Annotated in this window: 44 protein-coding genes and 6 tRNA genes; 30 read left to right on the top strand and 20 right to left on the bottom strand. The window is 47.6% G+C overall.

Annotation, left to right across the window (positions count from 1 at the left end; genetic code table 11):
• Window positions 1-9: 9 nt before the first annotated feature.
• The 5 genes from RWJ43_RS00575 to RWJ43_RS00555 form a co-directional block, all read right to left on the bottom strand.
• Window positions 10-543 (bottom strand): hypothetical protein, encoded by a 534-nt coding sequence (locus RWJ43_RS00575; RefSeq protein ID WP_314006704.1) that lies wholly within the window; start codon window positions 541-543, stop codon window positions 10-12.
• Window positions 536-1627 (bottom strand): DNA replication/repair protein RecF, encoded by a 1092-nt coding sequence (recF, locus tag RWJ43_RS00570; protein WP_314006703.1) that lies wholly within the window; start codon window positions 1625-1627, stop codon window positions 536-538. Before recF ends, RWJ43_RS00575 begins: the two co-directional genes overlap by 8 nt.
• A 15-nt stretch (window positions 1628-1642) precedes the next feature.
• A complete protein-coding gene (gene dnaN / locus RWJ43_RS00565; RefSeq protein WP_314006702.1) occupies window positions 1643-2743 on the bottom strand; it encodes a DNA polymerase III subunit beta in 1101 nt (366 codons plus the stop codon).
• Between the two features lie 233 nt (window positions 2744-2976).
• Complete coding sequence (gene dnaA, locus RWJ43_RS00560; protein ID WP_314006700.1) at window positions 2977-4506, bottom strand: chromosomal replication initiator protein DnaA; 1530 nt, start codon at window positions 4504-4506, stop codon at window positions 2977-2979.
• Window positions 4507-4589: 83 nt separating this feature from the next.
• Window positions 4590-5468: an ATP-binding protein gene (locus tag RWJ43_RS00555; protein WP_314006699.1), complete on the bottom strand. Its 879-nt coding sequence runs from the start codon at window positions 5466-5468 to the stop codon at window positions 4590-4592.
• Between the two features lie 362 nt (window positions 5469-5830).
• Here RWJ43_RS00555 and rpmH point away from each other — a divergent pair, with 362 nt between their 5' ends.
• The 9 genes from rpmH to RWJ43_RS00510 all read left to right on the top strand — a co-directional run bounded on the left by rpmH (window position 5831) and on the right by RWJ43_RS00510 (window position 10802).
• Window positions 5831-5965, top strand: coding sequence for a 50S ribosomal protein L34 (gene rpmH, locus RWJ43_RS00550; protein WP_003148884.1), 135 nt, complete (start codon window positions 5831-5833; stop codon window positions 5963-5965).
• Between the two features lie 11 nt (window positions 5966-5976).
• Window positions 5977-6300: a ribonuclease P protein component gene (rnpA, locus tag RWJ43_RS00545; RefSeq protein WP_035431391.1), complete on the top strand. Its 324-nt coding sequence runs from the start codon at window positions 5977-5979 to the stop codon at window positions 6298-6300.
• Complete coding sequence (gene yidD / locus RWJ43_RS00540) at window positions 6297-6533, top strand: membrane protein insertion efficiency factor YidD (protein ID WP_313994639.1); 237 nt, start codon at window positions 6297-6299, stop codon at window positions 6531-6533. Before rnpA ends, yidD begins: the two co-directional genes overlap by 4 nt.
• Window positions 6534-6553: 20 nt before the next feature.
• Window positions 6554-7312, top strand: a complete 759-nt coding sequence (locus RWJ43_RS00535; RefSeq protein ID WP_035431393.1) for a YidC/Oxa1 family membrane protein insertase — start codon at window positions 6554-6556, stop codon at window positions 7310-7312.
• An 88-nt stretch (window positions 7313-7400) separates the two neighbouring features.
• Window positions 7401-7985: a R3H domain-containing nucleic acid-binding protein gene (locus RWJ43_RS00530; RefSeq protein WP_314006698.1), complete on the top strand. Its 585-nt coding sequence runs from the start codon at window positions 7401-7403 to the stop codon at window positions 7983-7985.
• A 102-nt stretch (window positions 7986-8087) separates the two neighbouring features.
• Window positions 8088-8846 (top strand): 16S rRNA (guanine(527)-N(7))-methyltransferase RsmG, encoded by a 759-nt coding sequence (gene rsmG / locus RWJ43_RS00525; RefSeq protein WP_314006697.1) that lies wholly within the window; start codon window positions 8088-8090, stop codon window positions 8844-8846.
• A 63-nt stretch (window positions 8847-8909) separates the two neighbouring features.
• Complete coding sequence (locus RWJ43_RS00520) at window positions 8910-9710, top strand: AAA family ATPase (RefSeq protein ID WP_314006696.1); 801 nt, start codon at window positions 8910-8912, stop codon at window positions 9708-9710.
• Entirely contained in the window at window positions 9703-10563 is an 861-nt protein-coding gene (locus RWJ43_RS00515; RefSeq protein WP_314006695.1) for a ParB/RepB/Spo0J family partition protein, read from the top strand. The genes RWJ43_RS00520 and RWJ43_RS00515 overlap by 8 nt, the downstream gene beginning before the upstream one ends.
• Window positions 10563-10802: a hypothetical protein gene (locus RWJ43_RS00510; protein WP_035436612.1), complete on the top strand. Its 240-nt coding sequence runs from the start codon at window positions 10563-10565 to the stop codon at window positions 10800-10802. Before RWJ43_RS00515 ends, RWJ43_RS00510 begins: the two co-directional genes overlap by 1 nt.
• Window positions 10803-10885: 83 nt before the next feature.
• Here RWJ43_RS00510 and rlmN read toward each other — a convergent pair whose 3' ends face one another.
• Window positions 10886-12004, bottom strand: coding sequence for a 23S rRNA (adenine(2503)-C(2))-methyltransferase RlmN (rlmN, locus tag RWJ43_RS00505; RefSeq protein ID WP_314006694.1), 1119 nt, complete (start codon window positions 12002-12004; stop codon window positions 10886-10888).
• Window positions 12005-12103: 99 nt separating this feature from the next.
• Here rlmN and RWJ43_RS00500 point away from each other — a divergent pair, with 99 nt between their 5' ends.
• On the top strand, window positions 12104-13063 hold the full coding sequence (locus tag RWJ43_RS00500; protein WP_035436608.1) for a D-alanine--D-alanine ligase: 960 nt from the start codon (window positions 12104-12106) through the stop codon (window positions 13061-13063).
• Between the two features lie 11 nt (window positions 13064-13074).
• Entirely contained in the window at window positions 13075-16092 is a 3018-nt protein-coding gene (locus tag RWJ43_RS00495) for a helicase C-terminal domain-containing protein (RefSeq protein WP_314006693.1), read from the top strand.
• Window positions 16093-16116: 24 nt separating this feature from the next.
• Here RWJ43_RS00495 and RWJ43_RS00490 read toward each other — a convergent pair whose 3' ends face one another.
• Together RWJ43_RS00490 and RWJ43_RS00485 are read right to left on the bottom strand one after the other, a co-directional pair.
• The gene (locus tag RWJ43_RS00490; RefSeq protein WP_314006692.1) at window positions 16117-17103 is read right to left on the bottom strand and encodes a WYL domain-containing protein; all 987 of its coding nucleotides are present in this window, start codon (window positions 17101-17103) and stop codon (window positions 16117-16119) included.
• The gene (locus tag RWJ43_RS00485) at window positions 17093-18073 is read right to left on the bottom strand and encodes a WYL domain-containing protein (RefSeq protein ID WP_314006691.1); all 981 of its coding nucleotides are present in this window, start codon (window positions 18071-18073) and stop codon (window positions 17093-17095) included. The genes RWJ43_RS00490 and RWJ43_RS00485 overlap by 11 nt, the downstream gene beginning before the upstream one ends.
• 189 nt (window positions 18074-18262) lie before the next feature.
• On the opposite strand from RWJ43_RS00485, the gene RWJ43_RS00480 reads away from it, so the two are divergent.
• Window positions 18263-20188 (top strand): M28 family peptidase, encoded by a 1926-nt coding sequence (locus RWJ43_RS00480; RefSeq protein ID WP_314006690.1) that lies wholly within the window; start codon window positions 18263-18265, stop codon window positions 20186-20188.
• Between the two features lie 88 nt (window positions 20189-20276).
• Here the strand turns inward: RWJ43_RS00480 and RWJ43_RS00475 are convergent, their stop codons facing one another.
• A complete protein-coding gene (locus RWJ43_RS00475; RefSeq protein WP_314006689.1) occupies window positions 20277-22316 on the bottom strand; it encodes a SpaA isopeptide-forming pilin-related protein in 2040 nt (679 codons plus the stop codon).
• Between the two features lie 363 nt (window positions 22317-22679).
• Between RWJ43_RS00475 and RWJ43_RS00470 the strand changes: the two genes are divergently transcribed.
• From RWJ43_RS00470 to RWJ43_RS00420, 11 genes are all read left to right on the top strand, one after another.
• Complete coding sequence (locus RWJ43_RS00470; RefSeq protein WP_313994597.1) at window positions 22680-23081, top strand: transcriptional repressor; 402 nt, start codon at window positions 22680-22682, stop codon at window positions 23079-23081.
• Window positions 23082-23552: 471 nt separating this feature from the next.
• Window positions 23553-23627, top strand: a tRNA-Gly gene (locus RWJ43_RS00465).
• A 166-nt stretch (window positions 23628-23793) separates the two neighbouring features.
• Entirely contained in the window at window positions 23794-25071 is a 1278-nt protein-coding gene (locus RWJ43_RS00460) for an aminopeptidase (RefSeq protein WP_314006688.1), read from the top strand.
• Between the two features lie 48 nt (window positions 25072-25119).
• Window positions 25120-25195: transfer RNA gene (locus RWJ43_RS00455), tRNA-Lys, on the top strand.
• A 68-nt stretch (window positions 25196-25263) separates the two neighbouring features.
• Entirely contained in the window at window positions 25264-26610 is a 1347-nt protein-coding gene (purB, locus tag RWJ43_RS00450; protein ID WP_314006687.1) for an adenylosuccinate lyase, read from the top strand.
• A gap of 3 nt (window positions 26611-26613) precedes the next feature.
• Complete coding sequence (locus RWJ43_RS00445; protein ID WP_314006686.1) at window positions 26614-27825, top strand: Tat pathway signal protein; 1212 nt, start codon at window positions 26614-26616, stop codon at window positions 27823-27825.
• 100 nt (window positions 27826-27925) lie between these two features.
• Window positions 27926-28639, top strand: a complete 714-nt coding sequence (locus tag RWJ43_RS00440; protein ID WP_035427161.1) for a response regulator transcription factor — start codon at window positions 27926-27928, stop codon at window positions 28637-28639.
• 11 nt (window positions 28640-28650) lie between these two features.
• Window positions 28651-30156, top strand: a complete 1506-nt coding sequence (locus tag RWJ43_RS00435; protein WP_314006685.1) for a HAMP domain-containing sensor histidine kinase — start codon at window positions 28651-28653, stop codon at window positions 30154-30156.
• Window positions 30157-30231: 75 nt separating this feature from the next.
• Entirely contained in the window at window positions 30232-31128 is an 897-nt protein-coding gene (locus RWJ43_RS00430) for a phosphoribosylaminoimidazolesuccinocarboxamide synthase (RefSeq protein WP_035427165.1), read from the top strand.
• Window positions 31115-31741: an APC family permease gene (locus RWJ43_RS00425; RefSeq protein WP_314006684.1), complete on the top strand. Its 627-nt coding sequence runs from the start codon at window positions 31115-31117 to the stop codon at window positions 31739-31741. Before RWJ43_RS00430 ends, RWJ43_RS00425 begins: the two co-directional genes overlap by 14 nt.
• 80 nt (window positions 31742-31821) lie before the next feature.
• Window positions 31822-31897: transfer RNA gene (locus RWJ43_RS00420), tRNA-Arg, on the top strand.
• A gap of 609 nt (window positions 31898-32506) precedes the next feature.
• Here the strand turns inward: RWJ43_RS00420 and pknB are convergent.
• The 6 genes from pknB to RWJ43_RS00390 all read right to left on the bottom strand — a co-directional run bounded on the left by pknB (window position 32507) and on the right by RWJ43_RS00390 (window position 41981).
• The gene (gene pknB, locus RWJ43_RS00415) at window positions 32507-34432 is read right to left on the bottom strand and encodes a Stk1 family PASTA domain-containing Ser/Thr kinase (protein ID WP_314006683.1); all 1926 of its coding nucleotides are present in this window, start codon (window positions 34430-34432) and stop codon (window positions 32507-32509) included.
• Window positions 34433-34532: 100 nt separating this feature from the next.
• Window positions 34533-37397: an FtsW/RodA/SpoVE family cell cycle protein gene (locus RWJ43_RS00410; RefSeq protein ID WP_314006681.1), complete on the bottom strand. Its 2865-nt coding sequence runs from the start codon at window positions 37395-37397 to the stop codon at window positions 34533-34535.
• Window positions 37398-37399: 2 nt separating this feature from the next.
• Window positions 37400-38683 (bottom strand): Stp1/IreP family PP2C-type Ser/Thr phosphatase, encoded by a 1284-nt coding sequence (locus RWJ43_RS00405; RefSeq protein WP_314006679.1) that lies wholly within the window; start codon window positions 38681-38683, stop codon window positions 37400-37402.
• Window positions 38667-39080: an FHA domain-containing protein gene (locus tag RWJ43_RS00400; protein ID WP_012809422.1), complete on the bottom strand. Its 414-nt coding sequence runs from the start codon at window positions 39078-39080 to the stop codon at window positions 38667-38669. Before RWJ43_RS00400 ends, RWJ43_RS00405 begins: the two co-directional genes overlap by 17 nt.
• The gene (locus tag RWJ43_RS00395; RefSeq protein WP_314006677.1) at window positions 39080-40198 is read right to left on the bottom strand and encodes an FhaA domain-containing protein; all 1119 of its coding nucleotides are present in this window, start codon (window positions 40196-40198) and stop codon (window positions 39080-39082) included. The genes RWJ43_RS00400 and RWJ43_RS00395 overlap by 1 nt, the downstream gene beginning before the upstream one ends.
• Window positions 40185-41981, bottom strand: coding sequence for a bifunctional serine/threonine protein kinase/MFS transporter (locus tag RWJ43_RS00390; RefSeq protein ID WP_314006675.1), 1797 nt, complete (start codon window positions 41979-41981; stop codon window positions 40185-40187). Before RWJ43_RS00390 ends, RWJ43_RS00395 begins: the two co-directional genes overlap by 14 nt.
• A 133-nt stretch (window positions 41982-42114) precedes the next feature.
• Between RWJ43_RS00390 and RWJ43_RS00385 the strand changes: the two genes are divergently transcribed.
• A tRNA-Leu gene (locus RWJ43_RS00385) sits at window positions 42115-42201 on the top strand.
• Between the two features lie 40 nt (window positions 42202-42241).
• Here RWJ43_RS00385 and RWJ43_RS00380 read toward each other — a convergent pair.
• On the bottom strand, window positions 42242-42460 hold the full coding sequence (locus tag RWJ43_RS00380; RefSeq protein ID WP_314006674.1) for a DUF6724 family protein: 219 nt from the start codon (window positions 42458-42460) through the stop codon (window positions 42242-42244).
• A 110-nt stretch (window positions 42461-42570) separates the two neighbouring features.
• Here RWJ43_RS00380 and serS point away from each other — a divergent pair, with 110 nt between their 5' ends.
• Together serS and RWJ43_RS00370 are read left to right on the top strand one after the other, a co-directional pair.
• Window positions 42571-43854, top strand: a complete 1284-nt coding sequence (serS, locus tag RWJ43_RS00375; protein ID WP_314006673.1) for a serine--tRNA ligase — start codon at window positions 42571-42573, stop codon at window positions 43852-43854.
• A 141-nt stretch (window positions 43855-43995) separates the two neighbouring features.
• Entirely contained in the window at window positions 43996-44316 is a 321-nt protein-coding gene (locus RWJ43_RS00370) for a hypothetical protein (protein ID WP_314006671.1), read from the top strand.
• A gap of 36 nt (window positions 44317-44352) precedes the next feature.
• Here the strand turns inward: RWJ43_RS00370 and RWJ43_RS00365 are convergent.
• The 4 genes from RWJ43_RS00365 to RWJ43_RS00350 all read right to left on the bottom strand — a co-directional run bounded on the left by RWJ43_RS00365 (window position 44353) and on the right by RWJ43_RS00350 (window position 46255).
• A tRNA-Arg gene (locus tag RWJ43_RS00365) sits at window positions 44353-44429 on the bottom strand.
• 112 nt (window positions 44430-44541) lie between these two features.
• Window positions 44542-44632: transfer RNA gene (locus RWJ43_RS00360), tRNA-Ser, on the bottom strand.
• A 55-nt stretch (window positions 44633-44687) separates the two neighbouring features.
• Window positions 44688-45623 carry a tRNA glutamyl-Q(34) synthetase GluQRS gene (gene gluQRS / locus RWJ43_RS00355; protein ID WP_314006670.1) on the bottom strand — a complete coding sequence of 312 codons (936 nt, stop codon included), beginning with the start codon at window positions 45621-45623 and terminating at the stop codon, window positions 44688-44690.
• 2 nt (window positions 45624-45625) lie between these two features.
• The gene (locus RWJ43_RS00350) at window positions 45626-46255 is read right to left on the bottom strand and encodes a GNAT family N-acetyltransferase (protein ID WP_314006668.1); all 630 of its coding nucleotides are present in this window, start codon (window positions 46253-46255) and stop codon (window positions 45626-45628) included.
• Window positions 46256-46395: 140 nt separating this feature from the next.
• Between RWJ43_RS00350 and purH the strand changes: the two genes are divergently transcribed.
• The 4 genes from purH to RWJ43_RS00330 all read left to right on the top strand — a co-directional run bounded on the left by purH (window position 46396) and on the right by RWJ43_RS00330 (window position 54212).
• Window positions 46396-47985, top strand: a complete 1590-nt coding sequence (gene purH / locus RWJ43_RS00345; RefSeq protein WP_314006666.1) for a bifunctional phosphoribosylaminoimidazolecarboxamide formyltransferase/IMP cyclohydrolase — start codon at window positions 46396-46398, stop codon at window positions 47983-47985.
• Between the two features lie 53 nt (window positions 47986-48038).
• Window positions 48039-48701 (top strand): hypothetical protein, encoded by a 663-nt coding sequence (locus RWJ43_RS00340; RefSeq protein WP_314006664.1) that lies wholly within the window; start codon window positions 48039-48041, stop codon window positions 48699-48701.
• Between the two features lie 395 nt (window positions 48702-49096).
• Window positions 49097-52651, top strand: a complete 3555-nt coding sequence (gene nifJ, locus RWJ43_RS00335) for a pyruvate:ferredoxin (flavodoxin) oxidoreductase (RefSeq protein WP_314006662.1) — start codon at window positions 49097-49099, stop codon at window positions 52649-52651.
• 148 nt (window positions 52652-52799) lie between these two features.
• Window positions 52800-54212: a MurT ligase domain-containing protein gene (locus RWJ43_RS00330; RefSeq protein WP_314006661.1), complete on the top strand. Its 1413-nt coding sequence runs from the start codon at window positions 52800-52802 to the stop codon at window positions 54210-54212.
• Window positions 54213-54252 lie beyond the last annotated feature (40 nt).

Genomic DNA, 54252 nt, shown 5'->3' with positions numbered 1-54252 from the left:
CAGATTAGACTAAAGACTCTTTTTTTGTCTAAAACTTGCTTCAATCGCTTTATAAGCCGTTGACTTGAGTGGCTCAGAAAGACCAGAAACTAACTCAGAAATTTGTGATTTTTCTTCTGTAGTAAGTTCTGGAAGAACTTTCTTCTCAACTTTTTGGCCCTGAGGTTGTTCTTTTGAGGGACCGTCTTCTTTACCAGCATGTCTATTGTATTTATCCAGCTTAAACTCAAGATCTGAAAATTCCAGGCCATGCTCTGACAACCTTGCTCTATAGATTTCTCTTTGTGCAAGAAAATCAATCATGCACATACGATTGTCTACATAAACGGTAAGTACAGGATATTCTCTACCAGCAATTTCTCTAACAAATACGCCGGTTGTGTGTTCTACTTCTCTTTCACCATTTGACTCAACCCATGCAAGATAAGCGCGACGATTTTTAGACATACTCTTAGAATCTCTGAAGGTTCCAAGCAGAGCGCTCATTAAATCTTTTGCGTTTTCATTACCACCACGCCCAGGTGTTTCTTGTTGATTATTCATCGCTAAACCTAACTATCTGCGCTTTCTCTAAAATCTCTTCAGAGAAATAACCAAGGTTGGTAGTTGTAATTACGGTTTGGATGTCGTGGAATGCAAACTCCATAATGGCTTTTCTGCGATCTTCATCCAACTCACTCATCACATCGTCTAAAAGTAGCAGGGGTTTCTCGCCAAGTATTTCTTCTGAGAGTAAAACTTCTGCCATTTTAAGTGCTAAGACCACCGTTCTGATTTGGCCTTGAGACCCAAAATTTCTAGCGTCTTTACCTTCAATCAAAAACTCAACATCATCTCGGTGAGGACCCTTAGTGCTTTGCTGACGACGGATATCATCTGCGCGCGCTTCGTTTAAAGCCTGTAAAAACTGATCAGTAATTTCTTCTCTAGAGGCTTCAAGAGAAACCTCTCCAATTGAAGAAATATAGTTCATCTCCAGGTGCTCTCCACCAGAAAGTTCCTGGTAAATCTCGCATGTTTTCTTTGCCAGGCGCTCAAATAAATGAATGCGCGCGTGAAGAAGCGTTGCTCCACCCCTTGCAAGCGAAAGATCCCATGCATCAAGCAAATTATTGTCAGGCCAATCAGATTTAAGCAACTTATTTCTTTGCTCAACTGTTTTTGTATATGCCGAGAAAACCTTGAAGTAGCTTTTATTTGCCTGGCGACCAAAGTCATCGAATTCTTCTCGGCGATATGATGCGCCACCTTTAATCATTGAAAGATCATCAGGATTAAAAAGGACCGACATCAACGTACCAGAAATATCTGCTGCCTGGCATTTCTTGCCGTTCTTTGAAAATTGGCGACGGCGTTCTGTGATGGTACAGGTATTTTCTAGCTTTCTTCCATCTCCTGTAAGCGAAATCTCTATCTTTGCCTCAGAAGTACCTGTAAGAAGGAGCTGTGATGGTGTTGGTTTTCTAAAAGAGTATCCAGCGGTAAGGAGTTGTAATGCCTCGACAGTATTTGTCTTACCTGCGGCGTTTTTTCCTACAAAGATAGTAGTTTGCGCAGATAAATCTATTTCTTTCGAAGCAAAACAACGAAAGTTATACAGCGAAACATGTTCAACTTTAAGTCCCACACAACCCCTATCAAATTAGAGGCGAACAGGCATCAGAAGATACAAATAGTTGACCTTACCATTTGATTTAAAGATTGCTGGCTGAGAAGGACCTTGGAGTTCAAGACGCAAAAGGTCCTTAGAAGGAGCAGCGTTTACACAATCAAAGACGTAGTGGTAGTTCAAAGCGATTGAAAGAGAGTCTCCTTCAATTTGGGCCTCAATGTGCTCAGAAGACTCACCTTGATCTGGTGAAGAGGCTGAAAGCTTAACCTCTTTTCCATCAGCATCAACATCAAAACGTACTGATGGATTTGCCAGAGCAATAACAGATACACGCTTGAGAGCTGCAGAGAAATCCTCAACATTAATATCAACAGATGCAGTACAAGACGTTGGAAGTAGCTGCTTATAATCTGGGAAATGACCTTCAATCTTTCGCGAAATGTGAGTGGTATTTCCAAACTGGAAGACTACCTGGTTGTCTGTAGTACCAATTAAAACCTTCTCAGTCATGCTACGCATGGAAAGAACGTCGTGGAAAACTTCACCAGAAATAATTGCACTAAAAGATTCACCTGCTGGCGTATCTGTATTGGAATCACAAACAGCAAGACGGAATGAGTCAGTTGCAACAAGGCGAATAGTATTGTCCTCAACGGTGAGAGAAATTCCCTGAAGAATAGGACGAGAAGCTTCCTTTGAAGTTACACGATAAACTTTATCAACCATAGTTGATAGAAGTTGACTTGGAAGCTCGCAGGTCTTCTCAAGATCAAACTCTGGGAACTGTGCCCAATCGTGTGCAGAAAGAGTATTAAGCCTAAAAGATGAACGCTGGCAAGTTACAGAAAGCGTACGCACTCCACCTTCAAAAGTAATTGCTGCATCAGGAAGATTTTTAACAATGTTCTGGATAACCTTTCCAGAAACAACTGTCTCTCCTTCTTCTTCTACGTTTGCTGCAATCTGATGCTTAATAGAGATAGTTAAATCACTGGACTGTAGCTCAAGCATGCCATTAAAAGCTTTGAGATAAATACCGGAGAGAATTGGAAGTGTTGTATTAGAACCAATACCCTTAGAAACAATATCAAGCGCCGTCTGGAGAGCGGATTGACTTACGGTAAATTTCATGACAACCCTTTCTATTATTTCTTAGATAAGAATAAAAATATCGTAGTAATAATAAGCTATGTTGAAAAGAAGAAAGCTTTACATTTCTAGAGGTAGAAATATGTTTCTAGAGGTCAGATTTGTTTGCTTATTTTTGACATTCATAAACAAAGTAAAACTCCCTCTCTTAAACTCTCAACAACAAACCATTACTTCTCTTCACCAATTGACATCTTACGAACAGGTTTTAAACACTAACTTTGTTCAAGGATAGTCTTCTTGAGTTGAGAAATTTGATCATAGAAGCTTTTGTCTTCTTTGATTCTCTCTTCAATTACCTCAATACTGTGCAAAATTGTTGCGTGTTTTCTTCCGCCAAAATGCTTACCAATATTTACCAGCGTGTATTGGCAAAGATCGTGAGCAAGATAAATTGCAACATGACGAGGCTCTGCAATTTCTTTATTTCTCTTGTTACCAACGATATCGCGATGGCTAATGCCATAGACGTTCTCTACGACTTCTTGGACCTTCTCGATATTTACGGTCTTTGAAACGCGACGCCAGAGAGTATCTGCAATCTTATCAATCTCTTCTTGCTTAATGTTTTTACCGGATTCTTTTGCTTTGATTTGTCCGGTGACGCAACGATTACAGAAGCCTTCGAGCGTTCTAATACTTTGGCCGGCTTTGTCAGCCATATAGCGACGGATCTCTTCTGGCATATCATCAGCAGAAAGAGAAGAATTTCTCTCTTTAAAAGCGCGATCGCAGAAGACGTGAATAAGATTGAGCTTCATCTCGTAACTTGGAGACTCAATGCCAATAACAATGCCACCACTCATACGAGAAGTAATACGATCATCAAAACCGTCAGAGCCCATACCAAGCTGAGCTGGAGTTCTATCGGCTGCAAGAATAATTTGCTTACCTCTATCAATAAGAGAGTTAAAAATATTGAAGAAGAAGTTGATGGTACCCGCTTTACCAGCAAGTTTTTGAACATCATCGATGATAAGTACATCAATATTTTGGTAGTTATTACTTAGCTCTGTTGCAGCGTTTCCTGAGGCATTCTTACGAACTGCATTTACATAATCATCAACAAAGGCATCTGCGTCTTTGTAAACACAAACGCGCTCGATATCTTCAGCGTTGATGTAGTTTTGAACGGCTCGCAGAAGGTGAGTTTTTCCAAGTCCACTTGCACCGTAAATAAAGAGTGGGTTTGCCTTGCCTTTTGCGTCGTTTGCAACGTTTAAAGCATGCTGATGAGCAAGCTCATTCTCGTCACCAACAACAAAGCGATCAAACGTGAGGTTTGAATTGAAGGACGTCTCCTCATAAAGAGGATTACTCTTACGACGCTTTAAGGTCTGCTGTTTTAGTTCCTCAAGGCTTTGTTCCTGGGATTCAAAATCTTGGATTTGTTCTGGAACAACAGCCTGTATAGGAGCGGTTTTCTGCTTCCAAGCGTTGAACTCCTGAGGAGTCATTGTGGAAGTAGTGGTAACAGGAGTAGAAGACTTTGTAAGCGTAAGACTCAAGATAATGTCTTCAAAAGCCGCAGCCGAGAGACATCTCTCAACAATTGGTAGGTTTTTAAGGATACGGTTATATGCCAAGCGCATTGAAGTCTCAGCACATAAAGCATTATCTTCAACTTTGATTGGAGTGCAGGTTCTCAACATGGCGATAAAAGCTTCTGGCTGATTCTCTTCAACCAAAAGGTCAATTGCGTCTTGCCACAGAGCTACTGCGTCTGAATCAATTGATGCATCCATACGTGTCCAATCAAAATGTTGAAAATTGGGACACCTAGTATAGAGGAATGTTGATAACTTTCAGCGAATAATGTTGAGAAACTCTATGAAAGGAGGGTTTCTCCAATAGTGGTAAGCTTATATTTTTGCCCAACTTTTCCAATTATTCCTATGTTTACCAGCGATTTTAATTCTCTTGACCAGGTTGGTGTAGAAAGGCCAAAGGCACTAGTGAGTTCTGTTGCTCCAACCCATTCATGTTCAGAGAGATACTGAAGAACTTGTTTTGCTCGATCTGTTAACACCAGATTAGGAAATTGTGTAGCTGGTTGTGCAGATGCCTGTTGAGATACTGTTTGTGGAGCGTGTGAAACCGCCTGCTGGTTCTGATTAACAGGCAATTCTTCAGCTTCTTCTTGAGTTGGAAGAGTCTGAATATGTGCATCTTTAGAGCGGCGTGTTGATAAAGTAACAATTGTGCCGCCAGAGATATTATCTTCAAGAGTAAGGCTTCCACCCTTCTCAACCATGTATTGCTGAGCATAAGGAAGACCAAAGCCAACGCCTCTAATAAACGATTTCATTTCTTCCGTTGCAGAAGAGGTACCAAACTCAAGAGCTCGGTTTTTCTCTTTAATACCAGGTCCTTGATCTGAAAACCTAATGGTATTTCCGTTGTCCATAATTGAAATTGTGGGTGCTACAAAGTGAGCATGAATGAAATTCTCCACAATCTCGCGCATAACCATAAAAGGAATTTTTCCACCCTGCTCGTGAGCAAGCTGGTTAACGGTTGCTGCAATCTCGTCAAGATAAGAACGAACATCTTTAGGTTCTACAAGAACAACGCGAGGTGCTGCGGCTTTATCGTCATACACTGCAATACGTGCAGCATAGCGGACGGTGAGAGAGTTATCAGAACCAGCATCTTTTTCATCCTGGTTGGTGTTTTCCTCAACAAAAGGAAAGAAATCTCTTGCCATGACACCTCCTTTTCAACAATTGTTAAACAAATGAAGAAAACTTTTCGTTTCCTTTCACAGTGAATGAAAGTTTTCAACAAGTGTTAAACATCTGTAGATAACTTTACATCTTTGTGAAAGACGTACTGAATGATAGTAGCATTTAACGGACATATTTCAGCTTACAGAAATATTCCTTTCAACAAATTTCTTCATGTGTTACAAGTGAAATTTTCAAAATGAAAGGTTTTCTCGCTAGGCTTTTGAATAAAAAAGAGAAAAAGTTGAGGTATTTGCGTAGAAAATTTGACAGGTACCCATAAACGCGAGTACAATCTGTAGGCTTTTTAATCGATACTGTACCCGTTCGGGAGGAAATAGCTATGAAGCGTACCTACCAGCCAAATAAGCGCAAGCGCGCAACTACCCACGGTTTCCGTGCACGTATGGCAACTAAGAATGGTCGTGCCGTTCTCGCTCGTCGTCGCCTTAAGGGCCGTAAGCGCCTCACCGTCTAAGGAATGTTTCTGTGAAGACCATTAAATCTCGTTCAGAGTTTGAAAGGGTCTTCTCTGCGGGGAAGAGGGCTCAAAGTTCTGTTCTTCGTATACGAGTAGCACCATCCACTGAGGCACATCCTTCCGAGGTAGCCTTTGTAGCTCCAAAAAGACTAGGTAACGCCGTATTTAGAAACAGGTGTAAACGCGTTTTACGCGAAGCAGCTCGAAAGAGCGGTTTACCTGTTGAGGGATACGGCATTATTCTCTTTGCGACTAAAGATACACACAGCACTAATCCTGCTGATATAAGCGTTTCTTTGGATGCTCTGTTAAGAAAGACAGGGGTCAAATGAGCGAGAAAAGACAAGGCTCTTTTCTTGCAAACTTGTTCCTAGGTGCTATTCGTTTCTATCAAAGAAACATCTCTCCCCTTTTTAAGCCGCACTGTATCTACAGGCCTACTTGTTCTGAATATGCAGTTCAAGCTATACAAAAGTACGGTGTTAAAAAGGGAAGTTGGCTTGCTCTTAAGCGTATTGCTCGCTGCCACCCTTTTCATAAGGGAGGATACGATCCCGTTCCGTAAAGGAACGCACCGGAGGAAATATGTGGGATTGGATTGTTAACTTTCTATACACAGTCTTAGCGGGACTTCAATCATTCTCGGGAGACTGGGGTATGGCAGTTATCCTGCTTACCATCATCATCCGTATTATCCTGGTTCCAATGACCAACAAGCAGACAGCCTCTATGGCTCGCATGAGTGTTGTTCAGCCTAAGCTCAAAGAAATCCAGGAGCGCTATGCCGATGATCCTGTAAGGCAGAATGAAGAGATGCGTAAACTTTACGCAGAGATTAACTTCAATCCACTTGGTGGTTGTCTGCCTCTGCTTCTGCAGTCCCCTATCTTTATTGCACTCTTTACCGTTGCAAAGATGGTTCCAGTAGACTCCCGCTTCTACAACATTCTTCCTTCTATCGCGCGCTCAACATCTGACATTTTTGCTGTTGATGGCTTTGTTACCGCTATCCCTTATATGATTTTTGTTCTTCTGTTTGGCCTTACTACCTTCCTTTCCATGGCAGTAAATGCTCGTACAAGCTCCGGTGAGCAGCGTACCCAGCAGTACATGATGGGTGGCATGATGACCCTCATGATGCTCTGGTTTGGTTGGACCGTGCCAGCAGCCGTTCTTCTCTACTACGTAACTTCTGGTATTTGGCAGCTTGCTCAGCAGCAGCTTATTACTAAGCGCATTATGGAAAAAGAGAAGCTCAAGGCTGAGGCTCAGATGGCTAATAAGCCAATCGAGGTAGACGTGGTGAGAAAAGAGAAGAAGCCACGCCCTCACAAAAAGGCCTAATAGCTGGGGTTAAACAAAAAAACTTTTGTTTACAAAATTTGTTACAGTAGATTAATAGTTAAACTTTTTATATTGACTGGAGGACGACATGGAGGATGAGACTTTCGTTTCTGAGCCAAACGCTCTTAATGAGTCTCCTGTCGTTGATTCACAAGACGAGTTTGCTTCAATTCGAGAGCACTTTGAAGCTGGAATTCAGCTCACTGATGCTGAGATGAACAAGATTGCTGATACTGCTGTCTTCTATCTAAGAGAGATTCTCTCGTTCTTTGGCGAGAATAGCTGTGCAATTGATGAGTACGACGGTGAAGACGGTGAACTCATTCTTGATGTAACCGGTGGAGATCTTGCAATTCTTATTGGTCGTCACGGCAATACGCTTGAGGCTCTCCAGATGGTCCTTTCATCTTTGATGAGCGCTAAGCTTCACTTCCACTATCCAGTATCTGTTGATGTTGAAAGCTACAAGAGCCGTCGTCGTAATAAGCTTCAAGAGATGGCACTCTCTGCTGCTGCTCGTGCTAAGAAGACTGGTAAGGTTTCTCTTGCTCCAATGAGTGGCTATGAGCGTCGTATCATTCACATTGCGCTCCGAGATAATCTTGAAGTTACAACACACTCTGAGGGTGATGATCCATACCGTCGTGTTGTTGTTACCGCTATTAACAGCTAAGAATTCCCACAAGCTTTACTAATTTGATGAGGAAGGTTTACGCCTTCCTCTTTTTTTGTGACAATTCTTCTTGTAACAAGAAGTTTTGTCACAGGAGAAGCAATGTCTGAATCAGAGAAATCTTTATTCGATTCAAAAGAGAGTGTACTTAAGGAACTTCTCCTTACCTATGGAATCGATTCATCTGATACCCAAAGAAGACAACTCCTCAAGCACATTGAGTTGCTCATCGAGATTAATAAAAATCTCAACCTCACAAGAATCACTTCAATTGACGATGCATTGGTTCTTCATATACTTGATTCTTTATTACCACTCAAAGTGTGTAATGAGTTTACATCTGGAGCTCAAAACTATATTGATATTGGTACCGGTGGAGGTTTTCCAGGACTGCCTCTCGCAATCATGAGCGATAACAAAACATTGCTGGTTGATTCTATTGGAAAAAAGATCAATGCCGTACAGTCAATGATTGATGAGATTGGTCTTGGTGAGAGAGTAAGAGCTGAAAAGCTTCGTGCTGAAGAAATTCCAAACGACTATAAACAGAAGTTTGATTTTGTTACTTTCAGAGCCGTTGCAAAGACAAATATTCTTTTGGAGTATGCAGAGCCTTTCTTAGCTCCACAAGGTACTCTCATAGTAATGAAGGCCAATGTCGACGAGATAGAGCTTCAGGACGCCTCTCAGGCAGCCAAAATTTTTGGGTATAAAAATGTTTCACGTGAAACATTTGAGTTACCAAACAATCTTGGACATCGAGAAATTCTTTTATACAAAAAAGTTGCAAAGAGCAAAATCAAATTACCAAGAAAAACTGGAGTGGCTAAATCAAATCCGTTTGTTGCAAGAAGAGGGTAATTGTGGAATGTTTCACGTGAAACATTCTGTATTATTAAATAAACTTGGTCAAACGGAGGATAAATGAGCTACAAAGACCTTTCGAGGGGATTTCAGGATAGAGATCCTAAAGTTCTGGCAGTAATTAATCAAAAAGGCGGAGTTGGAAAATCAACTACCGTAATTAATCTTGCTGCTGCATTAGGTGAAACAAAGAAGAAAGTTCTCATTATCGATTTTGATCCACAAGGAAATGCGACAAGTGGTTTTGGAATTGATAAAGAGGAACTTGAAGCTGATATTTATGACGTAATTCTCAATGAAACGCCAATCGAAGAGGTATTGCAGCAAACAGTTCAGAAATACGTAACTATTGCACCAGCAACCATTCAACTTGCCGGTGCTGAAATTGAACTTGTCTCCGTTGACTCAAGAGAAAACATTTTAAAAAGAGCAATCGACCAGGTTAAAGAGTATTTTGACTATATTTTGATTGATTGCCCACCATCATTAGGACTTCTAACAATTAACGCCTTAGTTGCCGCAAATAGCATACTTATCCCAATTCAGTGCGAGTATTATGCACTAGAAGGCGTTACCAAAATTGTTGAATCAATGAAGATGGTGCAAAAACAGCTTAATCCAGATCTTGAAATCTTTGGCGTAGTAATGACCATGTTTGATAGTAGAACTTCCCTATCTAAGCAGGTAGTTAACGAAGTATCTAACTACTTTGGTAACAAGGTATTCAAGACACTTATTCCAAGAAACGTCAAAATTGCTGAGGCACCAAGTCATGGTTTGCCAGTAACCATGTATGCACGAATAAGTATGGGCGCACTTGCATATAACAAACTTGCAAAGGAAGTGAATCGTCGTGGTTAAAAAATCAGGACTTGGTAAAGGCCTTAATTCGCTCTTTAGCGAGGTAGATGCAGAGGTTGGTAATAAAAAAGAAACTACCACGCTGCCTTTGAAGAAGATTAAGCCAAATAAAGACCAGCCTCGCAAGCGTTTTGACGAAGCTGAGCTCACTGAACTCAGTGATTCTGTTAAGCAAAACGGTATTCTTCAGCCACTTCTTGTTCGCGAGAAGGGCGACCACTACGAAATTGTTGCTGGTGAGAGACGTTATCAGGCTGCGAAACTTGCAAAATTAGAGGAAGTACCTGTTGTAATCAAAGCAATTTCTGACGAGGAAGTATTCAAGCTTGCTCTTATTGAGAATTTGCAGAGATCTGACTTAAGCCCAATCGAAGAAGCACAAGGTTATAAGCAGCTAATTAAACAGGAGAACTTAACCCAAGACGATTTGGCCAAGGTCCTCTCAAAATCAAGATCTGCAATCACAAATACCCTACGTCTTCTTGACCTTCCAACAGAGGTACAGACTTTGATGGTAGAAGGACGTATCAGTGCTGGACACGCTCGTGCAATTCTTTCCGTTAGTGGTAAAGAAGGAAGAATCAAACTTGCTCAGAAAGTAATTGAAGAGAACTTGTCTGTCCGCCAGACAGAAAACCTTGCTCCACTATTTTCTGTCACTAATGTAGAGAAGCCAAAAAGACAACCAACTCCACAGGCATATAAGCGTGCAGCAAGGCAATTAAGAATTGCTTTGGATACTCCAGTCAAAGTGCGAAATATTCGTGGCAAGAATAAAATTGAAATCGAATTCAATGATGAAGACGAGCTTGCTGCTTTAGTTGAAAAACTATCAAACAGTAAAGAAGCATAATGAAGATAAAATTTGCAATTATATCCACAGTTTCATTGATTGGAATAGCTTTTCTCGCTAAGCACACCTTGTTGACTAAAGAAGCACAAAGAAGTTTTCTCCACGCAATGAGAAGGTCGAGAAGGGCACTTGATGCAATTCTCGACGATTATTCAGGTGGTATTGATAGAAAAACTTCAAAAAACATTCTCTCTCATCAAGCGAGAGTAGAAAAAGAATGGCTCAAAGCAATTAATTAGAACAAATGTTCTATATATGAACTAAAAAAGAAGGGACTCGAGAGGGTCCCTTCTTTACCTGTAATGTGTAGGGTATATCGCGTTTAACGTGCGTTTCTCTTCTGGAAGAGCTGTCCACAAGCAGCATCAATGTCAGATCCACGAGAAAGACGGATGGTTGCTTCAACGCCAACAGAGTTGAGGCTGTTTACAAACTCCTGTGCGCGGGCAGGGGATGTTGGATGGAACTTAGAGCCCTCAATCTCGTTAAGCTGAATGATGTTAACGTGGCAGAGCGTTCCTCGACAGAAGTCTCTCAAGGCCCCAAGCTCATTGTCGGAATCGTTAACGCCTTTGATCAGCGCATATTCATATGTTGGACGACGACCGGTCTTATCGACATACTCACCCATAATGTCGTACAGGTGAATCAGTGAGTATTTACGAACTCCTGGCATGAGGGTGTCTCGCGTCTTTTGCACCGCAGAGTGAAGCGAAACAGCAAGCGTAAATTGCTCGGGCTCTGAGGCAAAACGTTTAATCATAGGAATAACGCCACAGGTAGAAACCGTAATATGGCGCGCACCAATGCCGGCCCCGTCAGGGGAGTTGAGACGTCTCATAGCCGCAAGAGTAGCGTCGTAGTTCATGAAGGGCTCGCCCTGGCCCATAAGAACAACGCTGGTAACGCGCGCGTCAAAATCGTCGCGGACGTGCATAACCTGCTCGTAAATCTCGCTTGCAGAAAGAGAACGCGTGAGACCAGCAGCGCCTGTTGCACAGAAAGCACAGCCCATGGCGCAGCCAGCCTGTGTAGAAGCGCAGACCGAAAGCTTGTTGCCAGTTGGCATGCCAACGCACTCGACAGAAGTGCCATCTGGGTAGCGAAGCAGGTATTTACGACTTCCATCCTCAGAGACCTGGCGAACAATCTGCTCAGCACCAGCAAGCGTTACCTGCTTAGATAGTTCTTCTCGCAGCGTTTTTGGAAGATTACTCATCTGATCAAAAGAGGTAGCGCCCTTAGACCAGATCCACTCCTCAATCTGCTTTGCACGGAATTTTGGCTGGCCAAGGGACGTCACAAGCTCAAGAATTTGCTCTGATGAGAGGCTTCTGAGGTCAGATTTGGCGGCAGCCTTCTGTGGGCGAGAATCAAGCGCGGAGATGTCTGCGCCGTCAGCCGTGGTGTTTGTGCCGTCAAGAGTATTATTTGATTGCATTTTTGTCCTTCTCCAACTCTTCTAAGCTATCTGCGGTATCTTAGAAGAAATACGTTTACTAGAGTTTACCCTATGGGAGACTTATCTGAAGGAGCGGAAATGACACGTGAAGAGCTAAAAAAGCTTCATGTAGCAGTTGTTTCAGGTGGCTGGTCAGACGAGCATGAGATTGCAATGGAGTCTGGCAAGCAGTGTGCAGCAGCACTCAAAGAAGCTGGCTTTACCAGTGTTGACCTGCTTGATGTTGCAGAAAAAGACTTTGTAGTTACCCTTGCTCAGGGCGGTTATGATGTCGTGTACGTTGCTATGCACGGTCGTTTTGGTGAGGATGGCTGCATCCAGGGTCTTCTCGAGATTCTGCACATTCCTTACACGTTTTCTGGCGTCCTTGCGTCTGCTATGGGAACTGAAAAAGAGCTGTCGAAGCTCATGTATAGGCAGGCAGGCGTTCCAACTCCTAAGGGAATTGACGTTGCTGCAGGTACCGTCTTTACAGATGAACAGGTAGACAAGCTTATTGAGGACCTCGGACTGCCTATGTTTGTGAAGCCTTCTGGCAACGGCTCCAGCTACGGCGTTACGCGCGTTACTTCGCGAGAAGAGCTTCCCGCTGCACTTGAACTTGCAGGCGAACAGGGCGAGCGCATCCTCATCGAGGAGAGCATTGAGGGAACGGAGATTACCGTTCCTGTCATTGGCAACGAGGACCCAACAGCTCTGCCAATCGTTGAGATTGTTACGGGCGATGAGTTCTACAGCATTAAGACAAAATATGAGCCAGCATCCCTGCATCATGTGATTCCAGCTCGTCTTGAGCCTGCAGTGTATGCACGTGCTCAGGAGCTAGCTATCAAGGCTCACAATGCACTTGGTTGCCGCGGCGTTTCTCGTAGTGACTTTATTGTTACGAAGGACGGCGTCCCAGTGGTGCTTGAGACAAATACCATTCCTGGTATGACCGCACGTTCTTTGCTGCCAGATTCTGCTCGTACCGGTGGCATTGATTTCCCTGAGCTCTGCACTCGCTTTATTGAGTTTGCGCTTGAGGATCGTCAGTAGATTTGTAGGTTATGACCAGCACTAAAAGCGCTACGCAAAAACTAGAAGAACTCATTCTTCCCGGTACCCCCTCTGCAGTTCGTAAAAAATATTTGGAGCTTGCAGAGAGGGCGGAGCATGAGTCGTTTGACGTCTTAGAGGACGATATTGTTGTTTTGGATACCGAGACAACAGGTCTGTCCTTTAAGAAATGCTCTCTTATTGAGATTTCTGCTGCTAAATTGAGCGGCAGAGAGATTGTGGAGCGCTTTCAGACTTTTGTTGATCCAGGGTGTCCAATTCCAGAAGAGATTACAGCTCTCACTTCAATCACCGATGAAGACGTTAAGGGCGCACCAAGCGCAAAGGAAGCCGTTGCTGCACTTGCAGAATTTGTCGGCGGTCTTCCGGTTTTGGCTCACAACGCCACCTTTGACCGTACGTTTATTGAACGGGTGCCCGGCGGAACTTCTGTCTCCGATACCTGGATCGATACGCTGTCGCTCTCACGCATAGCGCTACCTCGACTTTCTTCACACAAGCTTTCCAGCATGGCAGAAGCGTTTGGCACTATGAAGGTTACGCACCGCGCAAGTGACGACGTAGATGCTCTTTGTGGCATGTGGCGCATCTTGCTTTTGGGACTTATGAATCTGCCTCGCGGTCTTCTCGCCAAACTGGCGTCAATGCACGACGGAGTGGAGTGGACGTTTAGGCCAATCTTCTCGTATTTGTCGCAAATGAAGGAAGAAGAAGCAGTTCAGCGCGGTGTCGCAAAAGAAGACGCAACGGGAGCCGAGCTTGCAGACGCGGAGATTTCGGGCACATTCTTCTCGCTCAAGGACATCCGCAGCCAGCTTGTTGCCGACATAAAAGCAAAGGCGAGAAGGGACGCGGATGACCCAGAGACGCCTGCTATGCTGCCTATTTCTAAAGATGAGATTCACAGAGCGTTTGCTAAACCGGGCATTGTCTCGCAGATGTATGACAAATTTGAGACACGCAGCGAGCAGGTTAGCATGTCTGTTGAGGTCAGAAACGCGCTGGTAACTTCTTCGCATAGAGAGCTTGAGGCGGGAACTGGTATTGGCAAGTCGATTGCATACCTGCTGCCTGAGGTGCTCTTTGCGCAGAAAAACGATGTTACGGTAGGTATTGCTACAAAGACAAACGCACTGACCGACCAGCTAGTTGCTCATGACCTTCCGGCTCTTGCACGAGCGTTGCCAAATGGATTGAGTTTCTGCAGCTTAAAAGGATACGAGCATTATCCGTGCCTGCATCGCGTTGATAGGGCTGCTCTTGAGGAGCTTCCGCTGACGCTGCTTGACCAGGAAGGGCGCTCGAGCAACAGCGTTGCGTCTGACATGCTGACCGCAATTGCGGTGATTTATGCCTACGCGTGCCAGTCGGCTGATGGCGATTTGGATGCGTTGGGGATTCGCTGGCGCTCGGTTCCACGAGAGATGGTAACTATCAAAGCAGCGGAGTGCCTGCGCTCCAAGTGCCCGTATTACCCTCATGAGTGCTTTGTTCATGGAGCTCGTAAACGTGCGGGATCTTCGGATGTTGTGGTAACCAATCACTCTCTGTTGCTTAGAAACGTTACTGCTGACGGTAAAATTCTGCCTCCTATCAGGCATTGGGTAATCGATGAGGCTCATGGCTTTGAGGCTGAGGCTCGCCATCAGTGGGCAGTAGAAATTTCTGCCAAAGAGATGAGAAACGGCTTTGAACTGCTTGGTGGAATTAAGTCCGGAGCCATTCATGCTGCTATGATAGGCGCCGCTAATCTTGAGGACTCTACGCTGCTCACCGGTCTTCTCATGCGCTCTGCCGCCGCAGTTCAGCGAGCCATGGCAGCAATGGGCAATCTTATGGCCACCGTTCATGAGCTGGCTCCATTGGCCAAAAGCGACGGCGGCTATAACTCCCTTCAGCTTTGGATTAACGATGAGGTAAGAGAGACAGAGGAATGGAAAGAGGTCTTGGAGACCGCTTCTGTTGCTCTTTCTGCTCTTGAAGAAGCGGCGCTTCGTATAGGAAAAACCACCGAGGCGCTCATTGCATCAGCTCCAAACCTTGCAAGCAACTTGAGTGAGGCGGGGGTGTTCTTGAGCACCCTTCTGGAGTCTCTGAAGCTCATTTGCGAGGGAACGGACAAGAGTTACGTCTATTCAGCAAAGTTGACTCGACTGAAGCGTGATATTGGCTCTGAGGCTCTTGTGGCTGAGAAGCTTGATATTGGAGCAGAGTTAGCAGAGAAGTGGCTACCGGAGACGCACTCTGTTGTGTTTACCTCAGCAACCATTGCTGTTGGAGATGATTTCTCGCATTTTGAGCACGCTGTTGGCCTAGATAGAGGCTCCTTTGAGCACAAGAGCCTGCACTTAGAGTCAAGCTTTGACTACGAGAATCATATGGGCGTCTTTGTGGCTGAGGATATGCCTGCGCCAACTGATCCAGGTTACCTAGATGCTCTGGAAAAGCTGCTATACGACGTTCATGTTCAGATGGGCGGCTCGGTGCTGACGCTCTTCACTAACAGACGCGATATGGAGCGCCTCTTTGAAGCGTTGGAGCCACGCTTGAGTGAGCAGGGCCTTAATCTTGCCTGCCAGGAGCGCTCTTCTTCTGCTCGACGTGTTCGTGAAAAGTTCCTAGCCGAAAAGAACCTCTCGCTGTTTGCTCTTAAATCGTTCTGGGAAGGCTTTGATGCTGCGGGAGATACGCTGAGGTGCGTGGTAATCCCTAAGCTTCCGTTTGCAAGCCCTAATGAACCGCTGGTCAAAGAGCGTGAGGAGCGAGAAGATCGTGCGTGGTGGCGCTATTCTCTGCCAGAGGCAGTAATTGCAACCAAACAGGCTGCTGGCCGCCTTATCAGGAGCGCTGAGGACAAAGGCGTTTTGGTTCTTGCCGATTCCAGGCTTGTGTCCAAGCGATATGGCAGTTCGTTCTTGAAGTCATTGCCCAACAAGAACTATCAGCGCGTCTCAACAAAGGATATCTCCGCCCAAATTGCCAAATGGCGAGAAGAACACGACGCGTAGCAGGGCTGCAATCACCTGATTGGCTTAGAGCTGCTCTTCTGCAGCAAGCAAAGACGCAGCGTAAGTGCGCATTGCGTGCATCACGGCCTTGTCTTTGGTTGTTACTTTTCCCTTAAGGGCAAGCAATCGTTGTAGCAGCCACGTTCCACCGTAGTAGGGGATAGTTGCTTTAATTTCTGCAGCATTGCGCTGGCTTCCAACTGTTTTAAGTCCCGGCCACGAATAGTGCGTAAGAGCGTTTTTATCAAAGAAGGTAAGCTCTACCAGCTGAGACTTTTCTTGCATAGCAGAATCTTGCACGCGTTCCGCAAGCTTTCTGTGCTCAAATGAAGCGGATTGCGTTTCAATGCAGCTCATTCGATTGACCCTAAAGACCCTTTGCTGCTCTAGGTTTAAATCAACCCCCTCGATAAGCCACCCATTTTCTCCGTATGACAGCTTATAGGGAAGAACCTCTCTCTGGCTAATTGCAGCATCTTTATCACCGCGAGCTTCTGCAACAGACGCCTCAGAGCGATAGTCGAATGAAATAACTTGTGATTCTGCAATTGCATTTGAGCAGGTGAGGAACGCGTTTACTTCTTTAGAGTGGCTTTTGGAGACAAGAGAGACTGAAGACCCGTCTGGTGAAGAGCTTCTTGTATATGGAGGCTTCAAGAGGCTCCAAAATACACTTTCTTGGGGCAAAGCGAGAGCGGTAAAAGCCTCTTTAAGTGCCAAGGTTTCTTCATCCGTTAAGACAAGCCTGCGAGCAGTAAAGGGAGACTCTCCAACAAGTGTCAGAGTATCTTGGTCTCCCGTAAGGGGGAGAGGAAGATAGCCATTCTCGTCCGTGAGCTGCAAAAGCTCCATCAGAATAGCAGCCTCTTCAGAGGAAATGCTAAATCGCGACTGAACCGCGCTTAGCTCAACTGCGTCAAAAGACTCCCTCAATGCAGAAGAAAGCAGTATGAGCTTATAGACAGCTGACGATATGTTTTTTCTTCCAAAAGAGGTGTTTTTAACAGCCATTGGCAACCTCGCTTAAAGACCCTTTCCACTTTGCGAGAAGAGACTCTGGAGACCTTGGAATTAATCCATGAGCAAGAATCCAAGATAAAGCGGTGTCTTCATGAGCGTAAGTAACGGTCCACAAAGCGCCATTAGAGAGGAGCTCAACATCCCCTTGACCTTGCGAGAAATGTTCAAAAGCAGCGAGTATATTTTTGGGGACAAACGCGGTAAGCGTGTCTGCTTGCAATCCGAGCTGGAAATCAAGGAGTTTATAGTCTTTTGAATCAAACTCTTCTGGTATGGAGAAGGACTCATTTTTAAGAATCGCGGCATCTAAAACACGGTCAACGCGAAAAGTTTTGATGGAAGCGCTCTCAGTACCGGATGAAAAATCTTGGGCCACAAAGTATAGAAGTCCCTGTGAAACAAAGAAGTCCAGCACGCCCAGATGTTTTTGCTTAACTAGGTCCTGTGAGTTTGTGTAGGTGATGTTTACCAGTTGTTTAGAGCTGAGTGATTCGTATAGAACAGGAAAGACTTTGTTTTGGGAAGAAGCGCTGAGTTTTTGGCTGTCTGACTTACCTGACTCCAAGGAATAAAAGTTACCCACAATTTTAGAGAGCGCGTTTCTCAATTCCTCTTGGTATACAAACGTTGCGTCAGTGAGAATTGCACTGCAGATTACAAGCAGCTGATTGGCATCTTCAGGGCTTAAGTCGTACGAGGAATTAAAGAAATTCGAGTCCGAAAGATAGAATGACTTTTCTTTTCCCGTTTTTACCTCTGTAATTGCAAATCCAAGCTGTTTCAAAACAGTGCGATCTCTTGAAAAAGTTCTTAAAGCAGAATCGGTAGATAAATCTGAGTAAATCGCTGCATATATTTCTCCCGAGGGTAGAGGTCCCTTTTGAATTAGCAGCATAAATAGCGAGAAAATCCTCCAGGCACCAAGTTCATTATTACCTAGAGTTTGATTGTTTGGAGCCATATCCACCTCCCGCTTTTTGCTAGTTGAACTCAAATCTCTCTAAACATATACGAAAGTTTTTGATATTTAGTGCAGAATTTCTAAATTTGGACGTAAAAATACACTTTAACCGCTATATTTCGATATAAGACGTATACTAATGACGTATATATGAAACCTGTCAGAAGACATGCCAACGAAGGACGTAGTATGGCCATCACACATGACTATGTTGACTATCTAGACGAGCAGATTGATATTGCTCCTGCCGGTAGCCAAGAGGAGCTTCAGGCTGCTCAAACCATTGCTGAAGAAATGAAACTTCACGGGCTTGAGGCAACCATTGAAGAATTTGACGCTAAGTCTATTAAGAGTCTTGGTTATTCAATTTATCTAATCCTCCTTTTCATTGGTGTTATTTTTGCAGGCACTGGTAATGCAGCACTCATTGCTTTTGGTGTTTTGCTTGTTGCTGGCTTTGGCGCACTTACTTGTCTCAAGTATTTTGGTAATGACATTCTGGGTTCATTTGGATCTTCTATTAGGAGCCAGAACGTTGTTGCTAAACACGAGGCCACTGGTGAGCTTGTCGCAAAAGGCAATCGTCCAATCGTAATTGTTGCTCACTATGACTCTCCACATACAAACTTCCTTGTTGAGTCCCCTGTAGCAAAGTACGTACCGCTTGCACAGAGGTATGCGCGTTGGTGTGTAGTTGCCGTGTTTGTTGCTACGTTTGTTCAGATTCTTCGTTTCCTTCCTGATCCAGTTCGTGTCCTTTTCTGGATTGTTGGTATTCTTGCAGCTCTTCCACTTGTTGCTCTTTCTGTCGCAACTATTGCAGAGCGTTTTGCACCTTGCACTATTGGCGCAAACAACAACAAGTCTTCAGTTGCAGCACTTCTTGGTATTCTCGAGAATGTCCGTCCTACTGGTCATCGACCCGAGGTTGTTCATCATTTTGCAGGAGATGCAGCTGCACTTATCCCAGAGCCTGATGAGGTGGAAGGCGTCCGCCACGGCGAGGAAGTTCTTAATTCACTGGGCATTCTTCCTGAGGATTGCGAAGTAAGCTACGTTGCTTATGACACTACTGGCGCAAGCCAGACTGCATCTCTCGAGGATGTTGCAGAGGCTGTAAATGCAACAACAGAAGAAGAGCGGACTGAGGATGCTTCTGCTGACAACACCGTTGCGTATGATTCTGTTGACGATGAGCTCAATGCAACTATGAAGCAGGTTCATGAATCCGCTGATGCAGATGCAACGCAGGTACAGCCTGAAGCAACACATGAGCTCCATGCTAAGAACGACTTTGCTCGTCGTGCGTCCCTCTTTGATCTTCCTGATCCTTCTGGCGACGCCGTTGATCCTCTAGCTCCATCTTCCGAGCCAGCTCCTCACTATGTTCCAGCTCCAACATCTGCGCCTTCTCCAGAGGCAGAAGATGCAGAGAGCCCATTCGACACCATTTCGGCTGATGAGGGTCTCACAGAGGCACAGGACGCAAAGACTCCTGAGGCAAAGCGTCGCTCCTTTAGACTCTTCGGTCGTAACGACGGACCATCAGATGATTGGAAGGGCGGAGCAGCTCCATCTGCAGAGAATCGTGAAGATACTGACTCTGAGGATGCATCTGTTGTCTCTGAGGATGATCTTCGTAATGCTGTTCTTTCACTTTCTGATGACGAGCTCATTGCACACGATATTTGGTTTGTTGCACTTGGAGCGTCTGATTTTGACCACGCAGGCATGAGGGAGTTCCTCGCAAAGCACAGAACTGATATTCGCGGAGCTTTTCTCATTAACCTTGATTGTGTTGGTGCTGGTACGCTTTCCATTCTTAAGAATGAGGGAATTGGCAACGTCCGCCGCGCTGATCGCAGAATGACTCGACTCCTTTCTACTATTGCAGCTGATCTTCATATTGATGTTGAGCAGCGTGCATTTGACTGGGACACCACTGATGCAACTCCTGCAATGCAGAATTCAGTTCGTTCTGTTACTTTGATGGGCTTAAACGAGGATGGACTTCCTGCACTTAGCCGCACCGCCGCTGATGTTCGCGAGAACGTTAATGCTGGCCAGTGTGCTGACGCTGCAGCTCTTGTTACTGAGCTTATTAGACGCTCGTAAACGAACAAGTCACTAGCTAGAGTAAGTTTTTAAGAAAGGGCAGAGATTTCTGCCCTTTCTTTTTTAGCGCTAAGGCAAGGTTACTCAACTAAAAGGAGCGTCTTATTTTTGCTATAAATACATGAGTGCATCCAATAAGTACTGATCCTGCCAAGGCGAGTAAAAGGGGAACTGTGTAGGCATTGTCTGCCGTGCCCGGAAGATGGGGCTTAGGAGCTACGCGAATAGTCTGAGCTTTAGAGTGACTGTCGGTGTGCGAAGCAACTCTCTCACCATCTTTTGAGATGGTTTCGTAGGCAGTAACTTCTTTGCCCTCCAGTGAGGCAGTCCTTACAGAAAAAGGAACCGCAGCTTCTCCCGATGAGGCAGGAGCTTTGAAGTGGACAGTTCCGCGAGCGATGGGCTCCGCTGTACCTTCTTGGAGCTGCTTTGTTTCATAGAGCTCTCCGGTAATTTCGTACTCTTCTCCTGGGGTAAGACCCTCGTATTTAATGTGATCAACAAGTTTGAGTTTCTCGGCATATTCAGGATTTTTTGATCCTTCAGCATCTACAAGCATTGTTTGTAAAGAAATTCTTTCATCAATGAGTTCAGGTGCTTCTACAGTCTCTTCAGAAGTGAGAGTAACCGTTGGGTTCCATTCTTTGTTGAGAGAGTATCCTGCTGGAGCCGTAACCTCTTTAAGTGAATAGGAGCCAAAGGGAAGGTCTTTAACCGCCGCCTCTCCAGATTCGTCTGTTTCTACTGTGGTGACAACTTCGTGAGGAGCAATCCATTTTCCCTGGTAGAAGATAGGTTGAGCAGAGCTATTAGTTAGCTCAATTTTGGCGCCCTTCAGACTTGGCATTTCTTCTGCCTCAGAATAACCATCGGGTGAACTTAGGGAAGTGTGTCCAATTTTCTTAACTTTAAGATTTCCTCTTATTACCTCGTCTTTGAAGGTAAAGGAGTGCTCAGACGAGGAATTCTCTTTTCCGCTAGAAAGATTTGTCCAGATAAGATTGCCGTTTTGGTTTGATAGCTTCCAGGTTTGAAGTGAATGTTCTGGAAGTTTATAGCCTTCAGGTGCTTGAATTTCTTCGATTTGGTAATACCCCAGAGGAAGCCAGGGTTTCTCGCCAAGAGTAAAGAGGTCATCTCCAGAAACCTTATGGTCTGCATCAAAAGAAACAAAACCGTGAGCATCTGTCGAGAAAACCCATGTTCTTAGTGTTGTTTCAGCAGAGCCGCTATAGGTCACTTTAAAAAGTGCACCCTGTAACGTTGCGTTTCCTTGGGGAGAAGCGCTTTGCTGCTCAGAACGAGCGTCTTCATCGAGGCTAGTGTTGTGGTCAAAGTCTTGTTTTGAAATGCGTAGATCAAACTCTCCAATTGGAGTATCGGTAACCGTGAGAGTGCTCTCTTCCTGGTTTGTTATTTTTACAGCATGAACCGATTGATCAAGAAGAAAGCCCTTTGGAGCAGTGGTTTCTTTTACATATGCCGTTCCAACAGGAAGATTGTCGAGCGCTGCAGACCCAGATTTATCAAGGGTGAGACTACCAAGAAGATTGGTGCAACTCTCGTCGGAATATACTCCGTAGACAGCGCCTTCTAGGGTGTAGTGCTCGTTATTGGAGGTGACATCAGGCAATAAGGAACTTTTGGTAATTTTGAGTGAGCCAGATTGCTGTCCAAAGAAAAACAGAACCTGTTTGTCTCCTGTGGGTACAAAGAGCTTGGCAACTCCGTTTTCTGGACTGCCGCCGTTGGTTTGAGCATAGTTCATAGCATCGGAATAGAACTGCTCAATAGGCCGATGAAGTTCTGTCTGAGGAACACTTACCGCAAGTGCATGGGCTTCACCACGCATAACAGCCCACAGTGTAAACTGCGTGATGGCTCGTGCCTTCCATCCTGTATATCCATACACATCCTTTTCTTGGGACGCGGTAGCTCCGTGATAGATGATGTAATCAATAGCTCGAAGCTGTTCATTTGTATACGTTCCACCGCGAGTACCGTTGACTGCGGTGAGCTTTGTATAAGACTGCGGGTCAACTACACTTCCCGTTGCTCCTGGCCATGCACCATAGTGGTTAAATTCGTCTCCACAGTAAAGATAGGTACCGTCGCTAGCAGTCCACATGGGAATTTGCTGTCCACCAGGAAAATCTTCTCTTTGTGCAACGATAAATGAGGGCTCTTGTGCAAAAGCAAGCCTATGAGCAGGCTTTAGGAAAAAATGGCTGAGGAGAAGGGCTCCAAGTAACAGAGGGATAAACCAGAAGTGAAAGACAGAAGAAGAAGTTTGTCTTCGTGTAGCTGTTTCCTTCTTAGGTTTTGAGGATTTTGTGATAAACATGCGTGCCTCCAAACTGAAAAATCAGAGGTAGATTGCGTATATGGAGATATTTAGTAATGCATAAATGTGAGCTTTTGTTGCAACATATAGACAATTAGTGTTAACGTATTCAGTAATCAGTAACACTTACTAATTAATGAGGTTATCGTGCGTTACAGCAAGCAACGTGAGGCAATTCGTACTTATATGGAAGGTCGCCATGACCATCCAACAGCAGATAGTGTGTATGCAGCAGTAAGAGAGGAGTTACCAAACATCTCTCTTGGAACTGTTTACCGTAACCTTATGCAGCTTGTTGACGCAGGCGAGCTCCAGGTTGTTAATACCGGCGATAATATCTCTCGTTTTGATCCAACTACAACCGAGCATGCACACTTCCAGTGTCATGAGTGTGGCCGTGTCTTTGATGTTGATGGACCAGTTCTAAGGGACCTTACCAGCCTCACCAAGGATTCTTGCGGCGAGATTGACTCTTACGCTCTGTGCTTTACGGGTATTTGTAACGAGTGCCTAGCTAAGAACCCAGCGCTCCATCACAGCGTTAACTAATGTGTTGCAACAAAACAGCTTTCTTTAGGACCGGTGCTTCACCGGTCTTTTTCTTTATGGAGGGGCCTCAGGTTTGCGAGAAAACCTGTCTGCTAGACGTGCCCGCAGACCCGCATGTCCTACAGAAGGGAAGCTGCTTGGCATGACGGGGTCTCCGCCAAGCAGCTTTGCCCGAGGAAGGCGGAGTTGTCGGGTGGAGAGCAGGCGCCTATAAGAGGTGGGATAGTGGTGTGCGGGGGTTTCTCGCCAGAAGTACTTTTGCATAGCGCTCCTTTCGTTGGAGAGCATGCTAAAGAGTGACTTTGCGCCTATTCTGACCAGCGCCTGTCCAGTTTCTGACGGAGAAAATTTGTGTAGGCGCATATTTGTTGTATATGCGCAGCTAGGTAGAAAACAACTCATCAAACTTTTATCTAGTTGCCAAGCAAGCGATTAAAAGGAAAAAAATACTGTGATAAAATCTACACAATTGCGGGTATCGCCAAGTGGTAAGGCAATGGCTTCCCAAGCCATCATCCGCGGGTTCGAATCCCGTTGCCCGCTCCAAAGACATACAAGAGCCCTTCGGGGCTCTTTTTATGGACAAGATTGAAATTTGGCGTTGTGAAGAAGGTTGTTCGGGTAGAAGTTGAGCGGAAATATTTTGGATATATCTTTGATAGAGCGTGCTTAAGTATTCGAATTACGCGGATCGATGGTTGAAGGGAACAACATGGCACAAATTCCTATGACAGATCAAGAGGTAAAGATTGCCCTCGATGCGCTGTCTGATCAGATTGATAAATACGCAGAGCTTCTTGTTAAGAAGGGATGCGCAATTTCTGAGGGAAGTCAGCTGGTAATTAACGCTTCAATTGAGATTGCTGATTTTGCCCGTAGGGTTCAGCGAGCAGCTTATGCGGCTGGCGCAGAATTTGTCACAGTTATTTGGGGCGATCAAGAGTCCTCAAGAATTATGTACGAAAACGTTGACCTGGCGCGTCTCTCTAAGACACCAAGCTGGAAGATTGAACAGCTTAACTCCCTTGCAGAGCAGGGTGCAGCATTTTTGTTCCTCTCGTCTGATGACCCAAATGGTCTAAAGGGAATTGATCCAGAAAAGCCAGCTGCTGTTTCTCGCGCAAGAAACTTAGAGTGTGATGTCTTTAGAAACGGTATGGACTTTGGTAAAAACGTTTGGTGTATTGCTGGTGTTCCTGCAGCTGAATGGGCAAAGGTAATTTTCCCAGAGCTTTCTGAGGCTGAGGCAATCTACAGGCTTTGGATTGCAATTTTGGACGTTGCTCATGCAAGCGGAGAAGACCCTCAGAGTGCTTGGGAGACCCACAATGCAACATTTGAGAAGACCAAGCGCTTCATGAATTCTCACCAGTTTGAAGAGCTTCGCTATGAATCTTCAAATGGAACTGATCTGACTATTGGTATGAACCCAGGGCATCTTTGGGAGGGCGGCGCTGGAAAGACTCAGGATGGAACGTTGTTCTTCCCTAACATTCCTACTGAGGAAGTCTTTACCACGCCAAACTATCGCAAGGTAAACGGCACTGTTCACTCTGCGTTGCCTCTGATTCATGCCGGCCAGATTGTTAAAAATTTCTGGTTTACCTTCAAAGACGGCGAGGTTGTTGACTACGGCGCTGAGCAGGGCAAAGACGTTCTGACTTCTATTGTTTCTCAAAAGGGCGGTAAGTACCTGGGAGAATGCGCTTTAATCTCTAAGAACACGCCTATTCGCCAGAGCGGCATTCTGTTCTACGATACCCTGTATGACGAGAATGCTAGCTGCCATTTAGCACTTGGAATGGGCTTCCCAGAGTGCCTGAAGGGCGGCCTTGAGATGAGCCCAGATGAGCTCTTGGCCCACGGTGTTAATCAGAGCACTACACACGTTGATTTTATGATTGGTGCAGACGATTTGAACATTTGGGGAATTTCTGCCGATGGAAAAGAAACACCAATTTTCGTAAATGGACAATGGGCATGGGAGTAAACTGCTACACTATCCTAGTTGCGTGGTAAAATTGCCACGCCCGATAATGGGCCGTTAGCTCAGTTGGTAGAGCAGGGGACTTTTAATCCCAAGGTCTAGGGTTCGAACCCCTAACGGCCCACCAGGTAATTCAAAGGTCGGGTACCATAGTGGTACTCGACCTTTTCTTTTACGAGCAGAAGGAGTCTCATCGTGGTAGATCGCTACACCGGCAAAGAAATGGGCCACATCTTTTCTTTGGAGAACAAGTACGCCGTTTGGCAGGAGATTGAAGTCCTTGCGTGCGAAGCACAGGCTGAGCTTGGTGTTATTGGCATTTCTCGCGAAGAGGCAGCTTGGATTCGTGAGCACGCTGCGTTTAATCGCGCTGAGGTAGACGAGATTGAGGCCGTTACCAACCACGACGTCATTGCCTTCCTGACCAATATGGGCTCCTACATCGATGCCAAGGTTCCAGAGGGTGAGCTCAAGCCAAGTCGCTGGGTTCACTACGGTATGACCTCAACAGACCTAGGCGATACCGCCCTTTGCTATCAGCTCACCCAGGCATGTGATTTGCTCATTGCTGCAGTTCGTCGTTGCGCTGCTATCTGCAAGCGTCGTGCTTTTGAGGAGCGTGACACTCTGTGCGTCGGCCGCACTCACGGCATTCATGCTGAGCCTATGACCTTTGGCATGAAATTTGGTAGCTGGGCCTGGGAGTTTAAGCGCGACCTTGACCGCTTGAAGGACGCTCGTAAAAACGTCGCGTATGGTGCTATTTCTGGTGCTGTTGGAACTTACTCTTCCATTGATCCTTTTGTTGAGGAGTACGTTTGCGAGAAACTCGGTCTTGTCCACGATCCACTTTCAACCCAGGTAATTTCTCGCGACCACCACGCTTACCTTGCTGGTGTTCTGGCAACCGTTGCCGCTACCTGCGAGCGTATTGCAACTGAGATGCGTGCGCTGCAGAAGACCGATACCCTCGAGGCTGAGGAGCCATTCCGCAAGGGCCAGAAGGGCTCTTCCGCTATGCCTCACAAGCGCAACCCCATTACTGCCGAGAAGATCTGTGGTTTGTCCCGCGTAGTTAAGGCCAATGCACAGGTTGCTTTTGATAACGTTGCTCTTTGGCACGAGCGTGATATCAGCCACTCTTCCGCTGAGCGCGTTGCCCAGGCAGACAGCTTTATTGCTCTTGACCACATGCTGTCAAAGCTTGAGTTCCTGCTTGATGGCATGGTCCTGTATCCAGAGCAGATGATGGCCAACCTCAATAAGACCCGTGGCATGCTCTTCTCGTCAAAGGTTCTTCTTGCCCTGGTCAACACTGGTATTACTCGTGAAGAGGCATACAAGATTGTCCAGTCCAATGCTATGAAGGTTTGGGCAGATATTCAGCAGTGCAAGGAAGGACCATCCTACCAGGAGCTTCTTGAGGCAGACCCAGCCTGTACGCTGAGCCATGAGGAGCTTGAGAAAATCTTTGATCCTCGCGCATTCCTTACCCGTTCAAACGTTTTGTTTGACCGTCTTGAGCATCTTGAATTGGACTAAATCGTGTCACTGTTTGGGAACATTTCTCGTCGAAACTTCTTTAAGACGGGAGCGGCTGGTGTCGTAGTTGCGGGCGCAATTAGCATCGCGGCTGGCTGCTCTCATCAAGAAGGCTCGGGAGATGCAGGAAAACCGCTGGTACTTGACGAGTCTTCTGGCACAAATGTGCTGGACTCCTATAGCTCGACGGAGTATTCTGCCCAACCTAGCCAGACCTGGAATCTTCCTTTGGGAAGCGTGTTGCATCCAGCCGATGGAAATTGGATTCCCGTCACCACGGCCGGAGCGTCTGCTACGCCAATGGTAAAGGGCTCTGTTCTTTCGCTGACGTCTGGCCAGGTTGTTGACGTTGTTCCTGCGGCTCAGATGAACAATACCACCGCCGTTATTTACGACGTTCGCTGCTCTGACTCTGTGTATGCATGGGTTGAGGTGGACACCACAACCTTTGACTGGGAGCTTCTTGCCGCACCATTTTCTGACGGTAAGCTTACTGGAGATGCAAAGGTCCTCTACAAGGCCGATAAAAACTGGGATCCGGCTCCATTTGCCTGCGGAGACGATAAGGTGGTTTGGCTCGTCCAACCAGCTTCTTCTGGCGAGAAAACCCGTGAATCTTCGCACTGCTACGTGTGGCGTGTGGGGGATTCTGAGGGAACGGACGCCGTTGAATCTCCAGGTAGATTTGCCACTGCACCGTCTATCTCAAAGGGCGTAGTTACCCTCACTCCTCGAGTTCGCGCCTCCGAAGGCACCTACTATGGCGTTACAGCATACCTGCTGGGAGACAACCTTAAAACCAAGGTTGACCAGCTTGTTATGCCTCAATCCGTCAAGCCTTTTGCAGCAAGTCGCGTAGACGATAAGTTCATTGTGTCGGTAGAAGCAAGTTATGACTCGGGCGGCCTGTTGGGCAAGATGGGAACATATATCCTGCCTGCTTCAGGCGAAAACCCTTACGTCATTGAGCGTGAACCTTATGCAATATCGGCAGGTAAAGGTAGCCTTTACATAGTTAAAAGCCGCGCCTCTTACGTACTTGTTGATCCGCAAAATCAAACGGCAAACTGGCTCTATTCAATGGATAGAAGCGTTGATTATGGAGAGTTTCCTGCTCGAGAAGGCAACTGTGATTCTTTTGTAACCTACTCAACTGTTAAGGATCCTACCAGCGGATATCCGGCTTCCGTGACAGTTCGTGTTTTTTCTTTGTAGATTATTTGTAGGTATAGAGATAGAATGAATACAAATAATTAATGAATAATCGTAATGTGCCATACGCACATACATGCAGGGCAAAAGAAAAGGGGAGACAATGGCTTCCGACGAGAAGAAAATTCTGATTGTCGAAGATGAGAAAGTCATCCGTGACGCCGTCTCAGCATATCTTGAGCGCGAAAATTACGTTGTTAAGGGCGTTGGCGACGGTCAAAGTGCAGTTGAAGAGTTTGAAAAGCACGCATTTGACCTGGTGATTCTCGATCTTATGCTGCCAAAGCTTTCTGGAGAGCGCGTTTGCCGTGCAATTAGAGATACCTCTAACGTGCCTATCATTATGCTTACCGCAAAAGGAGAGGTAGAAGACAGGATTATTGGTCTTGAGCTTGGTGCTGATGACTATCTTGTTAAGCCTTTCTCGCCACGTGAGCTGGTGGCACGCGTTCGCGCGCTGTTCCGTCGTACGTATTCTGAGCCAGATACTGCTGTTGACGTGCTTGATTACGGTACCCTTACTATTGATATTTCTGGTCATAAGATTCTCATCAACAACGAGGAAGTCGACCTGACCGCTTCAGAGTTTAAGCTGCTCACCACCCTTGCTCGCTATCCTGGCCGCGTGTACACACGTATGGAGCTTGTCGAGAAGGTCCTGGGTTATGATTTTGAGGGCTATGAGCGCACTATTGATTCGCATGTCAAGAACTTGCGCGCAAAGCTCGGCGATGATCCTCGTAATCCTCGCTGGCTGTTCACCGTTCACGGTGTTGGCTATCGCTTTGAGGCTGGCAACGCTAGCCACGAGTCCTAAGCTTTAGAGCTTTGGCGCTCTTCAAGAAACATCACTCAAATTCTCTTAAGAACCCTCCGGAAACTGAGGGTTCTTATAAAACTATTAAGCCCGATCCCGTGGGCACTCAAAGCTTTACCACCCGTATGGCGGCGTTCTTTGCGCTGACTGCTGTCATGACGGTATTGGTGCTCATCTCTGTTTTGGGCATCGTGTGGGAAAGTCGTTTTACCGCTTATACCAGGGAGAACCTACAAAACACCGTTGATACTACCGCGCTCAATATGTCTCAGGCGTACGCGCGCGCAGAAGGCTGGAATGCCGACGTTCTCTCTATTGCACGTCAGGCCTCTGCAACCAATTCCGATATTGGTATCCAGGTCTTAGATGTTTCTGGCGTGGTTCTGTATGACGACTCGGCGCCAAATGCTCGCCGACCTGGTGGAAATAGTGCATTATCTGGCCCTCAGACGGGTGACGCCGTGGTTTATGCAGTTGTCCAAAACCTACAAGGTGAGCCTGTGGGCAGCATTAGAATTTGGACGTTTGGTTCTGAGCCGTTCCTGACCCAGCGAGACATTGCGTTCCGTAATGGCTCCTACCAGGCAATTAGTCTTGCTGCAGCCATTGCAATTTCGCTTTCGGGGTTAATTGGTATTTTGGCCTCACGTTCACTTACCAAGCCCGTACGCCGTATTACCGAGACGGCTGTCCAGATCAGAAGCGGCAATCTTGCAGCTCGCTCAGGCATCCGTGGCGAGAATGAACTGGGGCGTCTGGGAGAAACCTTCGACGACATGGCGTCTTCACTCGAAAGAGACATTAAGCTTGAACGCCGTCTGACCAGTGATGTTGCACATGAGCTCAGAACTCCACTTATGGCTATCATGGCCACCGTTGAAGCAATCCAAGACGGTATCTTGCCCGCAGATGAAGAGCGCTTGGAAAACATTGTATCTGAGAGCAGACGTCTTTCTCGCCTGGTAGATGCTATGCTCCATCTCTCAAGACTTGAGAACGGAAAGACAAAGTTCAATCCAGAAAGCGTCAATGTTGTGGCTATGGTGGCGAGTCTCGTTGCTGTACAAGAAACACTCTTTAAGGAGAATAACCGCACGTTGACCTTTGTGGATAAGACACCCGAGGGTAATTGTTTTGTTGATATTGATTCGGACATGATTCGAGAAGCCCTGACCAATTTGCTGAGCAATGCCATTCGCTATACCGACGACGGGGGTCATGTTGTTATAACCGTATCAATTGATGATACCGATGCGGTTATCTCCGTGACTGATGATGGTATGGGAATTGCTCCTGAGGACATTCCACAGACCTTATCGCGATTCTGGCGTGCAGAAGAAAGCCGCGAGCGCGCTTCAGGTGGTCTTGGTGTAGGTTTGGCAATCACAAAAGAGATTATGGACCGTCATAACGGCACTATCTCGGTAGAATCCGAGCTTGGAAAGGGCACGACCTTCTCGCTGCACCTTCCTCTGCTTGCCCAAAATAATATCTCTGTAACAGATACTTTGTTGTAGGTCGATTTTTGGACATTTTGCCGTACAATCAAAAGTCCTGCAATACAACGCGCTTTGCGCAGAAGTGAGGTCATTGTGGCTGGAGCTGAGCTTCGTCCCGATTCGCACGGTAAGGTTCGCGATATCTACGATTGTGGCGACAAACTTTTGATGGTTGCGAGCGATCGCATTAGTGCTTTTGACTTTATTCTTCCTGACGAGATTCCTTTTAAGGGAGAAATTCTGACACGTATCAGCGCTTTCTGGTTTAATCGCTTCAAGGACCTTCTGCCTAACCACATGATTTCTGTTCTGCCAGATCAGACTCCTGAACAGTTTGCAGATTACACTGAGTATCTTGCTGGTCGCGCAATGCTGGTAAAGAAAGCACAGACTGTGCCAATCGAGTGCATTGTCCGTGGTTACCTTACTGGTTCTGGCAAAAAGACTTATGACCAGGACGGTACCGTCTGCGGCATTAAGCTGCCAGATGGCCTGACTGAGGCATCTAAGCTTCCTGAGCCAATCTTCACCCCTTCCACTAAGGCTGAGCTTGGCGATCATGACGAGAATATCTCGTTTGAGCGCTGCTGCGAGATTGTTGGTGAGGATGTTGCCACTCAGCTGAAGGAAGCCTCGCTTGCAATTTATAAGGCTGCTGCAGAATATGCTGCAACTCGTGGAATTATTATTGCAGATACTAAATTTGAGTTTGGTTTTATCGACGGAAAACTTACACTTATTGATGAGTGCCTTACACCCGATTCAAGTCGTTTTTGGCCTGCTGAGGGTTATTCTGAGGGACACGTTCAGCCAAGCTACGACAAACAGTATGTACGCGATTGGCTGAAAGCCCACTGGGACATGCAAGGAGAGCCACCTCATCTTCCAGAAGAGGTTATTGAGGGCACATCCGAGCGTTATCGTACGGCATTCCAGATTATTACGGGAACTGAGTTTGTACCACTGAAGGAGACCAATGTCACTGCGTGACACCATTACAGGCGCAACCAAAGAAGCGCGTGAGGCTACCGCAAGCCTTTCAAAGAAAGAAACCTCTGAGGAGACTGAGCGTCCTACGTATTCCGCTTTTGGTCGCAAATCTGCTGCTACTGCTAAACCAGTACGAGAGGCAGCTGCATCTGTACGTGTGAGTGGCTCTGGCTCTGGCTCCAGTGCTCCAAAGAGCAAAGAGGAGAAGCGTGCTGCACGTGCTCGCCAGCGCGAGCGCGAGGATATTCGCAGCCGTGGATTTGAGGCTATGCTGCGCGCGGATCCAGACTATCATCGTGCCGAGCGCGTTTGGTGGGTCTTCCTGGGTCTTGGCTTTGTTGCAACCATCATTACACTGGTGCTTTCGTATATGGTTCCAGAGTCCAGGGACCTGAACACCGGCGTTGGTATGATTTCTGCCATCATGCTGGTCTTTGCTTACTTCTGCATCTTTGGCTCGGTTGTCTACAGCTTCTTTAAGATGCGTCCTCTTCGCAAGAAGATCGAGGCTAAGGTTGCTGGCATGACCGACAAGAAGCTCAACGATTTTTACCTCGAGCGTCAGGCTGAGTACGACAGAAAGAGAGCCGAGCGCAAGGCTCGTCGCAAGTAGCAGCTCTCGCGCTGCTGCCGGCGCCGCAAGCGTTGGCGATATTTGCGTACGCGAGCCTACGTGAGTAGAATATCCCACATGCCTTCGTAGCTCAGGGGATAGAGCACCGCTCTCCTAAAGCGGGTGTCGGCCGTTCGAATCGGCCCGGGGGCACCATTGATTTTAAACCGGCAGCTTCGTGCTGCCGGTTTTTCTCTGTTGCGGCGTGTCAGCGTCGTCTTTTAGGCTTGGCGTACAAAATGGTGCAGCTTAGCCGCACCTCGCTGAAGAACTGTCATGTTTCTAGTCAAGATAATCGGACGATTGGGGCTCAATGTCTGACGACCGAGTGGTCTCCCTGACTGATATACATCTTTATGCATAAACTTCATCTAATATGCTGGAAAATGAATAGAGAAATATAAAAAATCTAACTATAGGTAAATTTCACTTCTAAGCAACACACCTATGTCGGATAATCTGCTTAATTGCGGGCATATTACACACCTAATGACGATAATCTGCACGCCTTAGCTATTTTCGGCGTCATGTATACGTCTTTTTGACAGATTATCCGACTTAGGTGTGTTCGGCTATCAGCAAAAACAGGTCGTGTCAGTTACATCAGTTGTCTATGACCCGAAAAGCGCTGAAGTGCTTGCGTCACCGGTTCCGGCGATGACACGTGCCGCTGTCGAACGATTTCTGTGGCAGCAAAAAGCCCTGCAACCAAACACGGTTGCAGGGCTTGAACGTACTGGTTGAGCACATTGCACGCCGCAGTGATTACGCTGATGGACGAGGTCCGCTAGAGACGCGGATGGTGATAGTAGCGCCAGCTGCAGCACTTGAAGGTGTTTGGCCAACTACGTTTCCGGTTGTAACGTTGTCATCGTAGACCCAAACCGTGTTGACCTGGAAGCCCGCGTTTTCCAGCGTGGACTGAGCGGTTTCAAAGTCCTTGCCAACAACGTTTGGAACAGATCCGCTCTGAGCACCGGAAGAAACAACGATGGTTACCGTGGAACCCTTATCTGCCTTGCCGTTAGCTGGAGACTGGGAGATGACACGGCCCTCAGGAACGCTCGACGAAGGCTGTTTCTGAGTATCTACCTTGAAGCCTGCATCTTTCAAAACATCGGACGCACGCTCGGCAGTCATCTCGGTGACATCTGGAACATCTGCCTTACCCTTGCCAGTAGACAGGTGATAGGTGATGGTGTCGCCAGCTTTAGCATCGCTACCTGCGGCTGGTTCCTGTGTTGCAACATAACCAACGGTTACGTCGTCCGACTCAACCGAGTCACCATTTCTTGCTTTGAGGCCAACGGCAGCAAGAGCAGACTCAGCCTCTGATGGACTCTTGTTGGTAAGATCAGGCACCTTAACTGCAGCAGCAGGTTTAGCGCCCTTAGAAATGACAAGGTTAACCGCGGTTCCTTCAGGAGCCTGTTTGTTAGCGCTTGGTGTCTGATCAATGACCTGGCCTTCAGGAGCAGAATCACTGTAGCTTTCTGTAACAGTTCCCAGCTTAAAGTGGCTATCAGAAGCATTTAATGCCTGAGTAGCCTGGTCTTTTGTCTGACCAACAAACTGTGGAACCAGATACTGCTGGGCGGAGTTGCCGAGCATCTGTGCAATAGCAAAGCCGGCAAGAGCCAGGACAACCAAAGCGCCCAGAACGCCGAGAATAACGTTGCGCTTGTGACGTTTATTCTCGCGCCTGTCAAGCTCATCAGCCTCTTCGCGAGAATGGACGCGGTTCAAGCGACCAGTGTCGCCACCGCGCGTGATGTAGGTGTTGGAGCCGTCAATGCCGCGACGATCCAACCTGGAAGTTGGCTGAGGTGGTGTCACAATGCGGGGGCTCACGGTGGTGTTGCTTGGAATAGTAGCGCGGCCAGCAATAAAATCGCGCAGCGCACGAGCAAGCTCGTCAGCACTCTGATAGCGGTCAGCTGGGTTTTTCTCCATACAGCGAAGAATGATTGCCTCGAGTGCGGGGTCAACGTTGGGGTTGATCAGCGATGGTGGCTGAGGAGCCTCGTTGACCTGCTTCATAGCAACGCTGATAGCGTCGTCACCAACAAAGGGAACGCGGCCAGTTGCAGCCTCGTACATGACAATGCCTAGGGAATAGATATCGGTGGTTGGTCCCAAAGGCTTGCCCGTACTCTGCTCTGGAGAAACGTAATGGGCGGTGCCAAGAACAGAGTTATCGGTAGTTAGACTGCTGTTCTTTGCACGAGCAATGCCAAAGTCCATGACCTTGATGTTGCCATCTGGCTGGACCATGATGTTCTGTGGCTTGATGTCACGGTGAATGATGTCGTGACGATGTGCTACAGAGAGCGCCTGAGCAATCTGAGAGCCAATCTGAGCGACCTTACGGGAATCAAGGGCTCCATGTTTGCGGATGCCACTCTTAAGGTCTGTACCGCGCAGATACTCCATGACAATGTAGTAGGACTCGCCGTCCTTACCCCAGTCGTATATCGAGACAATATAAGGACTGGAGAGCGCCGCTGCGGCTTGTGCCTCCTGCTTGAAGCGGGCAGCAAAGGAAGGATCGTTTGCGTACTGCGGCAGCATCATCTTGATGGCAACAGTACGACCAAGAACCTGGTCCTGTCCGCGGTAAACGGTGGCCATTCCACCGGTACCAATTTTGTCTTGAACCTGGTAACGCCCACTGAGCATTCTACCTGGCATAACTCAACTCCTATCAAGCGTGCGATTTTCTCGCCACGTCACTTACTATCTTAGAACACACCCAACTACTTGGGGAGAAGACCGTGCGGTGTTTTAGGCGCTACGAAGCAGCTCCCAAAGCCTGGATGTTCAGGCACTGCGCAAGAACACGTCCGCCAACTTGAGCACCGTAACCTAAAACGTTCTCGCCGTTGCCTTCGATGACAACAGAAACAACAAGGGTTGGGTGGTCGTAAGGCGCAAAACCGATGAAGAACGAGTTAAAGTTACCGTTCTCGACGTCTGCCGTACCTGTTTTACCTGCAATCTTGACACCCGGAACGCGAGCTCCCATACCAGTGCCGGATTCAACAACGCCCAACATTGCCTCTCGGACCTGCGCAGCGGTATCCGTAGACACTGCCTGTCCAAGCGATTTTGGTGACGTTGTAGAAACAACAGCTCCCTCTGGCGAGAGAACGCGATCAACAATGTAAGGGTTCATGACCACGCCGCCGTTAGCAATTGCAGCCGCGACAACAGCGTTTTGCATGACGGTGGTCTGAGGACCTGCAGGGCTTGCATGCTCTCCAACAGGAAGACCGCAGGATGCCCAGCCAAGCTCCCAGGTGGTCATCTCGGCAGGATTTGGCATCAACGATGGTGTAGTGGAGAAGTCCTGACCAAGTGCGGTGCCATAACCAAAGGCGCGTGCATAGCTGACCAGGTTGTCTGCGCCAAGTGCTACGCCAAGCTGCGCCAACGCCGTGTTAGAAGAGCGAGCAAATGCCTCACGCAGAGGAATAGTGCCCATATCCTCGTTGGCGTAGTTGTGGATGGTGCCGCCGCCAAGCTCCATAGTTCCTGGAGCGGAATATGTGGTGTCCAGCGTGGTGGTATGTGTGTCAATTCCAGCAGAAAGTGTAATGGTCTTGAACGATGAGCCAGGGGAGTAGAGCGCCTGGGTAGTTCTGTCGACCAGCTGACTGCCGGTACCGGACTCGATAATGGTGCCCAGATCAGCGTGGGTGTATGAAGGACTAGAAGCCTTTGCAAGTACAGCTCCGGTAGCTGGATCCATGACAACAATGGAGCCGGAATATCCCTGGAGTGCAGCTTCTGCTACAGCCTGCATCTGGGAATTGATGGTCAAAACAACGCTTGAACCAGCGGTATTAACGCCTGCCATCGAGTACAGAGCGCTTCTCCAGTCGGAATGATCTGCGTGTCCGGTGAGCGTCTCGTTCATGGTGGACTCGATACCCGCAGTTCCGTACTGGGTAGAGATGTAGCCAACGGTGTGAGAAGCCATGCCGTCGTGCGGATAGTTGCGCACGTAGGTGCCGTCGTCTTGCTTGACGCTCTCTGCCAGAGTGACGCCGTCAGAAGTCATGATGGCGCCGCGCTGAACATATGCGCTCTTAGCAATAGTGTGGTTGTTGGTAGGAAGTGCCTGAATTCTAGGTGCGTCAATGACCATCAAGAAGGTCAAGTTGCCGAGAAGAACGGTGAAGAAGAGGGTAAATACGGTAACCAAATTGGTCAGACGTTTTCCAAGGGCAACACGTCCCAGAACACCGGATTCCTCAGACTGCAGTCCAAAGCCTCCACGGATGTGGCTGCCATGCAAAACGGAAGAGGCGTGAGCTCCACCAGAAGAAATTTCGAGCCTCTGGGAGTCAAGCGTTTTCTTGCTTGGCTCAAGCTCTGTTTCGCGACCAGTTCCCTCGTCACCTGCTCTGAGCAGCAGGGCAACAATGATAAAGCTGGAAAGAAGAGAGCTGCCGCCCTGACTCATAAAGGGCAGGGTAACGCCAGTAAGAGGCATGAGCTTAGTAACGCCTGCAACAATGAGGAAGGTCTGGAACGCCAAAACACTGGTAAGACCGGCAGCCGCAAAAGCAGATGAATCGGACTTTGCGCGAGCAGCTGTTGCGAGGCCGCGCACGGTAAGCAGCAGGAACAGGGTAATAATTGCTGCTCCGCCAAAGAGTCCCAGCTCCTCAGCAATGGCCGAGAAAATAAAGTCAGACTCAACAATAGGGATAAGCGTAGGCATTCCCTTATCAATTCCGGTGCCAGCAAGACCTCCATCTGCGATGGAATAGAGGGACTGGACAATTTGGTAGCCGTCTCCAGCGGGGTCTTTGAAGGGGTCCAGCCAAATGTTGACACGAGTCTGAACGTGACCAAAGAAGTGATAAAGCACCACGCCGCCAATGGCCAAGAGCGCAATACTGACAAAAACGTAGCTTGCGCGACCTGTTGCTACATAGAGCATGATGACAAAGAACACGAAGAAGAGCAGAGCGCTACCAAGGTCGCGTTCAAAAATAACAACAATCAGGCTGATGCCCCACATGACAAACAGAGGAAGCAGCATTTTAAAGCGAGGAATGCGGAAAGGTCCAAAAGAACGCATGGAGACCGATAGAGCTTCTCGATTCAGTGCAAGATAAAATGCCAGGAAGAGCGTAATGGCAATCTTTGCAAGCTCACCAGGCTGGAAGGTGAATGCGCCAAAAGAAATCCAGAGTTTTGCGCCGTAGCGGTCCTGGCCAATAACAATTGGCAGAAGAAGCAGTATGACGCCGAGAATACCAATGGAGTATTTGTAGCGTGCTAACGCGTCAAGATTTCTAATGACCGCCAGTACCACAATCATCACAACAACAGAGATAAAGAGCCAAATGGTCTGGTTGACTGCAAGATTTGGTGCAAGTCTGGTGACCATGGTGATGCCAATTCCCGAGAGCACAAACACAATGGGGAGAATGGCGGGGTCTGCTGCGGGAGCAAGGAACCTAATAGCAATGTGAGCCACGGTAAATGCTGCAAAGAGACCAATAGGAACGGCCATTGTCTCAAGGCTGAGCGTTGAGCGAGCAGTAATCATGTACATGGCGTACAGCAGAAATACAGGGATTGCTCCTACAAATAGTAAGAAGAGCTCTGTATTACGCCTTAGTCCACCTGCTTTTTCCATTCCTACTCACCTCCCGAACTTGTTGTTGACGTTGTTGTTTCTGTTGTGGGTGTTCCGCCAGACTGAACGTCTTCTTTCTTTTTGACCGCTTTAGTGTTGGCGTCGTCAATTTGTTTGCGGTAATTCTCGACGGTGCTATGTGCTTCATCCTCGTTCTTAACGCGAATTCCGTCTGCAAGAGAGTCTTGAACTGCGTCAGGCAAATCTTTTATTTCAATCGACGTAGTTTCAACAAGCGAAGACATGTTTATGCCGGCAATTGTTGTAGGAATACCTCGATAAACGCCAACGGTAGTTCCGTTAATTCCTAAGTACCACTCGCTGCTTACAAACAGGAAGAACACCGCAACAGTGGCTGCAAAGAGCGCAAGGAACGAGACAAACGTGGCAATGACGCCACGAGTAAGGTGTTTTCTGGTTTGATCGGCTATGCCGTCGTCCAAGACATCGATGACAATAACGGTAATGTTGTCTGAGCCGCCATAGGTAAGAGCTGCGGAAACAAGGTTATCGGCAGCCTTTTGTGGCGTGACGTTAGAGACAGCAATGGACTCAATCTCATCGTCGGGCACCATGCCAGAGAGACCATCGGAGCACAAGATGATGCGGTCACCATCAGATACTTCAAGCGAGAAATGATCTGCATACATGTCTGGATCAGAGCCAAGAGCTCGCGTAACTACCGAGCGAGAAGGGTGTGTGCGAGCCTCATCAGCGGTAATCTGACCAGAATCAATGAGCTCCTCAACATAGCTGTGGTCATGAGTAATGCGGACCAGCGTGCCATGATGGAGCAGGTAAATGCGAGAGTCTCCAACATGAGCAACGGCCATCTGATTGCCCTCAATGAGGACAGCAGAGGCAGTGGAGCCCATGCCAGGTTTGCCAATACCCTTTGCAGGGGCATCAATAACTTCCTGGTTAGCAGCCTCAATTGCAGCGCCAAGACGGACATCGTCTGCGGTACTTGGCGCCTGTTCGGCAATAACCTTAACAGCAATGGAGCTTGCCACCTCACCGGCGGCGTGACCTCCCATACCATCGCAGATGGCAAAAAGGGGAGTGCGCAAAAGGAACGAGTCCTCGTTATGCTCGCGAACTAATCCCACGTCAGAGCGGGCGCCCCAAGAAATAAAGGTGTTAGAGCCAGAAGCTGCCTCTGCGTCACAGCGACCATCAAGTGGCAGCTCGCAACGACCAGGAGCACTCACGGGCTCTTGTGTAGGTGTATCAGAAATATGTGTTGTATCAGAAGAAACCATGAGCCTCTTATCGACGTCCAACACGCATAATCACATCGCCGACCTGGACTTCGTCTGTGTCGCGAAGGGTAACAGGCTGCTCGATGATGTGACCATTAACCATGGTTCCGTTTGTGGATCCAAGGTCTTCAAGTACCAGAGCAGGGCCCTGGATAGTAAAGCGGGCGTGTGAAGCAGAAACGTAAGGTTCGTCAATCACAATGTCAGACGAAGGGGAGCGTCCAATAACAACAGGACCCAAGATGTCTACGTGAAGACCACGTAAGGACTTGACGCCCTTCTCGACATCAACGGACCAAATAGCTCCGTCTTTGCGCTGACCGCGGACAAGACCAATGCCCGTGCGCATGACCGAGAACAGGAAGATGTACAACAGGACAACAAGCAGAACACGTCCTGCAAAAAGAATCAAATCAATCATTAGTTCTCCCGGAACTGAAGGTCCATAAGACCAATAGTAATGAGGTCTCCGTCTCGCAAAATAACCTCATCTACGTCGATATCGTTGACAAGCGTTCCGTTAGTGGAGTGCAAATCAGCAATGTGCCAATCATGACCGTCGTAGGTCATCTCGGCGTGACGTCTTGAAACGTTAGGATCGCGCAAAACAACATCAGCCTGAGAGCGCTCGCGACCAATAATGGCGCGAGGAGCTTCGACGCGATATGAGCGACCACTCTGGCGGTCAATTAAGATGCAGGTAGCGTCCATGTTTGCACGAGGAGTTCCCTGTAGAGCGCGAGAAGAACGTCCGCCCATGCCATTGAGCTGCGCATCAAGCGAAGGTGTCACACGACGCTGAGTCATGGGAACGGGGGCCGCAGTTGGAATAGCGCCGTTCATAGGCAAATCAGGAAGCCCATTGGAAGCAGGAAGAACGGGCATAGGTGTTGATTCTGCTGCGGAAACAACAGGAATAGCGCCCTGCGCCTCAACAAAATCTGGTGGCATAACAGCAAGGCCCGCGTCGGTGCCAGCAAGATCACCGAGTACCTCTGGCGTTGCATTTTCTGCGGAAACAGGACGAACCACAGAAAGAGAATCTGGTTCTGGCTGTGACTGAGCGACTGCGTGTGGATTGTGCTGCTGTGGCATTTGCGCTGCAGCTCCACCAACGCTTGAGTTGCCACCCAGGAAAGCACGTTCTTCATTGCGTAGCTGGTCAAGAGTGTTACCGTCAACGTTTTCTGCAAAAACCGCAAATCTGCCTGGCTTCAAGGTTGGATCAACCATGAAGCGGACAAGAGGCTGACCAACAAAGACATACTCTTTTTGCTGAGCCTGTGTGGCTACAAAGTCTGAAATCTCTGCCGTTAGATCAGCATAAAGAGGGCGCATCAGTGAATCGTCTTGAGGTGCAACTAAAACGGTATACAGAGCTGGTGCCGTATCTATACCATCAATCTCATACGTTTCACGTTCCATCTCTTTAGCTGCGCGTTTAGCAAGCTTCTTGAAAGAGAAGGGCTCTGCGTATCCCTGTGGTGCGGCACCAAAGACCGAACCAATACGGTTTTCAAAGTCACTAAGAAAGCTCATCTAATTCCTCGCCTTCCTGATCCGCATGAAGTGGACCTATCAGGACAATTGCAATGCATACAAGTACACATAAGAATACCGTAATTAGTACTGAAACTATACTTTCAACTAACCAAAAATTAGGATTCTCCATCCAAGCTGCCCATATAAAGCCCCCTGTAAGTACTGCAGCGCAGACAATTTGTCCAAAAATCATCCAGCCACGACGCCTTTTTTGGCTCAAAAGTGAACCTAAAAAGGCAGAAAGCGCACAGGATCCAAAACGAACCCAGAAGGGAAGTCCCGAAGCAAGCGAGGTGTAGTCATAGGCAAGAGGAGTTGCGGCAAAACCCAGCGATAGGCCCCTGACCATAAGAATTGCAAAAAGATAGCTAAATGACCCTGTTAAAACTGCAGCTAAAGGTCTCATTGTTGCCGAGGCAAGAGCAGGCGCAAAAACAGGAGCAGGCAATAGCGCTCCCGTAAGGCAGTTGATGCTACTGAATTTTGAAACTCTTCCCGCAAATGCCCACCAGATAACGCTTACTAAAGTTACAAGCGTTGCAAAAGGAAATGAAGTGCTGGTAGGACTAATACTTGCCAGAGCATATACCGCACATGCAATGACAAGTGCAGATCCCAAAGGTGTCCAAAGAGCTGTGGCTGCTGCGCCCAAAAGAGTGCCTGCCACAATGAACGTAAGTGATTCCGGAGCAATAAGGATAAACAACTGCGCGAGAAGGGCTGCGGTGACCAGGGCTGATACGCCGCGCACAGCAGCCGAGGGCAGCCAGGGGAAGCGAATTGAAAGCGGGAGGTGCTTGACGTCCCAGGTCTCGGTCTCCTCTTCTTCCGACTGTTCTACCAGGGATCTGAGGCTTTTCTCGCCCTGCTTTTCGTTGCCAAGAGGAGCAACAATTTCTTGCGCAAATTCAGACACACTGCCTTGTCGCATGGATGGTTCGGGAGAAAGTGCCTGCGTTAGAGCGGTATCTACAGCAAACGGAACCTCGGGATCTTCTTTGAGCAGAGGAATTTTTGGGCCTTTATAGATGTGATCAAGGGATTCTTTAGCCGTTCTGCCCGCAAATACATTGACGCCCGTTAGCGCCTGCCGCAGAACAACAGCAAGCGAGAAAATATCAGCGCGCTCGTCAACAAGCATGCCTTCAACCTGTTCAGGAGGCATATAGCCTACGGTACCGCCACGGGCACCGCCGTAACCAGCAGCCGAGGCAAGTGTTGCCATACCAAAATCGGCAAGTTTTACGGTACCCTGGCGGTCAATCATGATGTTTGTTGGCTTGATATCCAGATGAAGTACGCCATTATCGTGGGCATATTGCAGTGCCTTCGCAAGCGAAGACACCATATGGGAAGCCTCGGCGTAGGTAAGGTAGCCACCTTCAACGCGAGCCAAGAGCTCCGATAAGTTAAGACCATCAACAAACTCCATGACCAGATAGGCGTAATCGCCTTCAATCTCAAAGTCATGAACGGTCACAATGTTGGGATGAGCCAACAAACAGGCAGTTCTTGCCTCAGAGAGAGCCTCGTCAACGGTAGAAGCAAGCACTCCGGGTGTTTCAGAGGCGCCTAACAGCGGCATGCGTTTAATGGCTACGCGTCTTTGCAAACGAGTATCCCAGCAGGTGCAAACGGTGCCAAAGCCTCCGTTGCCTCTACGGGCAAGGACGCGATATCGGTCCAGCAAAATCTCTGGCTCAGCCGCAGGTGATGCCTGCTGAGCAGAAGATGAATGTAGATATGTAGTCTGCGTGGTCTGCGACCGCGAGTCACTCACGGCAACCTCCTGTGTTTAAAGTGTGTTTGTCGGCCGTGACTACTTATATTCTACCGCTGAAAAGAAATTTCTTATATATCTATTGTTTTTCCATTAGAAGAAAACAAAATGTTGTAGTATTATTCCCTAGCACGCGGGTGTGGCGGAATTGGCAGACGCGTACGGTTCAGGTCCGTATGAACGCAAGTTCATGGGGGTTCAAGTCCCTTCGCCCGCACCATTTGCATTTAAAAAGCCCCTTTACGGGGCTTTTTTGTTGCCTATTTGTTGTCTGCATCAAAGTCAGACCAGCCTTCTTCGTCTTCTCCAAAGAGGTCCCAGTCGTCTTCAGTCTTCTTGTGGTTGAAATACATCTTTTTGGTTTTGCGCTCTAACACAAAAGAAATAACCAAAAAGAGCAAAATTCCACCAAGTACGAGGAACAACACACCGGTCTTATCGCCAAAAAGCCAGCCGACAAATGAGTTAATTACGTCCATAATCTAGCTCCAGAACATGTGAAGGGTTAAGAATCTGAATACAAGTATATACTTGGTAAGCTATAAGAAAAAATGCACTGCTAAAAAGTGTTGATTCAAGGAGAAGCTGCATGCTTGATATCAAATTTGTGCGCGAGAATCCTGACCTCGTAGATAAGTCTTGCGAGTCCAGGCAAAACGCTCACTGGGATCGCGAGAAATTCTTTGAGCTTGACGAGGAGCGCAGAAGCGTAATTGCCGAGGTTGAGTCTCTTCAGGCAGAGCGTAATGCTGTTTCTAAGCAGATTGGCCTTCTTATGCGTGAGGGCAAGAAGGAAGAGGCTGAGGCAGCTAAAGAGCAGGTAGCAGCTAACAAAGACCGCATCGCAGAGCTTGATCAGCTCCGCGGAGAGGTTGAGGAAGAGCTCACCGCCCTTGTTGCAGCTATTCCAAACATTCCTGACGCATCCGTTCCTTATGGCAAGGATGACTCCGATAACCCTGAGGTTCGCAAGTGGGGAGAGCCAACTCAGTTTGATTTTGAGCCAAAGGCGCACTGGGATCTTGGACCCGAGCTGGGCATGATTGATTTTGACCGTGGCGTAAAGCTTGCAGGAACTCGCTTCTATCTTCTTGGTGGCATGGGCGCTCGCATGGAGCGTGCGCTTATCAACTTCATGATTGATACACATAACCAGGCAGGCTTCAAAGAGTGGTGGCCACCAGTTATCACAAATCAGGATTCTCTGTTTGGCACTGGTCAGCTTCCTAAGTTTGAAGAGGACCTCTATCACGTACAGCCTGACCTCTACCTCATTCCAACTGCTGAGGTCCAGCTTACAAACATCCATCGTGATGAGATTCTGGACGCATCTCAGCTCCCTCTGCTCTATACCGCATTTACTCCATGTTTCCGCGAGGAGGCAGGTTCAGCTGGTCGAGATACCCGTGGCATCATCCGCGTTCACCAGTTTGACAAGGTAGAGATGGTCAAGTTTGCAAAGCCAGAAGACTCCATGAACCAGCTTGAGTCCATGGTTCAGGAAGCCGAGAAGATCCTTCAGCTTCTGGGTCTTCCTTATCACGTGGTTACTCTCTGCACTGGTGACATTGGCTTCTCTGCATGCAAGTGCTATGACATTGAAGTTTGGCTCCCAAGCTATAACGCATACAAGGAGATTTCTTCTTGCTCTAACTGCTGGGATTTCCAGGCTCGTCGTGCAAATATCCGCTATAAGGATCCAGCAGAGTTCAAGGGCACCCGTCTAGTTCACACGCTTAACGGCTCCGGTCTGGCAGTTGGCCGTACCATGGCTGCAATTATGGAGAATTATCAGAACGCAGATGGCTCCGTTACCGTTCCCGAGGCGCTCCGTCCTTACATGGGTGGCATCGAGGTTATTCGACCAGAATAGTTTCTCTTTTTAATCAAAATTGATTCAATCTCTGAAATGGTCTTCTAGTGAATTGTGAAGACCATTTCTTTTACTGATTTATAGAACATATGTTCTATAAATTTGCTATACTGAGATCAGTAAAGGAAGAAAGAGGTGGCTATGAAAGGTCTGGTAGAGGTACAGAAAGAAATTGTATTAAGGCAGTTTGTGCAAGGCAGTGCGGCAAAAATTGGATTCGGCCACAAGGAGTTTTATTCAGAGATCCATATTGCATCAGAGCAACTTGCAACTTTAAGAAAGTGGATTTCAGACCAAGGTAGAGTGGGTTTAAAAGATTTAAGTCCACAAGAGTATCTGGAGGTCATCATGGCGGAAACATGCATGGCTGAGGTAATGGATGAGCTTGATGAAGCCGGTATTTCTTATCAGTATTTGTATGCAAACTCTTCCGGTGAAGTAGCTTTAAGACCAGGTAGATAATAAAAAAGAGCTCCCGAAGGAGCTCCTAAGTTCAAGTGGTGCGGCGTATAGGATTCGAACCTATGACGCCCTGATTCGTAGTCAGGTCCTCTATCCAGCTGAGGTAACGCCGCGTGCAAGTAGATAGAATGCCATTTTCCAGTTGAAAATGCAAGACTAATCTTAGAAAAAGTTCTTCTTGGTAAGAAAAAAGCTCGTTGCAGAGATGCAACGAGCAGAAAATTCTGGCGGAGAGCTGGGGATTCGAACCCCAGATGGGCTTGGGGCCCATACTCGCTTAGCAGGCGAGCACCTTCGGCCTCTCGGTCAGCTCTCCAAAATGGGTGCTTGAGAATAATACCCCGAACTGGCGTCACTCACAATAAGACATTTTACAAAACATGTGAAAAATGCTCAACAACCACGTTTTTTCGGTGAGCGCGAAGTACATCCCATGAAAAGCGATTGGCAACTTGTGCTGCAGAAAGAGGCTCTTCTTTTTCTGCAAGACCTATGCAATAAGCCAGAAAGCCAAGAATCTCTTCTGGTGTTTTTCCTTGGTCTCTCAGAACACCAAGGTCTAGATCGTGATTGCGTTTAGAAAGTCTCCTGCCATCTGGCGCAACAAGTAGCGGGAGGTGAGCATAGATGGGATGAGAAAAACCAAGCACGTCTTGCAAATAAAGCTGTCTGGGAGTAGACGAGAGAAGGTCTGATCCTCTAACTACTTCAGTTACGCCCATATCAGCATCGTCAACTACTACAGCAAGCTGATATGCAAAGACTTCGTCTGCACGCTGGACAATAAAGTCTCCACATAATTTAGAAAGATTTTGAGATATTTGACCATAGACTTTGTCTTCAAACGCGTAGGTCTTATGAGGAACCCGTATGCGAGTTGCTGGAATTTTATGTTTGGAAAGCTCTTCACGCTCGGATTTGCTTAGGTCGCGGCAGGTTCCCGCATAGACATATGCACCATCGCTGGCATGAGGGGCTTGTGCAGCGTGTAAGTCTGCTCGGGAACAAAAGCAAGGATATAAAAGTTCCTGCTGTTTCAATTTCAATAGAGCGTCCTGATAGAGCTTAGTACGCTTGCTTTGGAAAAACGGCCCTCTGTCCCAAGTTAGTCCCAGCCACTGTAAATCATCTAGGAGAAGAGAGGTGTATTGAGGATTATGAGCACGAATATCTAAGTCTTCAACGCGAAGAATGAAGCTGCCATTTTGGGAGCGAACGCTGGCCCAAGCCATAAGCGCTGAGAAAACGTTGCCTAGGTGCATCCTTCCAGAAGGAGTTGGCGCAAATCTTCCAATGTAAGAACTCATTCTTAGAGATCTCCCGCATAGATATAGGCAAATCCATAGTCTTTTGTTGATGACTTAATAGCTGCCTTATCTTTACAGGTGAGGCCTTTGTGCTGATAGAAACCAAAGTCGCAATCGTCATCAGTTGCAAGGAAGTAATGCTTAGCTCCTTGCTCTTTCATAAAGTCCAGAACGTAGGAGAAGAGCATGCCCCCAATACCTTGGCTCTTTATAGCGGGGTTAACGCAGAACAGAGTAATTTCCCATTTGGCATCGTTAGTGTTTGTGTTCCAATAATCATGAACAAGATGAGATTCGACATCACCAAAGATCTCGTAGTCCTTAAAGCGAGCTTCACTCAATAGTTTCTTAGCTTTTGCTGTTGTTTCGTTTTCTAACTTCTGCCATTTTTCAAAATCTGCTGGAGTTTCTCCGTTTGAGCAGAAAATAAGACCAAGTATTTGACCATCTTGCTTTGCTACAAAGCGATGAGTAGAAACGCCAAGAAAATAGGCGATATCAATAGTTGCAAGTGAGCGACTTTCATCTTTTGATTCATCGCCATCCAAGTACCAGACACGTTCAACGATTGATATAAGTTCTGGTAAGTCAGTATCTTCGAAGGGGACTATGATTGGAGTATCGGCAGACATATGAAATAGTTCCTTTCAGGTGTTTTACAGCGGAAGATTATAGAATAGTTTCAAGTTTGTTTACATCTAGTACGTAGTGTTTCGCAGCTGATAGGCTGTAAGTGTTTCTGATAGCAAGTGTCGAACACAAAGGAGCGGCAATGGCTGAAGCCCCTATCAAACGTGCGCTAATTTCGGTAACAGACAAAACAGGTATTGTTGAATTTGCACAAACGCTTACTAAAGAGTTTGGCGTTGAGGTAATTTCAACAGGCGGAACCGCAAAAATCCTCGAAGAGGCTGGTGTGCCTGTAGTTCCTATTGAGTCTTATACCGGATTTCCAGAGATGATGGACGGCCGCGTTAAGACGCTGCATCCTCGTGTTCATGGTGGTCTTTTGTGCCGTAGAGATAATCCCGGTCATGTTGCAGACGCAGAGAATAATGGTATTGGCATGATTGACCTGGTCTGCGTTAATCTCTATGAGTTTGAGAAGACTGTAGCTGATCCATCAGTAACTCTTGAAAACGCAATTGAGCATATCGATATCGGTGGACCTTCAATGCTCCGCTCTGCTGCAAAGAATAATGATTTTGTTACGGTTGTTGTTGATCCGGCAGATTATGGTCGTGTTCTTGATGAGATGCGTGTCCATGACGGTGCAACCACAAGGGCTTCTCGCCAGCAGCTGGCTTTGAAGGTATTTAAGACAACGGCTGCATACGATGGTGCTATTGCCGCATACCTTTCTGGTGTTGTTGAAGCAGAGCAAAGTAAATTCCCAGAGACTTTGCTGGTAAAGGCAACAAAAGAACAAGATCTTCGTTACGGAGAAAATCCTCAGCAGTCCGCGGCGTTTTATAAAATGCCTGGAGCTCCTGCACACTCTCTGGCAAACGCTCAGCAACTTCAGGGTAAGCCCTTGTCTTACAACAATTTGCTTGATACTGATGCAGCCTGGGCTGCTGTTCGTGAGTTTGATGATCCATCAGTCATCATTTTGAAGCACCAGAATCCTTGTGGATCTGCTACGGCGGAAAATGTTGTTGAGGCATACGATCGAGCATTTGCTTGCGATCCAGTCTCTGCGTTTGGTGGAATTATTGCAGTTAATAGAGAGGTTCCTCTGGAGTTTGTTGAGCACTTTGCAGACATCAATAAGCAGTTTGTTGAGGTTCTTATTGCACCAAGCTTTACAGAAGAGGCTCTTGAGCGCCTGTCAAAGAGAACAAATCTTCGCGTATTGGCTACGGGCGGAATCGATAGAAGCCGCGAGCTTGAGATGAGAACTGTTGACGGAGGTCTTTTAGTACAAGACCTTGACCACGCAGACGAAACTGCAGATAGCTTTGAGGTTGTTACTAAGCGCCAGCCAACTCCAGAAGAGCTGAACGATTTGGTATTTGCTTGGAAAGTTTGCAAGACCGTTAAGTCAAACGCCATTTTGGTTGCAAAAGATCAGGCTGGAATTGGCATGGGACCAGGTCAGCCTAATCGTGTTGACGCCGCTCTTCTCGCGTGTGGGCGTGCAGAGGCAGCTTGTGAGCGCATGGGAATTGATTCAAAGAATCTTGTGGCAGCATCTGATGCCTTCTTCCCATTCCGAGATAACGTTGACACACTAGCAGCTCATGGCGTAACGGCTATCATTCAGCCTGGCGGATCTGTCAGAGATGATGAGTCTATTGCTGCTTGCGATGAATACGGCATTGCAATGGTGTTTACAGGTAAGCGACACTTTAGGCACTAGTCTGCTAAGCCGGGAATAGCAGTTCATTTCATAAAAAGTTGGGGGAGGACACTGTGGACCAGGAAGAGTTAGAAGCGGCTCAGAAGTTTGAGCTTGATAATCCAGAACTTGTTTGTCGTTGGAGACTGGCTGGAGGTGTTCTCCCTCTTGATAACAGGCATTTACGTGCGCTGAGTAGACGAGTTGTTGCTCAAAAAGATGTTTCTCCGCATTTGATTGCTTGGGCTAAGCAGCACATCGAAGGAACGCTCAAAGAGGGATCGCAAGAATATCCAGACGGCGTTCTTATGATTTTGCTCGAGAGCAATGGTCAGGCCGCTATGACAGTTGGTCCTTACCAGTATTTAGAGGAGAGCTCTGTTCTATCTCTTGCGGGTCGCGCAAGAATTTCACAGCGAGAAGAGCAGCAAACCCATTGCGCACCAGAAGTGCTCTGGCTAGTGAAGGACGGAAAGCTTATCGCAGGTATCTCAGAAGAAAGCGTTCGATCAGGAGCCACAAGTTTAGTGTTAGACCTGGCACAGACTCTTCATGAGCCAACAGAGTTTAATCCAGACGTTATTGCCCAGGTATTTGATGGAACCGCCGAATTTGATGAAGCTTTTCTTACTTCAGATGAACATGGAATTGTATGTGCTTCTGATGCTCAAGGCGAGATAGGAGAGCGTTTCTTATTTGGTTACAAGAAACTTTGTGAAATCAAAGCTGCTAAGTAATCAGATAAGTGCGATATTTAAGGCTCGTCCAGCAAAGGGTGCGCAACGCACGATGAAGCTGTCGCACGTTGAGCGCCTACGTAAAAATCTGTCTGTTTTTCAGACAGATGGCTTCTTGTGTACTTGAATATTTTGTCGATTTACAAAAAACTTGCACTTTAGTGTTATGTTTATTTTGTAATTCCGCAGGTAGAAATTCCTACCTGAAAATAGGTATTTGTCAGCTTGTATTTCTGATTTGTTTCATTGTTTTTTTGCGCAATAATAAAAGCATTATGCGACCGCTGCCGGCCGAACTATGAAACATGTTTCCATAGTCACCCAGGGTCTACAGCTTTATTTTGGATCGCACAGACGCATACTGTGAGAAATCACAGATTAGGCAAGGAGAGGAAATGGCAAGAAAGTTTAAGTCCATGGACGGTAACAACGCCGCGGCTTACGTGTCGTATGCGTTTACCGAGGTAGCGGGCATTTACCCAATTACCCCATCAAGTCCAATGGCAGACTATGTTGACCAGTGGTCCGCCCAGGGTGTAAAGAACATCTTTGGTACAACCGTCAAGGTTGTCGAGATGCAGTCCGAGGCTGGCGCAGCTGGTGCTGTTCACGGTTCTCTTGGTTCAGGCGCTCTGACCACTACCTACACCGCTTCTCAGGGCCTCTTGCTCATGCTTCCAAACATGTACAAGATTGCCGGCGAGCAGCTCCCTGGTGTTTTCCACGTCAGCGCACGTACCGTTGCAACCCATGCACTGAACATCTTTGGCGATCACTCTGACGTAATGTCTGCTCGCCAGACTGGCTTTGCACTTCTCGCAGAAGGCAACGTCCAGGAGGTTATGGATCTGGCTCCTGTTGCTCACCTCGCAGCAATCAAGGGCAAGGTTCCATTTGTTAACTTCTTCGACGGCTTCCGTACTTCTCACGAGATTCAGAAGGTTGCTGTTTGGGATTACGCTGATCTGGCTGAGATGTGCGACATGGACGCTGTCCAGGCATTCCGTGATCACGCACTGAATCCAGAGCACCCATCAAGCCGCGGTTCCCACGAGAACGGCGATATCTTCTTCCAGCACCGCGAGGCATGCAACGAGGTTTATAACCAGCTGCCAGCAGTTGTTGAAGACTACATGAACCAGATCAACGCTAAGCTTGGTACTGACTACGGTCTGTTCAACTACTACGGTGCAGAAGACGCTGATCGCGTTGTTATCTGCATGGGTTCCTTCTGCGATACCCTCGAAGAGGTTATCGACTACCTGAACGCTCATGGCGAGAAGGTCGGTCTGGTTAAGGTCCGTCTCTATCGTCCATTCTCTGTAAAGCACTTTGTTGACGTTCTTCCTGAGTCCGTCAAGAAGATTGCTGTTCTCGACCGCACCAAGGAGCCAGGTTCCGTTGGTGAGCCTCTCTACGAAGACGTTGTTTCTTCCCTCTATGAGGCTGGTCGTACAGGCATTAAGGTTGTTGGCGGTCGTTACGGCCTTGGTTCCAAGGACACCCCACCATCATCTGCATTTGCAATCTTCGAGGAGCTCAAGAAGGATGCTCCTCAGCGTGAGTTCACCGTTGGTATTGTCGACGACGTTACTAACCTGTCTCTCCCAGAGGATCCTGAGGCTCCTAACACTGCAGCTGAGGGCACCATTGAGTGCAAGTTCTGGGGTATCGGCGGTGACGGTACCGTTGGTGCTAACAAGAACTCCATTAAGATTATTGGTGACCACACTGATAAATATGTTCAGGCATACTTCCAGTATGACTCCAAGAAGACCGGCGGTATCACCATCAGCCACCTGCGCTTTGGTGATCACAAGATCCGTTCTCCTTACTATGTCACCAAGGCAGACTTTGTCGCATGCCACGTTCCTGCATACATCATCAAGGGCTACAAGATGGTCCGCGACGTCAAGCCTGGCGGTACCTTCCTGGTCAACTGCCAGTGGGATGCAGAGGAGTTTGCACACCACCTGCCAGCAGAGGCAAAGCGCTACATTGCTAAGAACAACATCAATGTTTATCTGATTAATGCAATTGACCTTGCCAAGGAAATTGGTATGGGCAAGCGCACCAACACCATTCTTCAGTCCGCATTCTTTGCTCTTGCAAAGGTTCTCCCAGAGGCAGACGCGCTTCAGTACATGAAGGATGCTGCAACTCACTCTTACCTGAAGAAGGGCCAGAACATCGTCGATATGAACCACAAGGCAATCGACGCTGGTGCTACTGCATTTACTAAGATTGAGATTCCTGCTGATTGGGCTACTGCGGAGGATGCTCCAAGCACAATCACCCTTGAGGGCCGTGAGGCTCTGCTCAAGCAGGTTCGCGACATCATGACTCCAGTCTCTCGTATGGAGGGTGACGCACTTCCTGTTTCTGCATTTAAGAACCACGTTGATGGCCAGTTTGAGCTTGGCGCTGCTGCTTACGAGAAGCGTGGCATTGCTGTTGTTGTTCCTGAGTGGAACGTCGAGAAGTGCATTCAGTGTAACCAGTGCGCTTATGTCTGCCCACACGCAGTCATTCGTCCATTCGTCCTTACCGACGAAGAGGTTGCTGCTGCACCAGCACAGTCTCAGTTCAAGGATGCCGTTGGTCCTAAGGCTAAGGGCTACAAGTTTGAGATTGCAGTTTCTCAGCTCGACTGCACCGGTTGCTCCAACTGCGTCTACATCTGCCCTGCAGATGCTCTGACCATGAAGCCAATCGAGGAGCAGGCGTCCAAGCAGGAGATCTTCGACTACGCAGTCAACCACGTCTCCGAGAAGACCGAGCTTGTTGCTAACAACGTCAAGGCATCCCAGTTCAAGAAGCCTCTTCTTGAGTTCTCTGGTTCCTGCGCAGGCTGCGCTGAGACCAGCTACGGCCGTCTGGTCACTCAGCTCTTCGGCGATCGTATGTTCATCTCCAACGCAACCGGCTGCTCCTCCATTTGGGGTAACCCAGCTTCTTGCTCACCATTCACTACCGATGCAAACGGCCACGGCCCAGCATGGAACAACTCCCTCTTTGAGGACAATGCAGAGCACGGTATGGGTCTGATGCTTGGTCACCAGGCACAGCAGAAGCGTCTCCTGGAGCTTGCTCAGCAGCTTGTCGATGAGGACGGCGCATCTCAGGACCTCAAGGATGCTGCTAAGGCATGGATTGAGTCCGTCAACGACGCAGCTCTCTCCAAGGAAGCTTCTAAGACCTTCGTAGTTGAGCTTGAGAAGTCTGATCTTCCAGCAGCTAAGGAAATCCTTGCTAACAAGAGCTTCCTCACCAAGAAGTCCTTCTGGATCTTCGGCGGCGACGGTTGGGCATACGACATCGGCTTCGGTGGCCTTGACCACGTTCTTGCTTCCGGCGAGGACATCAACGTTTTTGTCTTCGACACTGAGGTTTACTCTAACACCGGCGGTCAGTCCTCTAAGGCTTCCCGTCTTGGCCAGGTTGCACAGTTTGCTGCAGCTGGTAAGGACATCAAGCAGAAGAACCTTGCTGAGATTGCTATGACCTACGGTTACGTTTATGTTGCTCAGGTCTCCATGGGCGCAAACCTCCAGCAGACCCTCAAGGCAATTGCTGAGGCAGAGGCTTATCCAGGACCATCCCTCATCATCGGTTACTCCCCATGCGAGATGCACTCCATCAAGGGCGGCATGGCTCACGCACAGGAGGAGATGAAGAAGGCAGTCGAGACCGGCTACTGGAACCTCTATCGCTTCAACCCAGCTGCACCTGCAGGTAAGAAGTTCACGCTTGACTCCAAGGCACCTAAGGGTGGCTACCAGGAGTTCCTGATGAACGAGGCTCGTTACAGCCGACTCACCCGCGAGTTCCCAGAGCACGCAGAGAAGCTCTTCAAGGAGAACGAGGAAGCCGCAATGGCTCGCTACGATCACCTTGTACGCCTCTCCGAGCTCTACGCAGCAGAGAAGAAGGAGCAGCCTGAGGAGTAAGGCAACTTACTTTCACGTAGCTTCAGCCGAGCCAGGACATCCTGGCTCGGCTTTTTTATGCGACATTTTTGGCGAGAAGCCCTGTGTTCTTCAAGCCCTTCTCGCGAGGTGATAAACTAGAGAGACTTTGCTCACGATGGGAGTTACTGTGGCACAAAAAAAGAGCAGACTATTTCCTGTAGCTTTTCTCGCTGCTAAAGCAACGCTTGCAGCACTTAAATTGACTAACCATGAAGGTGGAACGTTGCCAGGTTTTATTGCCGAGGGCATTGATCCTGCATTTTTGGGAGACATTGCTAAGCCAGAGCAGATTGTCTTTATCACTGGCACAAACGGTAAGACAACCACCAACAACCTGCTCAACGATCTTCTCGCTGATAATGGCTATCAGACCGTTACCAACCGCGTTGGCGGCAATATTTCCAGTGGCTTTGCAAGTTCGTTTGCAAAGAACGCCACTTGGAAGGGTACCTCAAAGACTAAGCTTGCAGTTATGGAGTTCGATGAGCTCTCGGGACCTCGTATTTTCCCGTACCTGCAGCCCGATATTTTGTCCGTTACTAATCTGTTCCGTGATACGTTCTCTCGTAGTGCAACTCCAGACTACGTGTTTGACGTTATGGACAAGGGCATTCCTGCTTCAACTCATCTTATTTTGAATGCAGACGACATGATTAGCTGCAGACTTGCTCCTCAGTGCACTCATCGTACGTATTACTCCATCGCAAGGCTGGCAGAAGACACTGCAGAGCCAGTAGGCATTGTTTCGGACCTTACCGCATGTCCTCAATGCGGCGGCAAGCTCAAGTGGGATTATGCCCACCTGAGGCATCTTGGCCATGCAACCTGCGAAGAGTGTGGCTATACCAATCCAACGCCTGACTACGAGGTCATCTCGGTTGATCCAGAGACTGGCACGTTTGTGGTCAAGGAGCACTGCCACGAGGGCGCACCAACATACGAGTACAAGCTCAACAGCTACTCAATCGTTAACCTTTACAACCTGTTTGTGGCTATCGTTACCGCACGTGAGATGGGTCTTGCACCTGCAACTATCGCTGCGTCCTTGCAGCGCGTTAACATCGCTTCTTCCAGGTACAACGAGATTGACTACAATGGCCGCCGCCTTATTAGCATGGCTTCTAAGGGCGAGAATGACACGGCAACTTCTGTCACTATTGACATCCTGCGTAAACAGCCAGGTGATAAGGCAATCATCATCATGATTGCCGATGCATATATGGCAAAAGCAAAGGATCAGACAGAGTACATTGGTTGGTACTACCAGACTGACTTTGAGTTCTTGCAAGACCCAAGCGTTAAGCAGGTCATTATTTACGGTGACACATCGCTTGACCTGCAGCTTAGGCTCAGGCTTGCGGGCATTGATCCAGCTAAGACCTTTGTAGCAAACTCTCCAGAAGAGACAGCTGATTTGGTTGATCTTAACGCTTGCCAGCACGTTTTCTATGCACATGGCCTCTACAACGGCGGAATTGCTGACATCAGCAGAAACCGCATTATTGAGCGCTTGAAACAGATGGAGACCTCCCATGAGTAATCCAGCAACTAAGATTGAGATTCTCTATCCAGAGTACGGT

The organism is Lancefieldella parvula (assembly GCF_963530955.1).
GTDB classification, from domain to species: Bacteria; Actinomycetota; Coriobacteriia; order Coriobacteriales; family Atopobiaceae; genus Lancefieldella; species Lancefieldella parvula_A.
Note: the sequence above shows the minus strand (reverse complement) of the source record. Positions and strands in the feature narration are given on the sequence as shown.

Bases quoted from the DNA above. Each gene is read 5' to 3' on its own strand.
- RWJ43_RS00575 (WP_314006704.1), bottom strand. From the start codon at position 543: ATGAATAATCAACAAGAAACACCTGGGCGTGGTGGTAATGAAAACGCA.
- dnaN (WP_314006702.1), bottom strand. From the start codon at position 2,743: ATGAAATTTACCGTAAGTCAATCCGCTCTCCAGACGGCGCTTGATATT.
- dnaA (WP_314006700.1), bottom strand. From the start codon at position 4,506: ATGGATGCATCAATTGATTCAGACGCAGTAGCTCTGTGGCAAGACGCA.
- RWJ43_RS00555 (WP_314006699.1), bottom strand. From the start codon at position 5,468: ATGGCAAGAGATTTCTTTCCTTTTGTTGAGGAAAACACCAACCAGGAT.
- rpmH (WP_003148884.1), top strand. From the start codon at position 5,831: ATGAAGCGTACCTACCAGCCAAATAAGCGCAAGCGCGCAACTACCCAC.
- yidD (WP_313994639.1), top strand. From the start codon at position 6,297: ATGAGCGAGAAAAGACAAGGCTCTTTTCTTGCAAACTTGTTCCTAGGT.
- RWJ43_RS00535 (WP_035431393.1), top strand. From the start codon at position 6,554: ATGTGGGATTGGATTGTTAACTTTCTATACACAGTCTTAGCGGGACTT.
- RWJ43_RS00530 (WP_314006698.1), top strand. From the start codon at position 7,401: ATGGAGGATGAGACTTTCGTTTCTGAGCCAAACGCTCTTAATGAGTCT.
- rsmG (WP_314006697.1), top strand. From the start codon at position 8,088: ATGTCTGAATCAGAGAAATCTTTATTCGATTCAAAAGAGAGTGTACTT.
- RWJ43_RS00520 (WP_314006696.1), top strand. From the start codon at position 8,910: ATGAGCTACAAAGACCTTTCGAGGGGATTTCAGGATAGAGATCCTAAA.
- RWJ43_RS00510 (WP_035436612.1), top strand. From the start codon at position 10,563: ATGAAGATAAAATTTGCAATTATATCCACAGTTTCATTGATTGGAATA.
- rlmN (WP_314006694.1), bottom strand. From the start codon at position 12,004: ATGCAATCAAATAATACTCTTGACGGCACAAACACCACGGCTGACGGC.
- RWJ43_RS00500 (WP_035436608.1), top strand. From the start codon at position 12,104: ATGACACGTGAAGAGCTAAAAAAGCTTCATGTAGCAGTTGTTTCAGGT.
- RWJ43_RS00495 (WP_314006693.1), top strand. From the start codon at position 13,075: ATGACCAGCACTAAAAGCGCTACGCAAAAACTAGAAGAACTCATTCTT.
- RWJ43_RS00490 (WP_314006692.1), bottom strand. From the start codon at position 17,103: ATGGCTGTTAAAAACACCTCTTTTGGAAGAAAAAACATATCGTCAGCT.
- RWJ43_RS00485 (WP_314006691.1), bottom strand. From the start codon at position 18,073: ATGGCTCCAAACAATCAAACTCTAGGTAATAATGAACTTGGTGCCTGG.
- RWJ43_RS00480 (WP_314006690.1), top strand. From the start codon at position 18,263: ATGGCCATCACACATGACTATGTTGACTATCTAGACGAGCAGATTGAT.
- RWJ43_RS00475 (WP_314006689.1), bottom strand. From the start codon at position 22,316: ATGTGGACTGCTAGCGACGGTACCTATCTTTACTGTGGAGACGAATTT.
- RWJ43_RS00460 (WP_314006688.1), top strand. From the start codon at position 23,794: ATGGCACAAATTCCTATGACAGATCAAGAGGTAAAGATTGCCCTCGAT.
- RWJ43_RS00440 (WP_035427161.1), top strand. From the start codon at position 27,926: ATGGCTTCCGACGAGAAGAAAATTCTGATTGTCGAAGATGAGAAAGTC.
- RWJ43_RS00425 (WP_314006684.1), top strand. From the start codon at position 31,115: ATGTCACTGCGTGACACCATTACAGGCGCAACCAAAGAAGCGCGTGAG.
- pknB (WP_314006683.1), bottom strand. From the start codon at position 34,432: ATGCCAGGTAGAATGCTCAGTGGGCGTTACCAGGTTCAAGACAAAATT.
- RWJ43_RS00410 (WP_314006681.1), bottom strand. From the start codon at position 37,397: ATGGAAAAAGCAGGTGGACTAAGGCGTAATACAGAGCTCTTCTTACTA.
- RWJ43_RS00400 (WP_012809422.1), bottom strand. From the start codon at position 39,080: ATGATTGATTTGATTCTTTTTGCAGGACGTGTTCTGCTTGTTGTCCTG.
- RWJ43_RS00395 (WP_314006677.1), bottom strand. From the start codon at position 40,198: ATGAGCTTTCTTAGTGACTTTGAAAACCGTATTGGTTCGGTCTTTGGT.
- RWJ43_RS00380 (WP_314006674.1), bottom strand. From the start codon at position 42,460: ATGGACGTAATTAACTCATTTGTCGGCTGGCTTTTTGGCGATAAGACC.
- serS (WP_314006673.1), top strand. From the start codon at position 42,571: ATGCTTGATATCAAATTTGTGCGCGAGAATCCTGACCTCGTAGATAAG.
- RWJ43_RS00370 (WP_314006671.1), top strand. From the start codon at position 43,996: ATGAAAGGTCTGGTAGAGGTACAGAAAGAAATTGTATTAAGGCAGTTT.
- gluQRS (WP_314006670.1), bottom strand. From the start codon at position 45,623: ATGAGTTCTTACATTGGAAGATTTGCGCCAACTCCTTCTGGAAGGATG.
- RWJ43_RS00350 (WP_314006668.1), bottom strand. From the start codon at position 46,255: ATGTCTGCCGATACTCCAATCATAGTCCCCTTCGAAGATACTGACTTA.
- purH (WP_314006666.1), top strand. From the start codon at position 46,396: ATGGCTGAAGCCCCTATCAAACGTGCGCTAATTTCGGTAACAGACAAA.
- nifJ (WP_314006662.1), top strand. From the start codon at position 49,097: ATGGCAAGAAAGTTTAAGTCCATGGACGGTAACAACGCCGCGGCTTAC.